At 55.3% G+C, this 56,588-nt stretch carries 57 protein-coding genes, 4 tRNA genes and 2 pseudogenes (2 of these 63 only partly in view); 21 read left to right on the top strand and 42 right to left on the bottom strand.

The features are described from left to right. The 16 genes from fusA to H2515_RS02490 form a co-directional block, all read right to left on the bottom strand. On the bottom strand, positions 1-680 hold the 5' end (the start) of the coding sequence (fusA, locus tag H2515_RS02565; RefSeq protein ID WP_198660864.1) for an elongation factor G. It extends 1,420 nt beyond the left edge of the window; only the first 680 of its 2,100 coding nucleotides appear in the window; it begins with the start codon at positions 678-680; its stop codon lies off the left edge, out of view. Between the two features lie 31 nt (positions 681-711). Then, on the bottom strand, positions 712-1,182 hold the full coding sequence (gene rpsG, locus H2515_RS02560; RefSeq protein WP_014030036.1) for a 30S ribosomal protein S7: 471 nt from the start codon (positions 1,180-1,182) through the stop codon (positions 712-714). A gap of 26 nt (positions 1,183-1,208) precedes the next feature. Next, entirely contained in the window at positions 1,209-1,580 is a 372-nt protein-coding gene (gene rpsL / locus H2515_RS02555; protein WP_065412664.1) for a 30S ribosomal protein S12, read from the bottom strand. 108 nt (positions 1,581-1,688) lie between these two features. Further along, a complete protein-coding gene (gene rpoC / locus H2515_RS02550) occupies positions 1,689-5,852 on the bottom strand; it encodes a DNA-directed RNA polymerase subunit beta' (protein WP_231551174.1) in 4,164 nt (1,387 codons plus the stop codon). A 23-nt stretch (positions 5,853-5,875) separates the two neighbouring features. Next, on the bottom strand, positions 5,876-9,964 hold the full coding sequence (gene rpoB, locus H2515_RS02545; RefSeq protein WP_035193438.1) for a DNA-directed RNA polymerase subunit beta: 4,089 nt from the start codon (positions 9,962-9,964) through the stop codon (positions 5,876-5,878). Positions 9,965-10,087: 123 nt separating this feature from the next. Then, positions 10,088-10,474, bottom strand: coding sequence for a 50S ribosomal protein L7/L12 (gene rplL / locus H2515_RS02540; protein WP_014030039.1), 387 nt, complete (start codon positions 10,472-10,474; stop codon positions 10,088-10,090). Positions 10,475-10,503: 29 nt separating this feature from the next. Next, a complete protein-coding gene (gene rplJ / locus H2515_RS02535; RefSeq protein ID WP_035193440.1) occupies positions 10,504-11,025 on the bottom strand; it encodes a 50S ribosomal protein L10 in 522 nt (173 codons plus the stop codon). Between the two features lie 144 nt (positions 11,026-11,169). Continuing rightward, complete coding sequence (gene rplA, locus H2515_RS02530; protein WP_035193442.1) at positions 11,170-11,862, bottom strand: 50S ribosomal protein L1; 693 nt, start codon at positions 11,860-11,862, stop codon at positions 11,170-11,172. A 3-nt stretch (positions 11,863-11,865) separates the two neighbouring features. After that, positions 11,866-12,294, bottom strand: coding sequence for a 50S ribosomal protein L11 (rplK, locus tag H2515_RS02525; RefSeq protein WP_035193444.1), 429 nt, complete (start codon positions 12,292-12,294; stop codon positions 11,866-11,868). Between the two features lie 54 nt (positions 12,295-12,348). Further along, on the bottom strand, positions 12,349-12,882 hold the full coding sequence (gene nusG / locus H2515_RS02520; RefSeq protein ID WP_014030043.1) for a transcription termination/antitermination protein NusG: 534 nt from the start codon (positions 12,880-12,882) through the stop codon (positions 12,349-12,351). Beyond that, a complete protein-coding gene (secE, locus tag H2515_RS02515) occupies positions 12,883-13,233 on the bottom strand; it encodes a preprotein translocase subunit SecE (RefSeq protein ID WP_035193446.1) in 351 nt (116 codons plus the stop codon). A 22-nt stretch (positions 13,234-13,255) separates the two neighbouring features. Then, positions 13,256-13,331, bottom strand: a tRNA-Trp gene (locus H2515_RS02510). A gap of 52 nt (positions 13,332-13,383) precedes the next feature. Continuing rightward, entirely contained in the window at positions 13,384-14,574 is a 1,191-nt protein-coding gene (gene tuf, locus H2515_RS02505) for an elongation factor Tu (protein WP_014030034.1), read from the bottom strand. A 47-nt stretch (positions 14,575-14,621) separates the two neighbouring features. Beyond that, positions 14,622-14,697: transfer RNA gene (locus H2515_RS02500), tRNA-Thr, on the bottom strand. Positions 14,698-14,705: 8 nt separating this feature from the next. Beyond that, a tRNA-Gly gene (locus H2515_RS02495) sits at positions 14,706-14,779 on the bottom strand. 60 nt (positions 14,780-14,839) lie between these two features. Next, positions 14,840-14,924 (bottom strand) — tRNA-Tyr (locus H2515_RS02490). Positions 14,925-15,149: 225 nt separating this feature from the next. Here H2515_RS02490 and H2515_RS02485 point away from each other — a divergent pair. From H2515_RS02485 to H2515_RS02475, 3 genes are all read left to right on the top strand, one after another. Further along, on the top strand, positions 15,150-15,791 hold the full coding sequence (locus H2515_RS02485) for an OmpA family protein (protein WP_014030045.1): 642 nt from the start codon (positions 15,150-15,152) through the stop codon (positions 15,789-15,791). A gap of 99 nt (positions 15,792-15,890) precedes the next feature. Then, complete coding sequence (gene ubiB / locus H2515_RS02480; protein ID WP_035193448.1) at positions 15,891-17,573, top strand: ubiquinone biosynthesis regulatory protein kinase UbiB; 1,683 nt, start codon at positions 15,891-15,893, stop codon at positions 17,571-17,573. 58 nt (positions 17,574-17,631) lie between these two features. Then, on the top strand, positions 17,632-17,988 hold the full coding sequence (locus H2515_RS02475) for a LapA family protein (RefSeq protein ID WP_035193450.1): 357 nt from the start codon (positions 17,632-17,634) through the stop codon (positions 17,986-17,988). A gap of 11 nt (positions 17,989-17,999) precedes the next feature. Here H2515_RS02475 and H2515_RS02470 read toward each other — a convergent pair whose 3' ends face one another. The 10 genes from H2515_RS02470 to H2515_RS02425 all read right to left on the bottom strand — a co-directional run bounded on the left by H2515_RS02470 (position 18,000) and on the right by H2515_RS02425 (position 25,636). Further along, positions 18,000-18,572: a tetratricopeptide repeat protein gene (locus tag H2515_RS02470; RefSeq protein ID WP_035193452.1), complete on the bottom strand. Its 573-nt coding sequence runs from the start codon at positions 18,570-18,572 to the stop codon at positions 18,000-18,002. Between the two features lie 163 nt (positions 18,573-18,735). Further along, the gene (locus H2515_RS15965) at positions 18,736-18,849 is read right to left on the bottom strand and encodes a DUF2934 domain-containing protein (protein ID WP_231951231.1); all 114 of its coding nucleotides are present in this window, start codon (positions 18,847-18,849) and stop codon (positions 18,736-18,738) included. Between the two features lie 337 nt (positions 18,850-19,186). After that, a complete protein-coding gene (gene nusB, locus H2515_RS02460; RefSeq protein ID WP_198660863.1) occupies positions 19,187-19,630 on the bottom strand; it encodes a transcription antitermination factor NusB in 444 nt (147 codons plus the stop codon). 9 nt (positions 19,631-19,639) lie between these two features. After that, a complete protein-coding gene (ribH, locus tag H2515_RS02455) occupies positions 19,640-20,104 on the bottom strand; it encodes a 6,7-dimethyl-8-ribityllumazine synthase (RefSeq protein WP_035193458.1) in 465 nt (154 codons plus the stop codon). Continuing rightward, positions 20,101-21,234, bottom strand: coding sequence for a 3,4-dihydroxy-2-butanone-4-phosphate synthase (gene ribB / locus H2515_RS02450; RefSeq protein WP_065413394.1), 1,134 nt, complete (start codon positions 21,232-21,234; stop codon positions 20,101-20,103). The genes ribH and ribB overlap by 4 nt, the downstream gene beginning before the upstream one ends. Further along, entirely contained in the window at positions 21,231-21,887 is a 657-nt protein-coding gene (locus H2515_RS02445; protein ID WP_035193462.1) for a riboflavin synthase, read from the bottom strand. The genes ribB and H2515_RS02445 overlap by 4 nt, the downstream gene beginning before the upstream one ends. A gap of 3 nt (positions 21,888-21,890) precedes the next feature. Then, the gene (ribD, locus tag H2515_RS02440; RefSeq protein WP_232821510.1) at positions 21,891-23,003 is read right to left on the bottom strand and encodes a bifunctional diaminohydroxyphosphoribosylaminopyrimidine deaminase/5-amino-6-(5-phosphoribosylamino)uracil reductase RibD; all 1,113 of its coding nucleotides are present in this window, start codon (positions 23,001-23,003) and stop codon (positions 21,891-21,893) included. Further along, a complete protein-coding gene (gene nrdR / locus H2515_RS02435) occupies positions 22,981-23,472 on the bottom strand; it encodes a transcriptional regulator NrdR (RefSeq protein ID WP_035193464.1) in 492 nt (163 codons plus the stop codon). The genes ribD and nrdR overlap by 23 nt, the downstream gene beginning before the upstream one ends. A gap of 6 nt (positions 23,473-23,478) precedes the next feature. After that, the gene (glyA, locus tag H2515_RS02430; protein ID WP_198660862.1) at positions 23,479-24,723 is read right to left on the bottom strand and encodes a serine hydroxymethyltransferase; all 1,245 of its coding nucleotides are present in this window, start codon (positions 24,721-24,723) and stop codon (positions 23,479-23,481) included. Positions 24,724-24,856: 133 nt separating this feature from the next. After that, positions 24,857-25,636 (bottom strand): hypothetical protein, encoded by a 780-nt coding sequence (locus H2515_RS02425; RefSeq protein WP_231551175.1) that lies wholly within the window; start codon positions 25,634-25,636, stop codon positions 24,857-24,859. A gap of 196 nt (positions 25,637-25,832) precedes the next feature. On the opposite strand from H2515_RS02425, the gene metX reads away from it, so the two are divergent. From metX to proB, 11 genes are all read left to right on the top strand, one after another. Further along, positions 25,833-26,984, top strand: coding sequence for a homoserine O-succinyltransferase MetX (metX, locus tag H2515_RS02420; protein ID WP_035193470.1), 1,152 nt, complete (start codon positions 25,833-25,835; stop codon positions 26,982-26,984). After that, positions 26,981-27,586, top strand: coding sequence for a methionine biosynthesis protein MetW (gene metW / locus H2515_RS02415; protein WP_035193472.1), 606 nt, complete (start codon positions 26,981-26,983; stop codon positions 27,584-27,586). Before metX ends, metW begins: the two co-directional genes overlap by 4 nt. Before the next feature lie 19 nt (positions 27,587-27,605). After that, positions 27,606-28,262, top strand: coding sequence for a glutathione S-transferase family protein (locus H2515_RS02410; RefSeq protein ID WP_035193474.1), 657 nt, complete (start codon positions 27,606-27,608; stop codon positions 28,260-28,262). 46 nt (positions 28,263-28,308) lie between these two features. Next, the gene (gene ubiE, locus H2515_RS02405; protein ID WP_198660861.1) at positions 28,309-29,094 is read left to right on the top strand and encodes a bifunctional demethylmenaquinone methyltransferase/2-methoxy-6-polyprenyl-1,4-benzoquinol methylase UbiE; all 786 of its coding nucleotides are present in this window, start codon (positions 28,309-28,311) and stop codon (positions 29,092-29,094) included. Positions 29,095-29,189: 95 nt separating this feature from the next. Next, positions 29,190-31,544, top strand: coding sequence for a 5-methyltetrahydropteroyltriglutamate--homocysteine S-methyltransferase (metE, locus tag H2515_RS02400; RefSeq protein ID WP_065413398.1), 2,355 nt, complete (start codon positions 29,190-29,192; stop codon positions 31,542-31,544). A gap of 160 nt (positions 31,545-31,704) precedes the next feature. Continuing rightward, the gene (locus tag H2515_RS02395; RefSeq protein ID WP_035193480.1) at positions 31,705-32,334 is read left to right on the top strand and encodes a carbonic anhydrase; all 630 of its coding nucleotides are present in this window, start codon (positions 31,705-31,707) and stop codon (positions 32,332-32,334) included. A gap of 9 nt (positions 32,335-32,343) precedes the next feature. Continuing rightward, positions 32,344-33,894, top strand: a complete 1,551-nt coding sequence (locus H2515_RS02390) for a SulP family inorganic anion transporter (RefSeq protein ID WP_198660860.1) — start codon at positions 32,344-32,346, stop codon at positions 33,892-33,894. Positions 33,895-34,080: 186 nt separating this feature from the next. Then, a complete protein-coding gene (gene rplU, locus H2515_RS02385; RefSeq protein WP_014030065.1) occupies positions 34,081-34,392 on the top strand; it encodes a 50S ribosomal protein L21 in 312 nt (103 codons plus the stop codon). Positions 34,393-34,403: 11 nt separating this feature from the next. Then, positions 34,404-34,664 (top strand): 50S ribosomal protein L27, encoded by a 261-nt coding sequence (gene rpmA, locus H2515_RS02380; protein WP_014030066.1) that lies wholly within the window; start codon positions 34,404-34,406, stop codon positions 34,662-34,664. A 55-nt stretch (positions 34,665-34,719) separates the two neighbouring features. Beyond that, positions 34,720-35,844 carry an Obg family GTPase CgtA gene (gene cgtA, locus H2515_RS02375; protein WP_198660859.1) on the top strand — a complete coding sequence of 375 codons (1,125 nt, stop codon included), beginning with the start codon at positions 34,720-34,722 and terminating at the stop codon, positions 35,842-35,844. Continuing rightward, positions 35,841-36,971 (top strand): glutamate 5-kinase, encoded by a 1,131-nt coding sequence (proB, locus tag H2515_RS02370; RefSeq protein ID WP_071182274.1) that lies wholly within the window; start codon positions 35,841-35,843, stop codon positions 36,969-36,971. The genes cgtA and proB overlap by 4 nt, the downstream gene beginning before the upstream one ends. Here proB and fur read toward each other — a convergent pair. Then, positions 36,968-37,441 (bottom strand): ferric iron uptake transcriptional regulator, encoded by a 474-nt coding sequence (gene fur, locus H2515_RS02365; protein ID WP_035193502.1) that lies wholly within the window; start codon positions 37,439-37,441, stop codon positions 36,968-36,970. The genes proB and fur overlap by 4 nt on opposite strands. A 66-nt stretch (positions 37,442-37,507) precedes the next feature. Here fur and H2515_RS02360 point away from each other — a divergent pair, with 66 nt between their 5' ends. Further along, the gene (locus tag H2515_RS02360; RefSeq protein ID WP_035193504.1) at positions 37,508-37,855 is read left to right on the top strand and encodes an outer membrane protein assembly factor BamE; all 348 of its coding nucleotides are present in this window, start codon (positions 37,508-37,510) and stop codon (positions 37,853-37,855) included. On the opposite strand, the gene H2515_RS02355 is transcribed toward H2515_RS02360, so the two are convergent. Next, positions 37,845-38,336, bottom strand: a complete 492-nt coding sequence (locus H2515_RS02355) for a type II toxin-antitoxin system RatA family toxin (RefSeq protein WP_035193506.1) — start codon at positions 38,334-38,336, stop codon at positions 37,845-37,847. The two genes, H2515_RS02360 and H2515_RS02355, sit on opposite strands and share 11 nt — an antisense overlap. A 9-nt stretch (positions 38,337-38,345) precedes the next feature. Next, the gene (locus H2515_RS02350) at positions 38,346-39,515 is read right to left on the bottom strand and encodes a phospholipase D-like domain-containing protein (protein WP_198660858.1); all 1,170 of its coding nucleotides are present in this window, start codon (positions 39,513-39,515) and stop codon (positions 38,346-38,348) included. Positions 39,516-39,642: 127 nt separating this feature from the next. Between H2515_RS02350 and smpB the strand changes: the two genes are divergently transcribed. Genes smpB through H2515_RS02330 form a run of 4 tightly spaced genes read left to right on the top strand, consistent with a single transcriptional unit; the run spans position 39,643 to position 42,488 of the window. After that, positions 39,643-40,107 carry an SsrA-binding protein SmpB gene (gene smpB, locus H2515_RS02345; protein WP_014030073.1) on the top strand — a complete coding sequence of 155 codons (465 nt, stop codon included), beginning with the start codon at positions 39,643-39,645 and terminating at the stop codon, positions 40,105-40,107. Further along, positions 40,100-41,797 carry an ArnT family glycosyltransferase gene (locus tag H2515_RS02340; protein ID WP_198660857.1) on the top strand — a complete coding sequence of 566 codons (1,698 nt, stop codon included), beginning with the start codon at positions 40,100-40,102 and terminating at the stop codon, positions 41,795-41,797. Before smpB ends, H2515_RS02340 begins: the two co-directional genes overlap by 8 nt. A gap of 8 nt (positions 41,798-41,805) precedes the next feature. Beyond that, positions 41,806-41,979, top strand: coding sequence for a hypothetical protein (locus tag H2515_RS02335; RefSeq protein ID WP_156103903.1), 174 nt, complete (start codon positions 41,806-41,808; stop codon positions 41,977-41,979). Then, positions 41,976-42,488: a disulfide bond formation protein B gene (locus H2515_RS02330; RefSeq protein WP_232821509.1), complete on the top strand. Its 513-nt coding sequence runs from the start codon at positions 41,976-41,978 to the stop codon at positions 42,486-42,488. The genes H2515_RS02335 and H2515_RS02330 overlap by 4 nt, the downstream gene beginning before the upstream one ends. 34 nt (positions 42,489-42,522) lie before the next feature. Here the strand turns inward: H2515_RS02330 and H2515_RS02325 are convergent, their stop codons facing one another. Both H2515_RS02325 and purE read right to left on the bottom strand, forming a co-directional pair. Further along, complete coding sequence (locus tag H2515_RS02325; RefSeq protein WP_035193514.1) at positions 42,523-43,656, bottom strand: 5-(carboxyamino)imidazole ribonucleotide synthase; 1,134 nt, start codon at positions 43,654-43,656, stop codon at positions 42,523-42,525. Then, complete coding sequence (gene purE / locus H2515_RS02320) at positions 43,653-44,150, bottom strand: 5-(carboxyamino)imidazole ribonucleotide mutase (RefSeq protein ID WP_014030077.1); 498 nt, start codon at positions 44,148-44,150, stop codon at positions 43,653-43,655. The genes H2515_RS02325 and purE overlap by 4 nt, the downstream gene beginning before the upstream one ends. Before the next feature lie 50 nt (positions 44,151-44,200). Between purE and trmB the strand changes: the two genes are divergently transcribed. After that, positions 44,201-44,884: a tRNA (guanosine(46)-N7)-methyltransferase TrmB gene (trmB, locus tag H2515_RS02315; RefSeq protein WP_081919485.1), complete on the top strand. Its 684-nt coding sequence runs from the start codon at positions 44,201-44,203 to the stop codon at positions 44,882-44,884. Between the two features lie 149 nt (positions 44,885-45,033). On the opposite strand, the gene H2515_RS02310 is transcribed toward trmB, so the two are convergent. From H2515_RS02310 to H2515_RS02265, 10 genes and pseudogenes are all read right to left on the bottom strand, one after another. Continuing rightward, positions 45,034-45,333 carry a helix-turn-helix domain-containing protein gene (locus H2515_RS02310; RefSeq protein ID WP_198660855.1) on the bottom strand — a complete coding sequence of 100 codons (300 nt, stop codon included), beginning with the start codon at positions 45,331-45,333 and terminating at the stop codon, positions 45,034-45,036. Beyond that, entirely contained in the window at positions 45,330-45,683 is a 354-nt protein-coding gene (locus tag H2515_RS02305) for a type II toxin-antitoxin system RelE/ParE family toxin (RefSeq protein ID WP_269802058.1), read from the bottom strand. The genes H2515_RS02310 and H2515_RS02305 overlap by 4 nt, the downstream gene beginning before the upstream one ends. 408 nt (positions 45,684-46,091) lie before the next feature. Next, a pseudogene (gene istB / locus H2515_RS02300) lies at positions 46,092-46,798 on the bottom strand (IS21-like element helper ATPase IstB). Positions 46,799-46,866: 68 nt separating this feature from the next. After that, entirely contained in the window at positions 46,867-48,387 is a 1,521-nt protein-coding gene (istA, locus tag H2515_RS02295) for an IS21 family transposase (RefSeq protein WP_198661388.1), read from the bottom strand. A gap of 272 nt (positions 48,388-48,659) precedes the next feature. Next, positions 48,660-49,385: a HugZ family pyridoxamine 5'-phosphate oxidase gene (locus H2515_RS02290; protein ID WP_198660854.1), complete on the bottom strand. Its 726-nt coding sequence runs from the start codon at positions 49,383-49,385 to the stop codon at positions 48,660-48,662. A gap of 408 nt (positions 49,386-49,793) precedes the next feature. Continuing rightward, positions 49,794-50,531, bottom strand: a complete 738-nt coding sequence (locus H2515_RS02285) for an abortive infection system antitoxin AbiGi family protein (protein WP_198660853.1) — start codon at positions 50,529-50,531, stop codon at positions 49,794-49,796. Positions 50,532-51,064: 533 nt separating this feature from the next. Continuing rightward, positions 51,065-52,921 carry a biosynthetic-type acetolactate synthase large subunit gene (gene ilvB / locus H2515_RS02280; protein ID WP_198660852.1) on the bottom strand — a complete coding sequence of 619 codons (1,857 nt, stop codon included), beginning with the start codon at positions 52,919-52,921 and terminating at the stop codon, positions 51,065-51,067. A gap of 260 nt (positions 52,922-53,181) precedes the next feature. Continuing rightward, the gene (locus tag H2515_RS02275) at positions 53,182-53,631 is read right to left on the bottom strand and encodes a DUF2442 domain-containing protein (RefSeq protein WP_198660851.1); all 450 of its coding nucleotides are present in this window, start codon (positions 53,629-53,631) and stop codon (positions 53,182-53,184) included. Continuing rightward, positions 53,628-53,864 carry a DUF4160 domain-containing protein gene (locus tag H2515_RS02270; protein ID WP_198660850.1) on the bottom strand — a complete coding sequence of 79 codons (237 nt, stop codon included), beginning with the start codon at positions 53,862-53,864 and terminating at the stop codon, positions 53,628-53,630. Before H2515_RS02270 ends, H2515_RS02275 begins: the two co-directional genes overlap by 4 nt. Positions 53,865-53,916: 52 nt before the next feature. After that, complete coding sequence (locus tag H2515_RS02265; protein ID WP_198660849.1) at positions 53,917-54,546, bottom strand: tyrosine-type recombinase/integrase; 630 nt, start codon at positions 54,544-54,546, stop codon at positions 53,917-53,919. Positions 54,547-55,034: 488 nt separating this feature from the next. Here H2515_RS02265 and H2515_RS02260 point away from each other — a divergent pair, with 488 nt between their 5' ends. Next, complete coding sequence (locus H2515_RS02260; protein WP_198660848.1) at positions 55,035-55,604, top strand: methyltransferase family protein; 570 nt, start codon at positions 55,035-55,037, stop codon at positions 55,602-55,604. A 131-nt stretch (positions 55,605-55,735) separates the two neighbouring features. Here H2515_RS02260 and H2515_RS02255 read toward each other — a convergent pair. Next, positions 55,736-56,588, bottom strand: a pseudogene (locus tag H2515_RS02255) (IS256 family transposase) (it continues 443 nt past the right edge of the window).

Here is a 56,588-nt window from a genome sequence, read left to right as displayed (position 1 = left end):
GCTATCGCCTCTACCATGAAGTGACGCGCCGCTTCGGCATCAGCTTGCAAAGCGGCAGGAATCTCTTCTTCCGTAAACCGGGTGCCCTGCAACGCATCATCCCAGTTGATGGACTTCATTTTCATCAGATCGATGACACCGCTGAAGTGATCCTCTTCACCAATGGGCAACTGGATCGGGATCGGATTACCACGCAGCTTGGCTGCAATCTGCTCAACAACCCGCTTGAAGTTCGCGCCCTGGCGATCCATCTTATTCACGAACGCAATACGGGGAACCTTATATTTGTTTGCCTGCCGCCACACGGTCTCAGACTGAGGTTGCACACCACCTACCGCGCAAAACACCGCCATGGCACCGTCCAGCACACGCAGTGAGCGCTCCACTTCAATGGTGAAATCGACATGGCCTGGCGTATCAATAATATTGATACGATGCTCTGCTCGCTTTCCGTCCATCCCCTTCCAGAAACAGGTGGTCGCCGCGGAAGTAATGGTGATACCGCGCTCCTGCTCTTGGGCCATCCAGTCCATGACCGCAGTACCTTCATGCACTTCGCCAATCTTATGCGAGACGCCGGTGTAGAATAAAATGCGCTCAGTGGTAGTCGTTTTGCCGGCATCGATGTGTGCCATGATGCCGATATTGCGATAACGTTCGATGGGGGTTGTGCGAGCCACGTTTCAGTCCTTGTGCGTAAGGTGCAACCAGTTACCAGCGGAAATGAGCAAAGGCCTTATTGGCTTCAGCCATACGGTGGGTTTCCTCGCGCTTGCGAACCGCATTACCGCGATTTTCGGCCGCTTCGAGAATTTCCGCCGCGAGGCGATTACCCATGGACTTCTCGTTACGCTTGCGCGCCGAGTCACGTAGCCAGCGCATGGCCAGGGCCATACGCCGATCCGAGCGGATTTCTACGGGCACCTGATAGGTGGCACCACCAACGCGGCGGCTTTTCACTTCCACCACAGGCCGCACGTTATCAATCGCCTTACGAAAAATTTCGAGGGCATCGCTTTTGCTGCGCTCTGCCACCATTTCCAGGGCACCGTAAACGATTTTTTCAGCCGTGCTCTTCTTGCCGTCACGCATAATCACGTTGGCAAACTTGGCAATTACTTCTTCTTTGTACTTGGGGTCCGGCAGGACGATCCGCTTGGGGACTTCACGACGTCTTGGCATGGCGCAACAACTCCTTCAATCAATGCTTACTTGGGACGCTTGGCGCCATACTTGGAACGTGACTGCTTACGGTTTTTAACGCCCGCAGTATCCAAGGTGCCCCGCACAATGTGATAGCGCACACCAGGAAGATCTTTCACACGACCACCGCGAATCAGCACCACTGAGTGCTCTTGCAGGTTGTGACCCTCACCCGGAATGTAACTACTGACCTCAAAACCATTCGTGAGACGCACACGGGCGACCTTACGCAACGCTGAGTTAGGCTTTTTAGGGGTTGTCGTGTAGACACGGGTACACACCCCCCGCTTCTGCGGGTTAGCTTCCAAGGCGGGTACCTTGCTTTTGGCGACAGGTCGCTTACGTGGCTTACGCACGAGCTGATTTAATGTGGGCATTTACAATCTCCAGAGTACGATGATGGCCGCCAGCCTCTCATCGATGAGAGGGCGCATTCTAGTTAGACTTGCCTTGACTGTCAAGGCAAGTCTTAGTCACACAACCAATTACTGGGTTTCGGTTACCGCTACGGAGAGATCACTCCGCACCGCCTTCTCCACGGAATGGACAGGCTCCCCGCGATTCAGTCGCCGACGATGCTCATGATAAGCGAGCCCCGTCCCTGCGGGTATCAGACGTCCGACAATGACGTTTTCCTTCAGACCACGTAAGTCGTCCACCTTACCTGACACCGCGGCCTCGGTGAGTACGCGGGTGGTTTCCTGGAAACTCGCCGCCGAGATGAAGGATTCCGTGGATAGGCTTGCCTTGGTGATGCCCAGCAGCATCGGGGTGAAGCGCGCCAGTTCTTTGCCGGCAGCTTCCAGCTTGATATTTTCATCTTCAACCCGCGCCCGGTCTACCTGATCGCCGGGAATAAAGGTGCTATCCCCACTAAATGTCACCTCGACCCTGCGCAGCATTTGACGCAGAATTACCTCGATATGCTTATCATTGATACGCACGCCCTGCAGACGGTATACATCCTGCACTTCATCGACGATGTAATTGGCCAAAGCCTGCACACCTAATACGCGCAAAATATCATGCGGAACCGGCTGCCCCTCTACGAGCTGCTCACCGGGACTGACCCGCTCGCCTTCGTAGACCGTCACGTGGCGACCTTTAGGTATAAGATACTCGTGCTGGTCTCCATTCTCGTCGGTGATGATCAGTCGCTGCTTACCCTTGGTGTCTTTGCCGAAGCCAATGATGCCCTCGTGCTCCGCGATGACAGCGAAGTCCTTGGGACGTCGTGCCTCAAAGAGTTCAGCCACTCGGGGTAAACCACCGGTAATATCGCGCGTCTTGGTGGTACCCACTGGCAGACGTGCCAGAATGTCACCAGGATGAATTTCCATACCTTCATGCACCGCGATGATCGCCTTTGCAGGCAGGAAATAACGTGCAGGCAAATCAGTGCCTGGCAATTTCAGATCCTGGCCATGCTCATCCAGCAAACTGATCACCGGCCGCAAATCGCGGCCCTGCGGTGGGCGTTGTTTAGCATCGATGACGACAAGCGTCGACAGCCCCGTGATTTCGTCGGTTTGAATGGCCACGCTCGCGCCCTCCACCGCATCTTTCAAAGAAATTTTACCGCCGACTTCGCTGACAATAGGCCGCGTATGCGGATCCCATTCTGCCACCCGCCGGCCTGCGGTAACCGATGCATTGTCGTCCACCAGGATGGTCGCGCCGTAAGGTACTTTGTAACGCTCCTTTTCACGCCCCTGCTCATCGGTGACCGTCACCTCCCCATTCCGTCCGACGACCACATGGCGCCCACTGGAATGGGTGACCAGCCGAAGGTTGGACTGGTAACGGAACACTCCGCCCTGCTTAATATCGATGCTGCTCTGTGCCGCAGAACGACTGGCCGCACCACCAATGTGAAAGGTGCGCATCGTCAGCTGGGTGCCTGGCTCACCAATGGACTGGGCAGCAATAACGCCGACCGCTTCGCCCGCATTGACCAGATGGCCGCGTGCCAGATCACGTCCGTAACACAGCGCACAGACACCGTGCCGTGAACGACAGGTTAGCGGCGAACGCACCTTCAGGGCATCCACACCCAACTCGTCCAATTGACCCAGGTGTTGCTCCATGAGCATGGTATTGCGGGCAATAACGACCTCACCGGTGTTGGGGTGAACCACATCTTCCGCCACGACGCGACCCAGTACGCGGTCGCGCAGTGGTTCGATGACCTCACCGCCTTCCACGAGAGAAGTCATGGGCAGACCTTCCTCCGAGCCGCAATCAGTCTCAACCACGACCAGATCCTGGGTCACATCCACCAGACGCCGCGTTAAATATCCAGAGTTCGCCGTTTTTAGCGCAGTGTCGGCAAGACCCTTACGGGCACCGTGGGTGGAGATAAAGTACTGCAGAACGTTGAGACCTTCACGGAAATTCGCGGTGATGGGGGTTTCAATAATTGAGCCGTCAGGCTTTGCCATCAGGCCGCGCATACCGGCGAGCTGACGGATCTGGGCCGCAGAACCACGCGCCCCGGAATCGGCCATCATAAATATAGAGTTGAACGAATCCTGCTGGACCGAGCTGCCATCGGGCAAGTACACCGTATCTTTGCTGACCCGATCCATCATGGCCTTGGCTACTTCATCAGTAGCGCGCGACCAGATATCGACGACCTTGTTATAGCGTTCGCCCTCGGTCACCAGACCCGAGGTATATTGGTCCTGAATGGCTTTAACCTCATCCTCGGAGCGCGCCAGAATACCCTCCTTTTCCGGGGGGGTCACCATGTCTCCCGCGCCAAAGGAAATGCCCGCACGGGTGGCCATGCGAAAGCCTGTATACATCAACTGGTCGGCAAAAATGACGGTATCTTTAACACCCAAGCGGCGGTAACAGATATTGATTAGCTCACCGATCACTTTTTTCTTCAGCACCCGGTTGATCACACTAAAGGGGAGGCCTTCGGGAAGAATATCCCCAAGCAAGGCGCGTCCTGCCGTGGTATCCATACGTTCCCCGCGAAAGCGGACGATGATTCGAGCGTGCAACCCCAGATTACCAGTCTCGTAAGCACGCCGTACTTCCGCCGTATCCGCGAAAATACCACCAGTGCCCTTTGCGTCCGCACGCTCCTGACTGACGTAGTAAAGTCCGAGTACAATGTCCTGAGACGGCACAATCACCGGTTCCCCGTTGGCCGGGCTCAAAATATTGTTGGTGGACATCATCAATGTCCGCGCTTCCAGCTGTGCTTCCAGCGAAAGCGGGACATGCACTGCCATCTGATCGCCATCGAAATCGGCGTTATACGCAGCACATACCAGCGGATGCAATTGAATAGCCTTACCTTCGATCAGTATCGGCTCAAAAGCCTGTATACCAAGACGGTGCAAGGTAGGTGCACGGTTGAGCATCACCGGATGTTCGCGGATCACCTCTTCAAGGATATCCCAGACCTCCGGCTTTTCCTGCTCAACCAAGCGTTTGGCGGCCTTGATGGTGGTCGCCAGACCACGTTCCTCCAACTTGTTAAAGATGAAGGGCTTGAACAGTTCCAGGGCCATTTTCTTCGGCAACCCGCACTGATGCAAACGCAGCTCAGGTCCGACGACGATAACGGAGCGGCCGGAATAATCCACCCGCTTGCCGAGCAGATTCTGGCGGAAACGACCCTGCTTACCTTTGATCATGTCCGCCAGTGATTTGAGCGGACGCTTGTTGGGACCAGAAATGGCGCGCCCACGACGGCCGTTATCCAGAAGCGCATCCACCGCTTCCTGCAACATACGCTTTTCGTTACGGACAATGATGTCCGGTGCCTTCAGTTCCAGCAAACGCTTCAATCGATTGTTGCGGTTAATAACGCGCCGATAGAGATCGTTGAGATCGGAGGTCGCGAAGCGCCCGCCATCCAGAGGTACCAGCGGGCGCAGATCCGGTGGCAACACGGGGAGCACTTCCAGGATCATCCACTCAGGACGATTGCCGGACTGCTCAAAGCCTTCCAGAATCTTGAGGCGCTTGCTGAGCTTTTTCGTCTTTGTATCGGAGTTGCTCTCCCGCAGCTCATTGCGGATCCGTTCAATTTCTTGCGTCAGGGGAATACCGCGCAACAAGTCGCGGATACCTTCGGCACCCATTTTGGCCGTAAATTCGTCACCGTGCTCTTCTAAAGCGTCCAAGTACTGGTCTTCGGTGAGGATGTTCCCGCGCTCAAGGGCGGTTACACCCGGATCAACCACCACATACGCCTCAAAATAAAGGACCCGTTCGATATCGCGCAGGGGCATATCGAGAATCATGCCCATGCGGCTCGGCAGAGATTTGAGAAACCAGATATGCGCGACGGGGCTGGCAAGTTCAATGTGTCCCATCCGCTCACGCCGGACTCGCGCCTGAGTCACCTCAACGCCACACTTTTCACAGACTACGCCGCGGTGCTTAAGACGCTTGTACTTACCACAGAGGCACTCGTAGTCTTTGATCGGCCCAAAAATTTTGGCACAGAACAGCCCCTCGCGCTCCGGCTTGAAGGTCCGGTAATTGATCGTTTCCGGCTTTTTTACTTCGCCAAAGGACCATGACCGTACCTTATCAGGAGACGCGATACCGATCCGAATCGCATCGAATTCTTCTTGCTGATCGTTTTGTTTGAAGAGCTTTAACAAGTCTTTCAAGGCATTCATCCTTGCCCGCCGCGGGCGGAAATTTATTTGGATTGTTCCAATTCAATATCGATACCCAAAGAGCGCAGTTCTTTCAACAGCACATTGAAAGACTCCGGCATTCCGGCATCCATGCGGAAATCACCCTTGACGATGGACTCATACATTTTGCTGCGCCCGCTTACGTCGTCCGACTTCACGGTGAGCATTTCCTGCAGGGTGTAAGCCGCACCATAGGCCTCCAACGCCCACACCTCCATTTCACCAAAGCGCTGGCCACCAAACTGGGCCTTGCCACCTAAGGGTTGCTGGGTGACCAGACTGTAAGGTCCGGTGGAACGGGCATGCATCTTGTCATCCACCAGGTGATGGAGCTTGAGCATGTAGAGATAGCCCACCGTTACCGGGCGGTCAAAGGCATCACCGGTTCGCCCATCATACAGTGTGACCTGACCGCTGCGCGGCAAATCGGCCAACTCCAGCATATCGCGGATCTCTTCTTCGGAGGCGCCGTCAAAGACAGGAGTCGCCATGGGCACACCACCGCGAAGGTTCGTGGCGAGCTCGCGTATTTCCTGATCAGTCAGACTGTCGAGATCCTCTTTTTTGCCAGAACGATTATAAATCTCCGCGAGAAAGGCGCGCATTTCTGCCATAGCAACCTCGCTATCCAGCATCCCGCCGATTTTTTTACCCAGACCCTTAGCCGCCCACCCCAGATGGGTTTCGAGAATCTGTCCCACGTTCATTCGTGACGGCACGCCCAGCGGATTGAGCACAATATCTACCGGCGTACCGTCGGCAAGATAAGGCATATCTTCTACGGGAACGATCTTCGAGACCACACCTTTGTTACCATGGCGTCCGGCCATCTTATCGCCGGGCTGCAGGTGTCTTTTGATGGCCACATGCACTTTAACCATCTTCAGGACACCTGGACTCAGATCATCCCCTTGCGTCAGTTTGCGCCGCTTTTCTTCGAGTACGGCGTCGAGACGTTGGCGCTGATCCTCGAGCTGGGCACGGATTTGCTCCAGAGACTCGTTGCTCTCTTCCGTACGCAAACGGATCTCAAACCATTTACTGCGCGGCAAATCCTTCAGATAAGCCTTTGTCACCTTGTTTCCGGCCGCAAGACCGTTGGGTCCACCCTCGGCAACCTTACCAGTAAGCTGCCGCTCAATACGCTGATAACTGTCTTCCTCAACGATACGATACTGATCGTTCAGATCCTTACGAATCCGGGCGAGTTCGTGCTCCTCAATGGACTTGGCGCGGGTATCCTTTTCAATACCGTCGCGGGTAAAGACCTGCACGTCGATCACCGTGCCATACATACCGGCAGGCATTCGCATGGAGTTATCTTTCACGTCGGAGGCCTTTTCACCGAAGATCGCCCGCAGGAGTTTCTCTTCCGGCGTCAACTGGGTCTCACCCTTGGGCGTGACCTTGCCGACGAGAATGTCACCAGGCGCCAATTCCGCACCGATAACCACGATGCCGGACTCATCGAGGTGGCGCAAGGCGCCCTCCGCGACGTTGGGAATATCCCTGGTAATATCCTCTGGTCCCAGTTTGGTGTCACGCGCAAAGACCGAGAACTCCTCAATATGAATGGTGGTGTAGCGGTCTTCAGCCACCACCCGTTCCGAGATCAAAATGGAGTCCTCAAAGTTGTAGCCGTTCCAGGGCATAAAGGCCACTAGAATATTTTGGCCAAGAGCCAGTTCACCCATCTCCGTACTCGGCCCATCGGCTAGCACATCACCGCAACTGACCATATCACCCACCTTGACCACGGGGCGCTGATTCAGTGTCGTGTTTTGGTTCGAACGTGCGTACTTCACGAGGTTGTAGATATCCACACCGGGCTCTTCCGGCAGGGTTTCTTCATCACTGACGCGAATGACGATACGGGCGCCATCGACGATATCCACCACACCACCACGCCGCGCGACAACCGCCGCACCAGAATCAATGGCGACTACCCGCTCCATGCCCGTGCCCACCATCGGCGCGTCAGAGCGCACCGTCGGCACCGCCTGGCGTTGCATATTAGAACCCATCAAGGCGCGGTTAGCGTCATCATGCTCCAGGAAGGGAATCATACTGGCCGCTACCGAGACAATTTGCCTCGGCGAAACATCCATGAACTGAACTTGATCGGGGTTCGCCAGGGTGAATTCATTCTTGTGTCGGCAAGAGACGAGCTCGTCGGTCAGCACACCATTTTCGTCCACCGCGGAGTTCGCTTGGGCAATCGTATAATTACCCTCTTCAATAGCCGACAGATATTCGATCTCATCGGTCGCACGGCAATCGACAACGCGCCGATAAGGCGTTTCGAGAAAACCATAGGAGTTAGTGCGTGCATAGCAGGATAAACTATTGATCAAACCAATATTCGGGCCTTCTGGCGTTTCAATCGGGCAGATACGGCCATAATGTGTCGGATGTACGTCACGCACCTCGAAACCCGCCCGCTCACGGGTCAAGCCGCCCGGCCCCAGTGCGGAAACCCGGCGTTTATGGGTGACCTCCGAAAGCGGATTAGTCTGATCCATAAACTGGGAGAGCTGGCTGGAGCCGAAGAACTCATTGACCACTGCCGCAATGGGCTTGGCGTTGATGAGATCCTGAGGGGTGAGGCCCTCGCTCTCGGCGAGCGCGAGACGATCCTTCACGGCTCTCTCGACACGAACCAGACCGAGGCGGAACTGGTTCTCCATCAACTCACCGACTGAGCGCACTCGCCGGTTACCAAGATGGTCGATATCATCAATCTCGCCGACGCCATTACGCAGGGCAAGCAGCACTTTGAGCACCGCGACAATATCCTCATTATTGAGTACGCCAGGACCGGTAATCTCGTCGCGACTCACCCTGCGATTGAATTTCATGCGGCCTACAGCAGACAGATCATAGCGATCCGGGCTGAAGAAGAGCCCCTGAAAGAGGTTCTGGGCCGCGTCCTTCGTCGGTGGTTCACCCGGACGCATCAGACGATAGATTTCCATCTGCGCCTCGTGGGCGTCACGCGACGTATCGACGCGCAACGTTTCAGAAATGTAAGGCCCGCGATCCAACTCATTGATATATAGGATGTGTAGCGTGAGCGATGGCGCCTGACGCAGAACATCCAAGAGCTCACCACTTATTGGCTCATTAGCCTGCACGAGCACTTCGCCGGTTTCTGGGTGCACGACATCCTTGGCGACAACTTTACCCAGAAGGAAGGTATCAGGCACGGGGATCTCGTGCAGGCCTGGAACCTCGGCGAGCGCCTTTGTTTGACGTGCAGTAATCCGTTTGCCCGTCTGCACCAATACTTCACCGGTGTGTGGATTGGCGATATCAAAGGTCGCCATTTCACCCTGCAAACGCTGGGGGATTAAGACATATCGCAGATCACCGTCTATGATGCGGAAAGTCTCTGTATCAAAAAACATCTCAAGAATGTCTTGCGTGCTGTAGCTTAGCGCGCGCAGCAAGGTTGTTGCCGGCAATTTACGACGGCGATCAATACGCGCATAGACGTGATCCTTGGGATCAAACTCGAAGTCTAACCACGAGCCCCGGTAAGGGATGATGCGCGCGTTAAAAAGAAGCTTTCCCGAAGAATGAGTCTTACCACGATCATGATCGAAGAAAACGCCAGGCGAACGATGCAACTGCGAAACGATAATACGCTCGGTACCGTTGATCACGAAAGAACCGTGCTCAGTCATCAACGGCAGTTCTCCCATGTAGACATCCTGCTCCTTCACGTCCTTAACGCGCTTGGCTCCCGTGACGTCATCTTTTTCCATCACGGCCAGGCGCAGGCGCACACGCAGCCCGGCACAGTACGTCAGTCCACGCTGACGGCACTCAACCACATCAAACACCGGTTTTTCGAGACGGTAGGAAACATAATCCAGCGTGGCGTTGCCAGAATAGCTCTCCATCGGAAAAATCGAGCGGAAAACAGCTTCTAAACCCGTTGCTTTTCGCGCTGCCGGGGGCACAGACTCCTGGAGAAACTCCCGGTAGGAATCCATCTGCGTAGCCAGCAGATATGGCACAGCAAGAATGCTCTGGCTTTTGCCAAAGTCTTTACGAATCCGTTTCTTTTCAGTAAAAGAGTAGGCCATGGATGCTCCGCGCGACGACTGCATGGTTCAGGGGCAAGCGGTTAAAGCTGCTTTCCGCAAACAATGGGGGGCTGGCAGCGCTTTACGCCGCCAGCCGATAAGTTTACCCTAATTTACTACAGGTTATTTGATCTCCGCCTCGGCACCAGCCTCGACGAGTTGCGCTTTGACGCTTTCGGCTTCAGCCTTGGATACGGCTTCCTTCACCGGCTTCGGCGCACCGTCGACCAGGTCTTTTGCTTCCTTCAGACCAAGACCAGTAATGGCCCGCACCACCTTAATGGTGTTGACCTTGTTGGCACCAGCAGCGGTAAGGATAACATCAAATTCGGTCTGCTCTTCTACAGCCGCCGCACCCTCGCCGCCCGCTGCGCCACCGGCAGGGGCCGCAACAGCGACAGCCGCCGCCGATACGCCAAACTTTTCTTCCATTTCTTTGATGAGTTCAGACAACTCCAGTACGGTCATACCAGCAATAGCGTCTAAAATTTCTACTTTGGACAATGCCATTTTACCAACTCCTTCAGTTCAATAGTGAATTAGGCAGCGCGTTGATCGCGGACTGCCGCCAAGGTCCGAACAAAACGGCTCGGGACCTCGTTAAGGGTGCGAACAAAGCTGGAAACCGGTGCCAGCATGGTGCCGAGCAACCTGGCCAGCAACTCTTCGCGCGAGGGCATTTTGCTCAACTGCGCTATTGCCGCCGCATCGATTTGCTTACCACTAAGCACGCCACCGGTAATAACCAGTTTGTCGAAACGCTTTGCGTGGTCGGTGAAGAGCTTGGCGAGGGCAACGGGGTCTTCCGCCGCCGCAAACACCAAAGGACCCTTTAATAAGTGGTCCATCACCGCGAAGGATGTTCCCGCGAGGGCACGCTTCAACAGCGTGTTTTTCACAACCTGCACGTGCACCGACTGCTTTTGTGCTTCTGCCCGGAAAACCGTCATTTGTGCCACCGTCAAACCGCGATACTCTGCCACCACTGCGGCTTGCGCCCCAATGAGTTTGGCTTGCAAAGCGGTGACGACTTGTTCCTTTTCTGCGAGTTTAAGACTCACGTGAATGTCACCTCCTATCTAACCGAGGCGGCCAAAAGGTTTGGCTCGCCGTCGCCTACGCAGGGAAAATCATTAAGGCTTGCGCCCCCTGCGGTCTTCGTACGCCGGCTTACGCCGACCTTCCCGCCCCAGAGACGGAAATCTTTAACCGAGGCCGCCGAGATCCACGACAACACCAGGACCCATGGTCGGGGAGATACTCACTTTACGGATATATATACCTTTACTGGTGGCCGGCTTGGCTTTACGCAGACTGTCGATCAGCACCAACAGATTTTCATGCAACGCCTTCACCTCGAAGGAAGACTTGCCGATAGTGCTATGCACGATACCACCCTTGTCGGCCCGATAACGCACCTGCCCACCCTTGGCATTGATGACGGCCGTACGTATATCCGCAGTCACCGTCCCCACTTTAGGGTTCGGCATCAAACCACGGGGGCCCAGTACTGGGCCCAGTGTGCCCACCACACGCATAGCATCCGGTGTAGCAATCACCACATCAAAGTCCATATGACCGGCCTTCACCTGCTCCGCAAGATCTTCCATGCCGACGATGTCGGCACCGGCTTCGCGCGCTTCGGTCGCTTTATCGGCTGTCGCGAAGACTGCCACCCGCATGTGCTTCCCGGTACCATTGGGAAGCACTACCGCGCCACGTACCACCTGATCCGATTTACGCGGATCAATACCCAAGCCCACCGCCACATCTACCGACTCATCGAATTTTGTCGTGGCCATTTTCTTAACGAGTTCGAGGGCTTCCTCAATCGCGTAACGGTTGTTCCGATCCACCATTGCCTTGATAGCAAGTATACGCTTAGATTTCGTCGCCATGTTTCAGCCCTCCACCGTCAGGCCCATACTACGGGCGGTACCACGCACGCTACGCTTTGCTGATTCAATATCCTGCGTGTTGAGATCAGGCATTTTTGTTTTAGCGATTTCTTCGACCTGAGCTTCGGTCACATGACCTACTTTTACCGTATTGGGGCGACCACTGCCCTTCTTCAGCCCGGCCGCCTTCATCAGCAATACGGCTGCCGGTGGCGTCTTCACTTCAAAAGTGAAACTTTTATCCGCGAAAACGGTGATAACCACCGGCAATGGCAAACCCGGTTCAACACCCTGTGTCTGGGCATTAAACGCCTTACAGAACTCCATGATGTTTAATCCGCGCTGCCCCAAGGCCGGGCCAATAGGCGGGCTTGGATTAGCTTGCGTGGCCTTCACCTGCAGCTTAATATATCCGGTTATTTTCTTTGCCATTTACTTAACTCCTGCGAGGTGCAAACGCCGTCAGGCTCCCTCTGTTGAAAACAATCAGGCCTTTTCGACCTGACCAAAATCCAATTCCACCGGTGTAGAGCGACCAAAGATAGTCACCGAAACCCGCAGCTTGCTTTTTTCGAAATTCACTTCTTCGACGACGCCATTGAAATCCTTGAACGGGCCATCGACAACGCGCACCTGCTCACCGGCATCAAAGCTGAATTTCGGACGCGGTTTCTCAACGCCTTCCTTGATGCGGTCCATGATGGCGTCGGTCTCCGCATCGCTCAGCGGATGTGGGCGCCCCACAGAGCCACCAACAAACCCGGTGACCCGCGGCGTACTTTTGACAAGGTGCCAGCTGACATCGTCCATTTCCATCTGTACCAGGACATAGCCAGGGTAGAACATTCGCTGCGAGTTGGTTTTTTGGCCATTTCGCATTTCTACCACTTCCTCAATAGGAACGAGGATCTCGCCAAATTTATCGGCAAGCCCTTCCCGATTGGCGCGCTCGCGGATCTCTGCCTGCACCTTTCTCTCGAAGCCCGAGAACGCATGAACCACATACCAACGCATAGACATTTACGCGACTCCTCCGAGTAGCAGCCGCACCACCCCAAGGAGTGCCAAATCCACCAGCCACAGGAAGATCGCGATAATAGCAATCAAACCAATAATGATGGCTGTACTACGTAAGACCTCGGGACGCGTCGGCCAGACCACCTTCAGCAACTCGACGTAAGCCTCCCGAAAAAAGATCAGAAGCGCTTTGCCATGGCTACTGGAAACGAAAAGACCTGCGGCAATCAACAAAGCCAGAATGAGCGCAGTACCAGGGTAGTACGTACCGAGGTGGATGGGAATGAGGAAATAGGCGAACACCCCGAGGGCAGCCAATCCTGCCGCAAAATAGAGCTTCACTTTTTCCGACATGAACACCACACCTTTTTAATAATGGCAGGGCAGGAGGGGCTCGAACCCCCAACCTGCGGTTTTGGAGACCGCTGCTCTACCAATTGAGCTACTGCCCTGCAGACGGCAAACGGCGGACAATGCCGCCGTTCAACACTGACAACATGAAACTTACTCGACCACCTTTGAGACCACGCCAGCGCCAACGGTACGTCCACCTTCGCGGACCGCGAAACGCAAACCTTCTTCCATCGCAATCGGTGCAATCAGTGCTACCTTGAACAAAATGTTGTCTCCCGGCATCACCATCTCCACACCTTCCGGTAATTCCACCGCACCCGTTACGTCGGTGGTACGGAAGTAAAACTGCGGACGATAACCATTGAAAAATGGCGTGTGACGACCACCTTCTTCCTTGGACAATACATATACTTCTGCTTCAAAACGCGTGTGCGGCTTGATGCTGCCGGGCTTGGCCAACACCTGACCACGCTCTACGTCATCTTTCTTCGTGCCGCGCAGCAGAACGCCAACGTTGTCTCCAGCCTGACCCTGATCCAGAATCTTGCGGAACATCTCAACGCCAGTGACAATGCTCTTGACCGTGTCACGGATACCAATAATCTCAATTTCATCACCAATCTTGACTATCCCACGCTCAATACGTCCGGTCACCACCGTGCCCCGGCCAGAGATGGAAAACACGTCTTCAATCGGCATCAGGAAGGGCTTGTCAATGGGACGCTCGGGCATCGGAATGTAACTGTCCATAGCCTCGGCCAGCCTGAAAATAGCCGGCTCACCAATGTCACTCTGGTCCCCTTCCAGGGCCTTGAGTGCAGAGCCAATAATCACCGGAATGTCATCACCAGGAAACTCATACTTGACGAGCAGTTCGCGCACTTCCATTTCGACCAGTTCCAGCAACTCGGCGTCGTCCACCATGTCAGCCTTGTTCAGAAACACCACAATAAAGGGGACGCCAACCTGCCGGGCGAGCAGAATGTGTTCGCGGGTCTGGGGCATCGGGCCGTCGGCTGCCGAACACACCAAAATGGCACCATCCATCTGCGCAGCGCCAGTGATCATGTTCTTCACATAGTCGGCGTGACCTGGGCAGTCCACGTGGGCGTAGTGACGATTTGCCGTTTCGTATTCCACGTGCGAGGTCGCAATCGTGATCCCGCGTGCCCGCTCTTCCGGCGCATTGTCAATCTGATCATAAGCGCGAACCTCACCACCAAACTTCGCCGACAACACCTTCGTCAGCGCCGCCGTCAATGTGGTCTTACCATGGTCCACGTGACCAATCGTTCCCACGTTCACATGCGGCTTCGTCCGCTCAAATTTCCCTTTGGACATCAGACACTCCCCCAAGAATACCAGACCCAAGCAAAGACCAAAAAATATGGAGCCCACAACCGGATTCGAACCGGTGACCTCTTCCTTACCAAGGAAGTGCTCTACCGACTGAGCTATGTGGGCCTGAACACTGGAGCGGGTGATGGGAATCGAACCCACACCATCAGCTTGGAAGGCTGAGGTTCTACCGTTGAACTACACCCGCACAAATTAAAACTTAAACCATCTAGCCCTGCGCTCAGCGCGCGACACCACAAAATTCAAATGGTGGAGGGGGGAGGATTCGAACCTCCGAAGGCAGAGCCGTCAGATTTACAGTCTGATCCCTTTAACCGCTCGGGAACCCCTCCCACGATTAGCGGCGCATTGTGCAGCTCAGGCTTTTCTTTGTCAAGTGACTTCGCACCTGTGGGTGTCCGCCATCGCTGACACAGTAGCCAGCATTTTAATGACTTATGCGACGCAGCGCCTTCGACACCTTGACAAAGTTGTCCATTTACAACATCCTTCATAAGAGTGGTCAAGATTTATTGCCGGGCAGCTTCGCCTAGGCTTGAGAGAGGAGGGTTTTAATAATGCTACATATTAAACGTATCACACTGCTGGTTGCCATCAGCGGAGGCCTTTTCGCCAGCGCCGCTTATGCGGATGATGGCTACGTGGGTTATGCCATAGATCACGGCGCCAAGCCCCTTGTCACCAGCACGGGTGTCTGCGTGCGTGGCGGGCGCCCAGTCACTGATGGTCCGGTGCCTGCCCATTGCGCCCCCGCGCCAGTCCCCGTGGCGGTCGCGCCGACGCCTCCCGCACCAATGCCTGCCCCCATCGCACCGGTGGAGCAGACAATTCTGGTGAGCAAACCGATCACCATTACCGGCATCAACTTTAAATTTGATTCATACAAGCTTCTAAATCATGACATCAAGGTACTGGACCAAGTGGCCGATTTTGCAAAAAACCACCCAGATGCCGTACTCGACGTCAATGGCTATTGCAGCAAGGTGGGCAGTTACGCATACAACCTTAAATTGTCTAAGCTGCGCGCCCACAGTGTAGCGCAGTACCTGACGCAACATGGGGTGACGAGCGATCGTATGGTATTGAAAGGCCACTCCTATGATAATCCGGTTGCCACCAACGCTACGCAGCAGGGTCGCTTTCTGAATCAGCGTGTGGAAATCAATTCCAGCATCAAGGTTCAGAAGACCGTTCAGTAATTTCTTCTCCGTGCTACCAGGGCGAGCCCACTAAGGCTCGCTTTTTTTTGCCCCAACCATGGCAGTGCGCGGCGTCCTTTCCATGATAGACTAGGCACCATGCGACAGTTCTTCCTCCGTTTTGTGCGTACGCTACACATCACCCGCGTTCTAGTGCGTTACCGCCTGGACGATGTGCTTTATTTCCTCCCTTTGTTAAAACCCTATCAGGCCATTCTCCGCCTGAGCCCCATGGCCTGGTTGGGGCCGCGTCCACAGGGCACCTTCGCTGAACGCTTGCGTGAAGCACTCGAAACACTGGGACCCACCTTTATCAAACTCGGGCAAATGCTTTCAACCCGCCGAGATTTGCTTCCCGACCATATTACTCAGGAACTTGCGAAACTTCAGGATGCAGTACCCCCTTTCCCGTCAAATGTCGCCCGGCAGATTATCGAGGCGGCGCTGGGCAAACCGATTGAAATGGTCTTCTCTCAATTTGAAGATCAGCCTGCGGCGGCGGCATCTATTGCCCAAGTACACTTTGGACAATTACTGGACGGACGTGAGGTGGCGATCAAAGTCCGACGCCCCGGTCTGCAACGGATTATTGATCAGGACTTAGCCATACTCGCCCTGCTCGCCGATCTCGCGGAGCGCTATTCTCAGGAGGGTCGTCGACTGAGGATACGTGCGGTTGTTGCGGAATATGCCAAAACCATTCGCGGTGAACTGGATCTGCTACGTGAGGCGGCCAATGCCAGCCAGTTGCGGCGTAATTTTTCTGCAGAACCTGATCTTCTCTATGTACCAGAAATATATTGGGATTACTGCGCATCTCCAGTATTGGTGATGGAGCGCATTTATGGCATCCCCATCGGTCAACGCGACGCGCTGCATGACGCTGGCATTGATTTTGATCAGCTCTCGCGACGCGCCGCAGAAATCTTTTTTCGCCAAGTCTTTCGCGATGCATATTTTCATGCGGACATGCATCCCGGCAACCTCTTTATTGATCCGAAAAATGGGCGCTTTATCGCCGTTGATTTCGGCATCATGGGAAGCCTGGATGATGCAAGCCAGCATTACCTCGCCGAAAATATGATTGCATTTTTTCGGCGCGACTACCGGCGCGTAGCAGAAGCGCATGTGGAAGCCGGATGGGTACCACCAGACACCAACGTACAAGATTTCGAAACGGCCATTCGTGCTATTGCGGAGCCGGTGTTTGAAAAGCCCTTGAATGAAATATCCGTCGCCAGTCTCTTGCTTCGTCTCTTTCAGACGACGCGCGCTTTTCAAATGCAAACGCAGCCACAACTCCTGCTGCTCCAAAAAACGCTGGTCAATGTCGAGGGCATTGCCCGCGATTTCAACCCGGCACTCAACATATGGGAAGTCGCCACACCGCTGCTGACGGAATGGCTTAGTCGCCAGCGCGGTCCGCAGGGCTGGTGGTCCGAGATTAAACAATACTTCCCACAGTGGGGATTAGTGCTGCCCGAAATGCCGGTACTCCTGCATAATATCCTGCGCCAGGCCCAACAGGGAGAACTGCCTCTGGTGATTCGTAATAACGACATCGAAGGCATTCGGCAGGAACTGCACCATGGTTTGCAAAAGCTTACCTATGGCGTAGGCGGCACGTTTATTGTGGTAGGCTTAGGCATTATCGCGGCGCTGGAACATCGGCTGGATAGCCCGATACTCAATTTACCGGTATGGGCTTGGCTGATCATCCTGCCCACGGCACTCTGGGCCGGGGCCAGTTGGGTGCGCAGCGTATTTTTCAGGCGTGGTTAAAGTATGTAAGTGACCGTTTACAACAAATACGCAACCAAGCAAGAGAAAGGAGGATATCATGTGGATGGTGGTTTCTTTTTTGATAGCGGCACTGGCTGTCATCTTTGCAGTTCAGAACGGGGCACCCGCCACTATTCATTTCTTCTCGTGGACGTTTGCACAATCCCAGGGGGTAGTCCTGCTCAGTGGTTTCGTCGCCGGTTTTATTGCGAGCATGCTGATTTATCTACCCACACATATCCGTAATAAGCTGAAAATTCGTCGCCATGAACGACATGTCGCCGACCTTGAAGGGCGACTCAATGCCGAACGCGGTAAGCGGGAGTACATTGAAAAAGAACATGCCGCCGCTATGCGTGTCCAGAAAAGCAACGGCATAGCGGCCGACGACACAGAAAAAACGCTGACTAAATGATTAGCTGCACGTCAAGGCGCGCCTACGGTCTTTTTCTCGACAACAGCCACCGTTTGGTACTCCGGATGCAGGCGCGCCAAAGTGGCCAGGTTACTGGTCGCCTGGATATTTCCGAGTGCTGCTGCCTTGCGCCACCAGAGGTTTGCCTTACCATAGTCCTGCGGTACCCCTTGCCCTAAGAAATAGAGATTACCCAAATTATACTGAGCGGCGGCAATACCCTGCGCTGCCGCCTTCGCCCACCAGTAAGCTGCTTTGGTCTCATCCTTACTGACGCCCTGCCCGAAATAATACTGCATGCCGAGATTGTATTCTGCCTTGGCATAGCCATGGAGGGCAGCCTTATCAAACCACTGTGCCGCCAAAACATAATTCTGTGGGACTCCATCGCCCAGGGCACAACGAGTACCAATCGTATTTTCAAGCTTGGCGGTGGTGAGATCAGCGGGCTGAGTGGTAGCTACATCTTCCAAGTCTGCCTTGGGTGCAGACTGCGCTTCGGCCAAGGAAGTGGAAAGTACCCAAAGTGCTGCACCACACGCAGCAAGGAGGAACTGTTTAGTGAAATCATGATGAGCGCGCATAGAAACTCCAGGCTGTTTGACAACATCTTCCAGCTGGCGAGGCTACACCAAAAACCCCGCGTATCGCCAGCAATTTTTTAGCCCTCCCTTGAACCAAAACCTAAGCCACAACGGGGTCAGACAGCGCTCAGACATCTCCCTACCGCATCCCATACCGGGCGTTTTAAGCGGATAGCTGGGTATCGATCCAAGTCTCCGCTGCGTACCAGTCTGCCGCGCAATCACCCCCAGCAAAACTGCGGCTCTCGGCAAGGTAGTAAGCACATTCTGCAATCATGCGCTGACGATCCGCTGCAGACACTGCGGAAGACGTTGTACGTGTACCACTAGATGGCATTTTGACCGGCTTACGGACGCGGGCAGCGTGCGTCTTAGACGCAGAAGTTACCTCTGGTGCCGTCGTCGCGCGGCGGGCCGGCGCTGTCTTGGGTCCTGCTGAGACTTCCTTCGGCTTTCTGACTCGTTTTTTAGGTTGTTCTTCCGCCATGACGGTACTCCTGGACAACGCGCAAAAGATCATTGTGTATGTGATAACACAAGATAGCGGAGTTTTCAAAGCACAGGATCAGCCCTTACCCACATCAGACAAAGCGAAAGCAAACATGTTTGATCTGTTAGCGAGCGGCCTGCAATATCTCTGTAGCCCGCCACTTCTGCGCCAGCTTATCCAGGACAGCGTTCACAAAGCGATGGCCCTGTTCGGCGCCAAAGTCCTTACCTAGTTCTATCGCCTCGTTAATGATCACCCGATAGGGGGTTTGCGGATGATCCCGCAACTCGTAGGCGGCCAGACGCAGAATCGCCCGTTCGACTTCGCTGACCTCGTCGGCCCAGCGGCGATCCTGAATTTCCTGAGCAATAACAGGGTCCAGCCCGGGGATTGCGGCACAAACCCCTTGCCAGAGACTTTTGAAGAAAGCGACATCAGCGCCCTGCAAGCGCTCAGGGTCAGAGGTAAATTGCAACTCAATCTCTGTGCAGTGGCCAGGATTCATTTGCCACTGATAGAGGGCCTGAACGGCGGCTTGACGCGCCAGACGACGGCGACTGATTTTCATGGGTGCTGTTCAGATCTGACGCAACAACTGCACCATTTCCAGCGCAGTCATCGCCGCATCAAAGCCCTTATTACCTGCTTTGGTACCAGCGCGCTCAATGGCCTGCTCAATGCTATCCGTGGTCAGCACCCCAAAAATTACCGGAACCCCCGTATCCATGGACACCTGGGCCACCCCCTTGGACACTTCGGCCGCGACATAATCAAAATGCGGAGTACTGCCACGAATCACCGCACCCAAACAAATCACTGCATCATAATTACCACTGCGCGCCAGTTTCTGCGCAACCAGCGGCATTTCATAAGCACCCGGAGCATAGACGACGTGAATCTGTTCTTCTTCGGCACCGTGACGGCGCAACGCGTCGACGGCACCCTGCTCTAACTGCTGGGTGATGAAGTTGTTGAAGCGGCTGACCAACAGGGCAAAACGATGTTCACCAGCTTGCAAACTGCCGTCGATATGACGAATCATGACTCATCCTCGGAAACTTCTTGAAAGGGACGCTGGCCGACGATCTCCAGACCGAAACCGCCGATACCACGGTACTGAAACTGGCTGTCGCTCAGGATCACCGCCTGATGTACCCCCAGATCGGAGAGAATCTGGGCGCCGATACCAAAAGTGCGCAGAACCCGCCCAGCATCTCCAGCCTGACCGGGCCCCTTGGGCTTTTCAGGCAGCGCGGCAACCTCCCGCAGGAGTTCGTCGACACTCTCCTGGTGGTGGAGGTAGACCAGCACACCGCGACCTTCCTCGGCGATGCGCCGCAAAGCCACGGTGTTTGGACTGGCTTCACCAGCGAACAGATCATTCAGTATTTTGCCAACCTGTACCCGCACCAGTACGGGTTCATCACGCGCTTCCAGGTCGCCAAGGACCAAGGCAAAATGCGTTTCGCGGGCGACCCAGTCACGATAGATATGGAGCTGGAAGGCGCCGTATGGCGTGTGCCACGGGCCGCTCGCTTCGCGCTGTACGATGCGCTCCCGCTCCAGGCGATAACGGATGAGGTCGGCAATAGTACCAATTTTGAGGCCGTGCTCCGCTGCGTAGGGAAGCAGGTCGGGCAAACGCGCCATTTCGCCATCGGCGTTGAGAATTTCGCAGATGACGCCAGCGGGTTTGCAGCCTGCCAGTCGGGCAAGGTCAACGGCCGCTTCCGTATGACCAGCACGGACCAGGACGCCCCCAGCTTCCGCCGTTAACGGAAAGATGTGTCCGGGCATCACAATATCCTCAGGACCCGCATCACCAGCGATGGCCGCCTGAATCGTCGCGGCGCGGTCAGCAGCGGAAATACCCGTAGTGACGCCTCGGGCGGCCTCAATCGAGACCGTGAACGCGGTGCCTAAGCTGGCCGTGTTATGGCCTACCATCTGCGGGAGGCGCAATTGCTCACAACGCTCGCGGGTAAGGGGCAAGCACACCAGACCACGCGCCTGCGAGACCATGAAATTGATAGCAGCGGGCGTCACAAACTCTGCCGCCATAATAAGATCGCCTTCGTTTTCACGCCCCTCATCATCCATCAGGATCACCATGCGTCCGGCGGCAATGTCGGCAATGATGTCCTCGGCAGGACTGATTTTGGCACTGCTCATACGAGGAACCCTTTTGCGGCCAGCGAATCACCTGTAATTTCCGATTTTAACCCGGACCCGGGGTCTGTGGCCACCCAACGCTCCACATAACGGGCGACAAGATCCACCTCCAGATTGACCGCCTGTCCGGAGCGCCATTGCGCGGCCGTCGTCTGCGCTAGCGTATGGGGAATGATATTGAGCATAAACAGGTCACCATGGAGCGCATTAATGGTCAGGCTGATACCGTCCACGCAGATGCTACCCTTGGCGGCCATATAACGCAGCAGATCCGGCGGCGCGGCAATGGCAAACACCTGCGAACGTCCCGATGCGCTCACGTCGCGAATATGTCCGACACCATCTACATGACCCGCGACCAGATGGCCCCCCAGACGATCAGCCAGACGCAAGGCCTTTTCCAGATTGACCGGACTGCCCGGCCGCAGCTGACCAAGAAGGGTTTTGTCGAGGGTTTCGCGGGAGACATCGACGGCAAAAGCATCGCGCTGGAGTTTCACCACCGTCAGGCAAGCGCCGGAAACCGCAATACTGTCGCCCAATTGGACATCACCGAGGTCAAGTTTCCCGGCCGCGACAATCATCCGCAAGTCACCGCCCTGCGGCAGCATCCCGCGAATCTGGCCCAATGCCTGAATAATACCGGTAAACATCGCTTATCGCTCCTGCGGACGCAACGTCCACTTGATATCGTCGCCCAGTTGCATGGTATTGATCACCGACCAGCGCGGCACCTCCGCGAGATTCACATAGGGGCCGGTCACGAGCACCGGGCGCGCATCCTGCCCGAGCAGCAGCGGCGCCACATAGAGCAGCCATTCGTCGACCAAACCGGCGGTGAATAAGGAGGCAGCGATGCCTGGCCCGGCTTCCACCAAAATATCATTCATTTCCCGCTGGGCGAGCATCGTCATTACTTCCTGCCAATCCAGCCCCTCTCTCGTTCCACGACAAGACAGCAACTCCGCACCGGCGGCGCGCAACGCCCCCTGAGCGGCGCTTGGGGCATCCTCGCAGTGACAAATCCATACCGCGCCCAGGGTACTAAAAAGTGCCGCACCGGGGGGAGTACGCAAATGGGTGTCCAAAACGATTTTCACCGGATAGCGCTGTGGGGCTACCGCCAAACGTGGCGCCAAGCGGGGATTATCGGCCAGCACCGTGCCGACACCAACAAGGATAGCACTGGCACGCGCCCGCTCCTGCTGGACATCCGCGCGCGCCGCCGCCCCCGTCAGCCATTGGCTTTGCCCGTTGGCGAGCGCCACCCGGCCATCCAGACTCATGGCCTGCTTGAGCCGCATCCAGGGGCGGCCATGACGCATCCGCTGCAAAAATCCGGGGTTCAGGGCTTCCGCAGCCGCCGCCAGACAGCCCTCTTCAACCACAACCCCGGCAGCGCGCAAACGCTCCACACCGCGCCCCGCCACCAAAGGATTGGGGTCGCGCAGGGCGATCACAACCCGCGCCACCCCCGCTGCAATGAGCGCATCCGCACAGGGCGGGGTGCGACCCTGATGACTACAGGGTTCCAGGGTAATATAAGCGGTGGCACCACGCGCCGCATGACCGGCTTCCGCGAGTGCGAACATTTCGGCATGCGGTTTGCCGGCCTGTAAGTGGGCACCCCGTCCGACGACGGATCCGTCTTTGACCAGCACGGCACCCACGCACGGATTAGGATGTGTGCTGTACAGCCCTGACTCAGCAAGCGCCAGGGCCTCCGCCATAAAGGCGGCGTCCTGCTCAGCCACCACGAGCCGAGTCATCTCCCTCGCTGGGGATCTCTCCTTCTTTCATCCGCGCGATTTCGGCGCTGAAGGCATCGACATCTTCAAAGCGCCGATAGACCGAGGCAAAACGCACGTAGGCAACAGGGTCCATATCCCGCAAAGCCTCCATCACCAGCTCGCCGATGAGACGCGCCGGAATCTCCCGCTCACCGCGTTCGCGGATACGCCGCTGGATCATCCGCACGGCGGCATCCACCCGCGCCGTCGCTACCGGACGTTTGCTCAACGCTCGGGTCAGCCCGCGCAGGAGTTTGTCTTCATTGAAAGACTCGCGCCGCCCATCGGTCTTGACGACCATGGGCAGGGCTAGCTCAGCACGCTCAAAGGTGGTGAAGCGCTGCCCACATGCCGGACACTCGCGCCGCCGCCGGACACTCCCACCGTCATCCGCGAGACGGGAATCCACCACGCGAGTGTCGGCATAGGCGCAAAACGGGCAGTGCACGGCTGCCTAGCCGTATACCGGGAACTGCTGACAAAGGGCTTTCATGCTCGCCCGGACACGTTCAATAACCGCTGTATCACTGGTTGCATCCAGAACATCGGCAATGCCATTGCCTAAGAGATGCATTTCGCTTTCGCCAAAGCCACGCGTGGTGGCTGCGGGCGTACCGATACGGATGCCACTGGTGACTGCAGGTGGCCGCGTGTCAAAGGGCACGGCATTCTTGTTGACGGTGATGTTGGCCTGCCCGAGCGCTTCTTCCGCCTCTTTACCCGTGACCTTCTCGCCCAGATTCAGCAGGAAGAGATGGTTGTCTGTGCCGCCCGAAACGGCACCATAACCCCGCCCGGTCAGCACGTTACTCAGGGTTTGCGCATTGTGGATAACCTGCTGTTGATACAGTTTGAACTCCGGCTGCAATGCTTCGCGGAAGGCAACGGCCTTGGCGGCGATGACGTGCATCAGCGGCCCCCCCTGCAAACCGGGGAAAATCAGGGAGTTCACTTTCTTGGCATACTGTTCCCGACAGAGGATCAAACCGCCGCGGGGTCCACGCAAGGTTTTGTGCGTGGTGGTGGTGACAAAATCCGCATGGGGCACCGGACTGGGATGCAGGCCCGTAGCAACGAGGCCGGCGATGTGCGCCATGTCCACCAGCAGATAGGCGTCGATGCTGCGGGCAATCTCACCGATGCGGGCGAAGTCGATAACACGTGAGTAAGCACTGGCACCCGCAACAATCATCTTCGGACGTTCCCGCTCCGCCTGCTCCGCCATGGCGTCATAATCGATACGGCCATCTTCTGCGCGCACCCCATAAGCCGCAACCTGAAAGAGTTTACCGGACACATTCACCTTGGCGCCATGGGTCAGATGGCCACCATGAGCCAAGCTCATACCCATGATCTTGTCGCCAGGCTGGAGCACGGAAAGATAGACTGCCTGATTGGCCTGCGAACCGGAGTGGGCCTGGACGTTGGCATGTTCGGCGCCAAAAAGCTCCAAGGCACGGTCGATGGCCAACTGCTCGGCAATGTCCACATATTCGCAACCGCCGTAGTAGCGCTTACCCGGATAGCCTTCCGCATATTTATTGGTCAGCACCGAACCCTGCGCGACCATGACCATGGGGCTGGCATAGTTTTCCGAAGCGATAAGTTCGACATGATCTTCCTGGCGCTGGGTTTCTTTGCGTATAGCATTCCATAGCGACGGATCGAAATCAGCAATGGTCAGGGTTTTAGAAAACATGGCCGAACTCCTTAGAACTTGAGAAAAATAGGGGTAAACACTAATGGATGCGCGCGATCACAGCAAGGGTGAAAAATTGGTGTGCACCATGAATCTCTTTCATCCGACGTCGGTGATCCGGATATTCGTTGGATCAGATCTTGATGCGTACTGGCTGTGGATGGCCCTGTAAAACGAACTTCGGTGCCGCCTTTTCTTTCTTGTCACGACGTGGCCGCTGTTTGTCCGCAAAAATATCCTGATAAGCCACATAAATGACCGGCGGACCCAGCACCCAGACCACCAAACCCAGCCATACCTGCGAGAAAGACGGTATCAATACATTACTGATCAAAATAATCGCCCAGAGGGCAATGAGAGGATCGCGCAGTTCCGGTCGGAAAATCAGGGTTAGGGTAGTTTCTACCTCAGACTCCAGCCAGCCGTGTCCTTTGTGCAGGGCTAGGGCTATTCCGAAAAAGGCGGGCGAAAACCAGAAGTAGGGCATGAGCGCGAGGTCAGAAAAACGCTCGCCGAAAGCAAACCACCAACCCCAAAATCCATGCCCCAATCCTGATCCATTATTCCAGGGCATCTGAATCCCTGCGAGGATCCCTCCCATGACCACCACATCCCGGCCAAATTCGAAAATCATGCCAAACACCGCGAACACCATGCCCCATAACACGGCCACATGCAGTGCGTGCCGGGTTTGCTGCGCGGTGTATTCTTCCCCTTCACTGCGTCCGACGATGCGCAAACCGACCAATAGTCCAAGTGGTGCCAGCGCATCCATAAGCCAGCCCGGGAAAGGGATGGCAGTGAAGAGCATGGCTCCTGCGGCGAAAGCGAGCCACGGCTTGGGGCGCGCCGCCACCAACCCGGCACCACCTTCCACCCAACTCACCATTCGATCCAACCATTTCCAAGCCAAGGCACTGCTCCCGGACTGAGGGCAAACGAACTGCGCACTGCTTCGTGTCAGTTCGGGACAATCCTTCGCCATTTTAGCCAAGAACATGCGCCATTACAAAAACCACGGTTAGCCCGGCACTCGTGCCGCTATCTTGTAGCCAGCGGCTAGCGCGATTAGACTCTTTACGGCTTTCCCGACAAAATTAAAGTGCGCAATGCCCGCAGAAATACCCGTTGATTCCGTTGGATTGGTAATCCCGCAGACCGTGACCTTTTCGGCACCTCTGGAGTTGGAGTGTGGCCGCGAACTGCCCGGCTACTCCCTCACCTATGAGACCTACGGCACTCTCAATGCACAGCGGAGCAACGCCATCCTGCTCTGCCACGCCCTTTCCGGTGACCACCATGCGGCCGGTTACCACGGTATGGACGATCGCAAGCCGGGCTGGTGGGAGCACCTGCTGGGCCCTGGTAAGGCAATGAATACAGATAAATTTTTCTTCGCCTGCGCCAACTTCATCGGCTCCTGCAAAGGCTCGACGGGTCCGGCCAGCATCAATCCGGAGACCGGCACACCCTGGGGACTGGATTTCCCGATGGTCACGGTGCGCGACTGGGTGAAGACGCAGACAGATCTTGCCGACCATCTGGGTATTGCACAGTGGGCGGCTGTCGTCGGCGGCAGCCTAGGAGGCATGCAGGTCATGCAGTGGACGATGGATTACCCGGAACGCTTGCGTCATGCAGTCGTTATCGCCGCGGCATCCAAGCTCACAGCGCAGAACATTGCCTTCAATGAAGTCTGCCGACAGGCCATCATGACCGACCCGGATTTTCATGGCGGACGCTACTATGCCCACGACACCAAACCCCGGCGCGGATTGTCACTGGCGCGTATGATCGGACATATCACCTACCTTTCTGACAACGCCATGCGCACCAAGTTCGGCCGCGACACCCGCGGCGGCAAGGCTTTTTCCTTCGGTTTCGACGTGGATTTCGAGGTAGAGAGTTATCTTCGCTATCAAGGTTCCAGCTTTGTTGAGCGCTTCGATGCCAACAGTTATCTCTACATCACCAAAGCCTTGGACTATTTTGATCCGGCCAACGCTTTTGGCGGAAATCTAGCCGAAGCTTTTGCCTCCACACAGGCAGCATTTCTGGTGATTTCCTTCAGTTCAGATTGGCGTTTTTCCCCGGAACGCTCGCGTGAAATCGTGCAGGCCCTATACACCTGCAATCGGGACGTCAGTTACGCTGAGATCGAGGCGGAACACGGCCACGATTCTTTCCTGATGCCCATCCCCCAGTATGTGGCCGTGCTGAGCGCCTATCTCGGGCGAGTCGCTGAAGAGGTGGGCGTATGACCCTGCGTAAGGATCTGGCGATTATCGCCGACTGGATTACGCCACAAAGCCGCATCCTTGATCTGGGTTGTGGCGAGGGCGAGCTGCTGGCTTACCTGCGCACCGAAAAAGGCGTACAGGGCTATGGGGTAGAAATTGAGGAAGCGCGGGTCGTGGCCGCCATACGCCGGGGCATACCGGTGATCCAGCAGGATCTCGATCGGGGCTTACGTAATTTTGCCGATCACAGCGTCGATACGGTAGTCCTTTCCCTGACCCTGCAGGCCTCCACCTATCCGCGCGAACTCCTGTTGGAGATGCTGCGGGTCGGACGCGAGGTTATCGTCACCTTCCCCAACATGGGGCATTGGCATGCGCGTTGGCAGCTGGGAGTGCTCGGCCGCATGCCCATGACAGACGTGTTGCCGCACACATGGTACGATACGCCCAATATTCATCTGTGTACCATTCGTGATTTTGAGTCCCTGTGCCAGGACAGCGGCATCGTGATTCATCAGCGCGTCGTACTGAATGACCGTCGTCGTGAAACTTGGCGTAATCGCCTATTGCCCAATCTCTTCGGCGAGGTGGCTCTTTATCGTTGCGCCCTAAGGGCGCGCTAACCAGCAGCAGGAAAATGCCATGGCCCTAGAACTCATCAGCTTTCCCCTCTGCCCTTACGTGCAACGCTCCATCATCACCCTGCTCCACAAGCAGGTGGGTTTCACCCTTACCCATATTGATCTGGCGCACAAACCGGAGTGGTTTCTGGCGCTGTCGCCCATGGGCAAGGTGCCCTGTCTGAAAATTGATGAACACACGGTGCTCTTTGAATCGCAGGTCATCAATGAATACCTGGACGAAACCATCGCCCCCGCGCTGCATCCCGCCGACCCCCTGGAACGGGCACAACACCGCGCCTGGATAGCCTTCGGCAGCGAAATACTGAACGACCAGCTCCAGATGATGATCGCCCAGGGGGAAGAACGTTTCGCCGCCTCCAGTCGCCAGCTTTTTGACAAGCTGGAGCGGCTGGACAAAATCATGGGGGACGGCCCCTTCTTTGCCAATGATCATTTCAGTCTGGTAGACGCTGCCTTGGCGCCTCTGTTCATGCGCATGGAAATCCTTCATGCCCTGCGCCCATTGCCGCGCTGGGAATCCTTGGGCAAACTGCGACGCTTGACGGCATCACTCATGGAATTGCCAGAAGTCGCCGGATCGGTGACTGCCGATTTTCCAGATTGTTTACGCAACTATATCAGTGAGAAGGGCAGCCTGTTTTTGCGTTCTGCCTAAAGTATTGCAGCACCATGGATTCGCCCAAAGTGAAGGAGTTGACCGTATGAGCGAGCATCAAGAGAACGAGGAACAGAGCCAGGCTCTGGTGCCGACTACCCATTTCGGCTATCAGGAAGTGCCGGAAACGGAGAAGGAACAACTCGTCAAGGGGGTTTTCAGCAGCGTCGCCAGCAAATATGACCTGATGAATGACCTCATGTCCCTCGGCGTCCACCGCCTGTGGAAACGCTTCACCGTTAATCTCGCCCGTCCTCGACCAGGGCAGCGGGTGCTGGATCTGGCGGGCGGCACCGGCGATCTGGCTGCGGCAATTTATCCGCGGATTCGGCCGAATGGCTCAATCGTGGTTTCTGATATAAACGCGGAGATGCTCGCGGTCGGCGAGAGTCGGCTGGCCAATAAGGGCATCATCGCCGGTGTCGAGTTCGTAAAGGCCAATGCCGAGGCGCTCCCCTTCCCGGATCGGGAATTTGATATCGTGACCCTCGCTTTTGGCATCCGTAACATGACCCATCCAGAACGCGCCTTGAGCGAAATTTATCGGGTGCTGAAAACCGGCGGTCGGGCCCTGATCCTCGAATTCTCCCACCCGCGCTGGCCAGGATTACAGAGTATTTACGATCTGTATTCTTTCAATCTCCTGCCACGCATTGGCGAACTGATCGCCAAAGATCGGGAGAGCTATCAGTATCTGGTGGAATCCATTCGCCGCTTTCCCGATCAGGAAACCTTCAAGATGATGATGGAAGATGCCGGACTGGCGCGGGTAGAAGTCTTTAACCTCTCTGGTGGAATTGTCGCACTGCATCGCGGGTTCCGGATGGATTGATGAATGCTTTTCATCACCAAGCCTAAAAATTCCCTCTTGAGCCCACTGGCGCGGCAGGGCATGATGGCGGCAATTTTCGCAGAGGAGTAATGCCCATGACATCGGTCCACAGTCTCGGTTTTCCCCGTATCGGCCACAAGCGTGAGCTGAAAAAAGCGCTGGAAAGCTTCTGGTCCAAAGAAATTGACGAGAAGGAATTACAGTCACGCGCCGCTCAGCTACGTGATCGCCACTGGCGGATTCAGCAAACCTGTGGCATGGATCTGGTGCCTGTAGGCGACTTCAGCCTCTACGACCATATGCTTGACATGAGTTGTACGCTCGGCGCTGTTCCGCCGCGTTATGGCTTTTCCGGTGACCAGGTAGACCTCGGCACCTTCTTCGCCATGGCGCGCGGCTCCAGCACCCAGCCCGCCATGGAAATGACCAAGTGGTTTGATACCAACTATCACTTTATCGTCCCGGAATTTCACGAGGGTATGGATTTCCACCTCGCCAGCGACCGCATTTTTACCCAGGTGAAAGAGGCACAGGCACTGGGTCTGAAGACCAAGCCTGTACTGGTCGGCCCCATCACTTATTTGTGGCTGGGCAAGGAAAAGGACATCAACGCCGAAGCCCACCACGAGGCACAGCATCATCATGATGACAGCGCCTGTCACGGCCACGGCGCGCCGGTTGGCAGCACCTGCTTTGATCGCCTGACCCTGCTGCCCAAAGTATTGCCGGTCTATGCCGAGATTCTCGCCCGCCTGGCGGATCTGGATGTCGAGTGGGTACAGATGGATGAACCTGCTCTTGCCCTCGCCTTGCCCCAGGAGTGGGTCAAGGCATTGGAGTCGGCTTACCAGACCCTAAGCCAGGGCAAAGCACCCAAGGTGCTGCTAGCAGCCTATTTTGATTCCGTTGCCGATCATGCCAAAACCCTCAAGGCCCTGCCGGTAGCGGGTCTGCATCTCGATCTGCGCCGTGCTCCGCAGCAGTTGAATAACTTCCTCACTGACTACCCTGCCAACAAAGTACTCTCCCTCGGTGTCGTCGATGGTCGTAACGTCTGGCGTGCTGACCTCGATGCCACCCTGGCGCTTTTGCAGCCGGCCCATCAGCAGCTTGGCGATCGCCTCTGGGTGGCGCCTTCTTGCAGTCTGCTGCATACGCCAGTGGATCTGGAACAGGAAACAGAGTTGGATGCCGAACTGAAGTCTTGGCTGGCTTTCTCCGTGCAGAAGCTGGACGAAGTGGCCATTATCGGTCGTGCCCTGGACAAGGGTGTGGAGTCCGTGGCGCAGGAACTGGCTACTGCCCGTGCCGCCGTCGCTTCCCGCCGTAGTTCGCCGCGCATCCACAATCCCGCGGTCGCCCAGCGTCTGGAGGATTTGGGTCAGGATGACGGTCAGCGTAGCAGCCCTTTCCCCGCCCGTGAAACCGCACAGCGCGCACGTTTCAAGCTGCCCGCCTTCCCCACCACCAGTATTGGCAGTTTCCCGCAGACTCCGGAGATCCGTAAGGCCCGCTTGCAGAATCGCAAGGGTGAACTGAGCAACACCGATTACCAGAAGGCGATGGAAGCAGAAATTGCGCTGGTGGTGAAGGAGCAGGAGCGCTTGGGCATTGACGTACCCGTGCATGGTGAGCCGGAACGCAATGACATGGTCGAGTACTTCGGCGAGCAATTATCCGGCTTTGCCTTTACCCGGCACGGCTGGGTGCAAAGCTATGGCTCGCGCTACGTGAAGCCGCCATTAATTTTCGGCGACGTGTCCCGCCCCACGCCGATGACGGTAGCTTGGAGTACATACGCTCAGTCCCTGACCCCACGCCCGATGAAGGGTATGTTGACCGGCCCGGTGACTATCCTGCAGTGGTCCTTTGTCCGCGACGATCAACCCCGTGAGCGTACCGCGCTGCAGATCGCCCTCGCCATCCGCGACGAGGTCAAAGACCTGATCGATGCCGGCATCGGTATCATCCAGATCGACGAACCCGCCTACCGTGAAGGTTTGCCCCTCAAGCGTAAAGACTGGGAACAGTACCTGAACTGGGCGTCACGCGCTTTCCGCATCTCGGCGCAAGTCGCCCCGGATGACGTGCAAATCCATACGCACATGTGTTATTCGGAGTTTAACGATATTCTGCCCGCCATCGCGGCCATGGATGCCGACGTCATCACCATCGAGACATCGCGTTCGCAGATGGAGTTGCTGGATGCTTTCGCCACCTTCAACTACCCCAACGAAATCGGACCTGGCGTGTATGACATCCACTCCCCACGCGTACCCAGTGTGGAAGAAATGGTCAACCTGATGGAAAAGGCAATCAAAGTGGTACCCGCCGAGCGCCTGTGGATCAACCCTGACTGTGGCCTGAAAACCCGCAAATGGGCGGAAGTGACGCCCGCTTTGGAGAACATGGTGGAAGCGGCCAAACAGGTACGTGCCCGTCACGCCTGAAGCCTGTCACAAGCAGCACCAGGGAGCCCCCTTTGGGGGCTTTTTTGCGACCATTTTCCAATATTATCAAATTGCTTGATAGTTATTGAGACTTATTGATAAAGTCCAGGGCGAGGTCGCGCTTTCATCTGAATTTCAGCCGATAACGAGGGAGTGAGCCATGAACAACGACGTGATCGACGCCATGATCGACGGCTTCAAGGAATTCCGCCACAGCTATTATGAGAAACGGCCGGACTTCTTCGACACCCTGGTGGAGAAGGGGCAGAGCCCGAAAGTCATGCTGATAGGCTGTTCCGATTCCCGGGTAACACCTACGTCCCTGTATGGCAGCGAGCCGGGGGACATCTTTGTGGTGCGCAACGTCGCCAATCTCATTCCTCCTGCCGAACAGGACGACCACCTCCATGGAACCAGCGCAGCGGTGGACTTTGCGGTCGGGTCCCTGCAGGTAGAGCACATTATCATCAACGGGCATTCCCATTGCGGTGGCATGAAAGCGCTCTTGAACGGCACTGAAGGCAAATATATCGGCCCCTGGGTCGCCATCGCCAAAGATGCACGCGCCGACGTGATGCGCGAATATGCCGACGCCAGTCCGGAGGAGCAGTTAAGGGCAATTGAAAAAGCAAGCATTCTCGTTTCTCTGGAAAACCTTCTGACCTTCGATAGCGTGCGTCGGCGGGTCGTGCGGGGTGAGCTGCAGTTGCACGGCTGGTATTTTGATATGGAAGAAGGTGCCCTGCTGGCCTATAACGCCAGCGCACAGCAGTTCGAACGGCTTGCCTGAGGACAAACGATGGAAAACAGCGTTAATCTTTCGCCCCTCAAAAACCTGCGCGCCGACGTGCCTGCGGCGGTGGTGGTGGCACTGGTGGCGATGCCGTTGTGTTTGGGCGTTGCCTTGGCCTCCGGTGCGCCCCTCATTTCCGGACTCATAGCAGGCGTAATGGGTGGTCTGCTGGTCCCGCTGTTCAGTCGCTCGCATCTGGCCGTCAGCGGCCCGACCCCCGCTATCGTCGCCACGGTACTGGTGGCCATGCAGGTCCTCCCAAGTTTCTCCGCTTTTCTGCTGGCGGTGGTCATCGCCGGGGGCATTCAGATCGTTTTGGGCATTGTCCGTGCGGGCGTCGTGGCCTATTTTTTCCCTTCCGCCATCATTCAGGGCATTCTTTCGGCTATCGGCATCATCATCATCCTCAAGCAGTTTCCCTATGCCATCGGTTTTGATCTGGGCGAATTCGGCAGCCAGGACTTTATCAGTGCCCATGGCGAGAACACCTTCAGTGGTGTCATCGCTGCCCTGGCGCACCTGGAGTGGGGCGCCCTGCTGATCAGCGTACTTACCCTGTCCATCCTGATCACCTGGGACAAAGTAGCGGTATTGCGCAAACAAACCTGGCTATCCGGGCCACTCATGGCGGTAGTTTTTGGTACCTTACTCAACGCACTGCTGCTCTACGCCGTTCCAGATCTGGCCGTCAGCGGCCACAACCTGGTCAACCTGCCGATCATTCACTCCTTCGCAGATTTGCGGGGTATGCTGCAAATGCCGGACTGGGGGATGATCGGATCGAAAACCGTCTGGGTGACGGCCGTCGCCCTCACTTTCATTGCGAGTCTCGAAAGCCTGCTTTCTATTGAAGCAGCCGACAAACTCGATATCTTCAAACGACGCACGCCGCTGGACCGCGAACTGCTGGGTCAGGGCATCGCCAATGTCGCCAGTGGCCTTATCGGCGGCCTTCCCGTGGCAGCGGTTATCGTGCGCAGTACCGCCAATGTGGCGGCGGGGGCCCGCACTAAGGCGAGTGCCTTTCTGCATGGCCTATTCCTGCTGTTCGCCGTGCTGTTTCTGGCGACGCTGATGAACCGGATTCCGCTGGCTGCGTTAGCTTCCATCCTGATTTTCGTCGGCTTCAAGCTGGCCCATCCAAGTATATTCAAGCGAATGTTTCGGCTGGATAAATCTCAGTACCTTCCATTTGTAATCACCATTGTCGCGATTCTGTTTAGCAGTCTCATTACAGGGGTGGTCGTTGGCCTACTGGCAGGGGTGTTCTTTGTACTCAAAGCCAATTACCACAGCGCCATAGAAATTGGACGAGAGGGTTTCGCTTACAAAATTGCGTTGCACCGGGAGGTGACCTTTGTGAACAAGGCGCGACTCTCCCATATCCTGGAGCGACTGCCCAAGGGTGCAGAGGTCATACTGGATGGTGAACATGTGGGTTTCATCGATCACGATGTCCTCGAAGTGATCAGGGATTTTGAACGCTCTGCGCCTCTGCGCGGAATCCGACTGCGCGAACAGGGCTTCGATACCCCAGTATTAATGGCTCCTGTCTGACACCAATAGACGCCGGAACAAGCAGTCAGGAGGCTCTTGATGCATCATCGTTTCTTATTGGACCGACAACCGGTCAAGACCCCAAATGCCAGACAGCCAAATATGCTTGACGTTAATGCACTAATAACGGTATCTTAGCGTGCTTTTCCGGGCAGTCTCGGTGAAAACTCTCGTTGGAGGTTTGTGATGTACGCGGTCATTGAAAATGGTGGCAAGCAGTATCGGGTGACAGTGGGCGACAAGCTCCGGCTCGAAAAGATGGAAGTAGAACCCGGTGCCGAACTCGCACTGGACCGTGTCCTGATGGTTGGTGTCGGCAGTGAAGTTCGGGTAGGTCAGCCTCTGGTAGAGGGTGCTGCGGTGAAAGCCACCGTACTGAGCCAGGGCCGTGCTGCCAAAGTGCACATTTTCAAGATGCGCCGGCGCAAGCATTACCGCAAGCAGCAGGGCCATCGTCAATACTTTACCGAAGTCCGTATTACCGGCATCGAAGGCTAAGGAGTACAGTCATGGCACATAAAAAGGCGGGCGGTTCCTCTCGTAACGGCCGCGATTCCCAATCCAAGCGTCTGGGCGTCAAGCGCTACGCCGGACAGGAAGTGATCAGCGGCAATATCATTATTCGCCAGCGTGGCACCCAGTTTTATCCGGGCGCCAACGTCGGTATCGGCAAGGATCATACGCTCTTTGCCACCGCCGAGGGTGTCGTAAAATTTGAGCGCAAGGGTCCGCGCCAGGTACGCACCGTCAGCGTCGTTTCAGCGGCCTAAGCAGGCCTCTGCTCAGAGGGACCCCGCCCCGTTTCTGCGGGAGCGGGGTTTTTCTATGAAATTTATTGACGAAGTGCGCATTCATGTGACCTCCGGTAACGGCGGTCATGGATCGGTGAGTTTCCGCCGCGAGAAGTTCATCCCCTTTGGTGGCCCCGATGGCGGCGATGGCGGGCGCGGCGGCAGCGTCTATCTGGTTGCTCAGGCCAGTCTCAATACCCTCATCGACTTCCGCTATCAACGCCGCTATCGTGCTGAAAACGGTCATGGTGGCGCCGGCCGCCAGATGACTGGTCGCGCCGGCCATGATCAGGAAATCAAAGTCCCCGTCGGCACCCTGATTTATGACGACGACACCCGTGAATTACTCGGTGACCTGCGTACCGAAGGCGAGCGGCTATTGGTCGCCCAGAGTGGTCGCGGCGGCCACGGTAATCTGTCGTATAAATCGAGCACCAACCGCGCACCCCGTCAGTTTGAGAAAGGCGCTGCAGGCGAGGAACGAAACTTGCGCCTGGAATTGCGCCTGCTCGCCGATGTCGGGCTGCTGGGTCTGCCTAATGCAGGTAAAAGTACCCTTATCCGCGCTGTCAGTGCCGCCCGCCCCAAAGTGGCAGATTATCCCTTCACTACCCTCTATCCCAATCTCGGCGTCGTCCGCGTCGCCACCCACGAGTCTTTTGTACTCGCCGATATCCCCGGCCTAATTCCGGGCGCTTCCGAAGGCGCCGGGCTGGGCACCCGCTTTCTCAAGCATCTCAGCCGTACCCGCCTGCTCCTGCATTTGGTGGACATGGCCCCCGTCGATGAGAGCGATCCGGCAGCCAATATCCGTGCGCTGGAAGCGGAGTTGGCCGCCTATAGTCCGGCCTTGGCCGAGCGGCCGCGCTGGTTGGTGGTCAACAAGTCTGATCTCTTTCCGGAGGAGGCGGCGGCGGCACGCTTTCAGCAAATTCGCGAAGCGCTACAATGGCAAGGCCCCGCCTTTCTGATCTCGGCCGCCAGTGGTGCCGGATGTGAGGCCTTGGTATATGCCATCTGGCAAACCCTCCCCGACCTGCCCCCTGCCCCCGATCCCAAGCAGACCGAGGACTGGGGCGACGAAAGCGACGAAGATGAGGTCTTGGAGGACTGGCAAGGGGACGACCTTGACGCCGACTGGGAAGAGAACGAGGCGTGAGCCGCGACCTGAAAACCGCGCAGCGCTGGGTCATCAAAATTGGCAGCAGCCTGCTCACCAATAACGGTCAGGGCTTGGATCTGGCTGCTATTGAAGCCTGGGTCACACAAATATTGGTACTCCGCCGCAACGACACCGAGATTGTTCTCGTCTCCTCCGGCGCGGTGGCTGCCGGCATGGAGCGCCTCGGCTGGCAAACCCGCCCTACCGCCCTGCACCAACTGCAGGCGGCTGCCAGCGTTGGTCAGGCGGCACTTATCCAGGCCTATGAAGAGTTCTTGCGCCGCGGCGGTGTGCATGGCAGCCAGGTCCTGCTTACCCATGAAGATTTACGAGATCGCCAGCGCTATCTCAACGCCCGCGCCACTCTGCGCATTTTGCTGGAGATGGGCGTAGTTCCCATCATCAATGAAAATGACGCGATTGCCAGTGCCGAAATCCGTTTTGGCGATAATGATACGCTGGCAGCCATGGTCGCCAATTTACTGGAAGCCGACCTACTGGTCATTCTGACAGATCAGGCGGGGCTTTATAATAGAGACCCGCGCCACGATCCGGATGCCCGCCTGCTCACGGAAGTACAAGCCGGAGATCCCGAACTGCTGCGGATGGCGGGCGGTGCCGGGACAGCGCTGGGGAGCGGCGGCATGATCACCAAGGTACGGGCGGCGAGCCGCGCTGCCCAGTCTGGTGCCGCCACCCTTATCGCCCCAGGCAGCACTGAAAACGTACTGTTACGCCTTTGGGCCGGGGAAGAGATAGGAACGTACTTTCGTCCGGGCGTCGCCAAACTGGCGGCCCGCAAGCGCTGGCTGGCGGGACAACTACGCCCGACCGGAACACTCCATCTGGACGCTGGCGCCGCGCGGGTACTCCGGGAAAGGGGTAGCAGCTTGCTCCCGGTCGGCATCACCGCCGCCGAGGGCGATTTTCAACGCGGCGATCTGTTGTGCTGTGTTGATCCGGAAGGCCAGGAAGTAGCCCGTGGCTTAGTGAACTTCGCAAGGCAGGAGGTTTTGCTGCGTCTGGGCAAGAGCAGTAAAGCGCTGAATACCTTGTTCGGCGATGTAGATGAGATTGAGATCATCCACCGCGACAACCTGGTGCTCAGCAGCGACAGCAGCTAATTCGTACGGCCCCCAGGCAAGTCGTCCCGCAGCGAACAAATCCCTACATCCTGCATACCGCGACAGGTGCCATAGAGATAGAGGCTGTGATCGCTGATAAAAAAGCCCTGATTCGCGGCAATTTCCTGCTGCCGCGCTTCCAGCGCTTCATCGAAAAACTCCAGCACTTTGCCGCAGGCCGTGCAAACCATATGATCGTGGTGCCCTGTTTCGTTGAGCTCAAAGATCGCCTTGTCGCCCTCGAAGTGATGCCTTCGCACCAATCCAGCCATTTCAAACTGGGTAAGCACACGATATACCGTGGCCAGGCCCACCTCTTCACCGGCATCCAGCAACTGCCGATAAATTTCTTCCGCGGTCAGATGGCGGGTGTCGCTGTCCTCGAAGATGCGGAGTATCTTCAGTCTGGGCAAGGTTGCCTTGAGGCCGGCTCGCTTCAATTCATCGCTGTTTGTTCGTTCGTAGTTCATTCGCTCGTAGCAATGGCCATGCGTAATGGTTTAGGATAGTTGCACCTGACGCCTAAGACAAGGACTATGAGAAGCTTCCGCCTAATTACTCTGCTTACTTTCTGTGCTCTGTTGCTCGGCGCCTGTAGTATTTATCGCGTCAATGTACAGCAAGGCAACATCATCACCGCCAAAGAACTCGCCGAACTGCACCCCGGTATGGATGCGTTGCAGGTACGTAGCATTCTCGGCTCACCGCTCCTGCAGGATCCCTGGCATCCGCATCAGTGGGTTTACGCCTACAGCTTCAAGCCTGCCTACGGTGCCACGAAAGTCCGCAAGGTGCGGGTGTTTTTTGGTAAGGATGAGAAGCTGGTCAGCATACAGGGAGACGTACAGAGCACAGCCTCACCGACAGCGACCACTACCTCTTAGTCTGGCCGGACGGCGCCCCGGCGTCCGGCTTTTGCACTTCCAAGGCGTCCGGCTGACCATAAACAACCCGCGCGCGCTGGGCAAAGCGTTGCACCATCGTTTCCGCCGCATGCTTGAATATGGGCTCCAGAAAGGCGCCCATCAATCGAGAAGCGAACTCGAAGCGCATATCCAGCGTTACTTTGGTGCCTCTGGCGTCCGGCTCCAACTGCCAGAGCCCTTCCAGAAAACGGAAGGGACCATTCACCAGTCGCATCTCTGCCAGCTTAGGCCGCTGATAACGGTTTCTCGTGGTGAAAGATTTGCCGAAGGCGCCGTGGGAGATGGTAATCTCGGCGACCACCTCTTCATCTTTTGCCTGAATAATCCGGGTCCGTCCACACCAGGGTAAAAATTGCGGATAGGTGCGAATATCCTCTATCAGGGCAAAAATTTGCGCAGCACTGTAGGGCAGTACGGTGGTCTTGCAAATATGATGCATGAAATCCTCTCAATAACGACGCTGACCTAGTGCATGCGCCTGCACCCAACGATCCAGTTGCGCCAAAAACCATTCGATGATTCGTCGCCAACGGGGACGCCTGCGCCACGGCCCTGGGTCGATTTCCCGGGCTTGGGTAAACTCGCGTAAAAACAAGATGCGCAGCAAAAGCGCGGCAAGCGGAGCCCGTAACTCCAAGTTGAGCTCATGATTAAACCACAAACTCAGAAAATCAAGATTCGCGGAGCCGACCGACGCCCAGGAACCATCTACCAGCAGATATTTCGCATGCAGAAAGGCGCCTTCATATTCGTAAATATGCACCCCCCTGCGCATCAGTTTTTGATAATACGCCTGAATCCCGAATCGCAACAGCGGATGATCGGTGATCCGTCCAGCCAGTAAAAGCCTGACATCCACACCGCGCTGCACGGCCCGGTAGACGGCGTGCAGGATGATGGGATCCGGATTAAAGTAAGGAGTGGCTATCCAGACACTGCTGCGCGCTGCACGGATGGCGACCAGCAGACGGCGGCGCACAGCGAGACTGCCCGGCGGCGTGCCCTCTAAAAACCGGCCCTGCCCCCACCACCGGGTATCAGCTTGGAGAAACGCGGCCGCACCCAATGACGGAAGGGCCTCTGGGCGGTGACGAAAAAAAATCTGGCGACCTTGTTCTGCTAAATTGCCACGACAAGCAAAAAGCATCTCGCGATATGGCACCATACCTGGCGCGCCGGTGATCCAGGCATCTGAGATCGCAAAACCGCCGACTGCGGCCCACTGGCCATCCACCACCACGACACGGCGATGGCTGCGTCGCAGCCTTTTTTCCAGCCCCTTGAGTTGCAGGCGGTGGTACCAGTGTAAATGGGCGCCAGCGGCGCGCAACTCAGTCACCCAACGGCTCGGGAAGCTGCCGCTGCCCAAAGCATCCAGGGTGATATAGACCTGTACTCCCGCCACCGCCTTATCACAGAGTATACGCAAGACACGCTCGGGCCAAACGCCTTCGGCAAAAATATAGTTCTCAAAGAGAATCTCGACCTGCGCAGCCAACAGGCGCAGCTCCAGCCATTCGGTAATGGCCGACATTTCGCTCAGCAGCACGGCTTCGGTAAGAGACTCCCAATGCCTTTGGCGATAGGGCGCAAAACGTTTGGGCAATGACTTCGACACTTCTTCAGACTCCACGCCAGGGCAAACCGCCCACATTCTACAGGAAGCGCAGCAAAGTCAATCCTGCCTTTCTGCTGCGCGGTCTTTTCCCGTACAATACACAGTTGACCGGCAGGGGAGTAGCAGGATGAGCAGCAGCACCATCGCCCTCAATCGCGAGGCGAAACACGAGTACTTTATCGAAGAGCGCTTTGAGGCCGGCATGGTCCTGCAGGGCTGGGAAGTAAAGTCGTTGCGCGCCAACCGTCTCAATCTCAAGGACAGCTACATCATTGTCAAAAATGGGGAATTATGGCTGTTGGGCGCGCACATCAGCCCACTGCTCACCGCCAGCACCCATATAAATCCCGATCCGACCCGCACACGCAAGCTGCTGATGCATAGAGAACAGATTAATCGCATGATCGGCAGCGTCGAGCGCAAAGGTTTTACGATCGTGCCCCTCGCCATGTACTGGAAACAGGGTCGGGCCAAAGTAGAAATCGCGCTGGTGAAGGGCAAACAGGAGCATGACAAACGCGCCACGGTCAAAGATCGGGAGTGGCAACGGGACAAGGCGCGCATCATGAAGGGCGGGGCGCGGGATGTCTGAACAGCGACGGGGGACTTTTGTCTTCCAGGCGCTGCTTCTTTTCCTTTTTGCCTTCTGGCTTTTTGCCTTTCATACCGGAGATGCCAGCCTCTGGGACGTTGATGAACCCAACAATGCCCAAGCCCTGAAAGAAATGATGCTGCACCACAATCTGGTAGTACCCACTTTCAGCGCAGCGCTACGCCCGGACAAGCCTATCCTCAACTACTGGCTGATGTGGGCCGGGGTACGCCTGCTGGGGATGAACAGTTGGGGCTTGCGCATCGGCTCGGTGGCCATGGGGGCGTTGCTGGTGTTTTATCTGGCCCTTGCTTTACGCCGCCTGTACGGGGACCAGACTGCATTATTGGCAGGCTTGCTGACCGCCACCGCCCTGCATAGTCAGATCATCTTCCGGGCCGCTGTACCTGACCCGCTGCTGATTCTTTTCGTTGCGATCGCTCTGATTTCCTATCTGCGGGGGTATCTCTATCCGGAGGAGGAACGTCGCGGTGTCCTGATCGCCTGTAGTGCGATGGGGTTAGCGACCCTGGCTAAAGGCCCTATCGGCTTCCTCCTGCCCGGCCTTATCATCGTGATTTTTCTGTTACTGCGCCGAGATTTGCCGAATCTCTGGCGCAACGGACATCTGACCTGGGGGATTCCGCTCTTTCTGATCATCACCCTGCCCTGGTACCTGGCGGTGGGCGTTGAAACCCACTGGGTCTGGGACTGGCTGTTCGTTGATCAGCAGAATGTTGATCGCTACGCCGTCGCCATGCAGGGGCATCATGGACCCGTTTATTACTATCTGTTTACCATTGCGCTGGCGCTACTGCCCTGGACGATTTTTTTACCACAGACCTTCGCCGAACTCTGGCGGCGACGGAGTACCCTGCTGCGACAAACGCCCGCCGATGCCTTTATGCTGGTCTGGGCCATTACCTGGGTCGCCTTCTTCAGCCTTGGTGCCACCAAACTCCCCAATTATGTCTGGGAGGCTTATCCCGCCCTCTTTGTTCTCATCGCAGCGCGCCTTTATGCAGCCCTCAACCAGACGCAGCCGCTCAGCCGCCAGGGCGTATTCCTGTCACTCGGAGCATTATTTCTGGTGGGTGTGGCATTGGTGGTGCTGGGAGTCTGGCTGGTACCGGAGCAAATCCCGCCCCTGGGTGATATGATGGCTACTCTGGGCTTGCCTTATATTATTGCGGCGTTGCTAGCCCTACTCTTCGCTTGGCGCGGCCTGCTGCTACCGGTTATCAGCAGTCTGGGCGCCGGGACGATAGCACTTACTGCTTGTTTGATGCTCCTGACGGTGCCCGCCATGGACACCCTAAAGCCCTCCGCGACCATGGGCCGCATGATCCGTGCCAGCGAGGGCACACAACCCTACGCCATTGCCACCTGGCGATGGTTCGAGCCCAGTTTTCTGTTCTACGGCGGGCGCGGCACCATGCCGGTACATCAGCTGAAAAACCTGCAAGAACTCTATCGCGTGCTGGCCGATGGTCAGGGTACGGCCTATCTCGCCCTTCCCGCCCAGGATATACCCGCGGTACGGGCTCAATTATCTAAGACGCTACGCGTTCGTGAACTCTACTCGGGTTATGAGCTCTATAGCCGGAAGTATATCGCTCTACTACGTATTCGGAACTCTTCACCCTTAGAGCACAACAAGGCCGTATCGATCCTGCCAAAGCCATGGTGATCGCCAAAATGCAGGATCGTCTATACTTCAACGAATCCCGGACCCAGGGTAAAGAATTTGAGATTCAGGGCGGCCCTGTCGCCAACGTACCCTTTCTGGTCTACCGTAATGGCAAAAGCATCCATTACATTTTTGACCTACTCGATAACACGCAATGGGGAGATTTACTGAGCGCATCATGAATCCCAGGTATTTACCTTCACTGATCGCCGTACTGGTGGTGCTGGCTGCAACAGGCGCATTGGCGCTGGCACTCTGGTTACAATTTGCCATGGGCTACACGCCCTGTAGCCTCTGTATATATCAGCGCCTGGCCAATCTCGCCGTGCTGGTCATTGTCGTGATGGGGCTCTTCTGGACGGGCGCGGCGCAGCGCGGATTATGGCTGCTGGCCAGTGCCTATGCCCTAGCGGGGGCCGGCCTTGCCGGATGGCAGTGGCATCTCACCGCAGTAGCAACCCACAGGGTGGAGAGATGCGCAGCCGTGAACCTCCTTCCGGGTGAGCACAGCTTCGGGTCTTGGGGTAAAGACTTCGCCTCAGCGCTCTCCGGACACGGCTCCTGTGCTGCCGCCGGTGCCCGCACCTTAGCCGGATGGCCCATCACTCACTGGAGTCTGGTCTTCTTCCTCATCTGCGCCGTATTACTCTGGATCGCACAATGGCTTGCCGGACGCCTTGGTAAGCGCTAGGCCCCTGACCACCACAACGATTATACAGTTTTCTTCAGCGTGGCCAGTGCCAATCGCAGCGCAAGCTTTCGAGAACGGCGATGGCGCGTCCGGTATCCGTAGCGAGCGCATTCACATGCCCCATTTTACGCCGTGGCCGGGCTTGCTTCTTGCCATACAGATACAGTTTGAGCTGTGGATGGCGCAGCAGTGCATCCCAGTCCGGTGTACCGCTTTCCCAAAGATCACCCAACAGATTCATCATCACCACCGGGCTGATCAGACGGGTATTCCCGAGGGGTAAGGCACAGAGGGTCCGGACCTGCTGGTCAAACTGGCTATGCACACAGGCATCCATGGTGAAATGACCGCTGTTGTGGGGACGTGGCGCCATCTCATTGACCAGCAATTGCCCCGCCTTATCCACAAAAAATTCGACCGCGAGCACGCCCACATAATCCAGCGCCTCGGCAATACGCGCGGCGCTGCGCCGGGCGAGATCCTGTAACTCCTCCGTCGTGCGGGCCGGGACACTACTCAGGTCGAGAACACCCCGGTGATGAACATTTTCGGCTATAGGATAAAAGACCATCATGCCATCGGCAGCACGGGCCAGAACGACAGAAATTTCCTGCGCCAGGGCGACACGCGCCTCCAGCACCGCGTCTGTCCCCCCCATGGCCGCCCAAGCACCGGGCAGGTCCTCCGGGGAAGCAAGCTCCACCTGTCCCTTCCCGTCATAACCAAAACGCGTGGTTTTGAGAATGGCCGGGAAGACTACGGTAGCCGCTGCGCCTGCCAAATCGGCGCTACTGCGCAGCAGCGCAAAAGGCGCAATGGCCAAACCCAGGTCGCGGAAGAAAGCCTTTTCCTGGGCACGATCCTGAGCAATAGCCACCGCCCTGGCACCGGGGCGCAACGGCACCTTCTGGGCAATACGTTCCATAGCGCTCAGCGGCACATTCTCGAATTCTGTGGTGACCGCCGCACAAGCATCGGTCAATGCCTGTAAAGCGATTTCATCTTCGTAAGCCGCACAGATGTGCCGATCCGCCACCGCAGCGGCCGGACAATCGCGGTCGGGGTCCAGCACCCAGACGTCATAACCCATACGCCGGGCGGCAAGGCAAAACATTTGCCCGAGCTGTCCACCACCCAGTATTCCCAGCGTCGCGCCGGGTAAAATCAAAGGGTAATCTCCGGCAGGGTCGTCGCCATGACTGCCGCCGCCTGCCGCGTCCGGAAATCCTGCAAGCGCTGGGCCAGCTCCGCATCGGCACCCGCCAGTATCGCTGCGGCAAACAGACCGGCGTTCGCTGCCCCCGCCGTGCCAATAGCAAAGGTCGCCACCGGCACCCCCTTGGGCATTTGCACGATGGAAAGCAGGGAATCCATGCCTTGCAGGTGTTTGGACGGTACGGGCACGCCCAGCACCGGCACCATGGTCTTGGATGCCAACATGCCGGGCAGGTGCGCTGCGCCCCCAGCACCGGCAATAATGCAGCGCAGTCCCCTCGACATGGCGCTGGCGGCATATTCAAAGAGCAGATCCGGCGTGCGGTGTGCGGACACGACACGCTGTTCGCAGGGAATCGCCAGCGCCCGCAACTGCTCTACTGCAGCGCACATGACTTCCCAATCGCTGTCGCTACCCATCACCACACCAACCAAGGGGTGTTCCATGCCCGCCCTCCTCTCTAGGACCTAACGCTAAACAGGTTATAATGCCTGTCATGGAAGAAGCTCTCAAGGCCAGTCATCCCCCCATTCGCAGTTTTGTGCTGCGTCAGGGCCGCATCACCGCTGCCCAGACGCGCGCCGTGGCCGAGCACTTGTCCGCCTGGCAAATGGATGCCCATGCCGTCTGGCAGGACCCCTGGAAGAGCCAGAGACCGCTGTTACTGGAAATAGGCTTCGGTAACGGTGAACATCTGGCCGCTATCGCCCGGCAAAGACCGGGCTGGGGCTGCATCGGTGCCGAGGTACACACCCCCGGCGTCGGGTCCCTGCTGCTGCAACTGCTGGAAACCGGGACGGACAACGTCCGCATTATTCATGATGATGTCGTTACCTGGCTGCAGACCCTGCCCGAAGCTCTGCTGCAATGCATCATCGTCCAGTTCCCCGATCCCTGGCCGAAAAAACGACAGCAAAAACGCCGTCTCATTCAGCCGGAATTTGCTGCACTACTGTGCCGCCTGCTGGTGCCCGGCGGCGAACTGCAGATGGCCACAGACTGGGCAGATTATGCCGAACAGATGCTGGCTGTTCTCAATGCTACCCCAGGCCTGCAGAATACCCAGCCCGGCACCGGTTACGCCCCCCGCCCCGATAACCGCATCCTTACCCGCTTTGAACGCCGCGGACAGCGACTGGGGCATGCGGTCTATGATCTCTGTTACCAACGCCTCCCGTGAGCAACCAATATTCCGGTAATTAGCATTGCCTCATGCGCGAGCGCAGCATTCTTGCCGACTACAGAAAAATTAATGTTTCATCCTGGATCGTTATAGCACAAATTGCCAAACGGCTTTCCCAGGTCGATACTTTCGTCACTGTGACTATTTTAAGGATGCCTACAGACTCCGTCAGCATCCAGCACCCGCAGCTCTATGTGCAACCCTGCTGCTGTCGCCATGTTCACCAACATGTCCAGGCTAAACAGGTCAATCTTGCCGCGCACCAGATCGGAAACACGCGGCTGTGTTACTCCAAAAAGTTGGGCCGCCCGGGCCTGGCTCATCCCGGTACGGGCGATATGGCTCTTGAGGGACATCATCAGCTGAGAACGTAGCTTCATGTTCTCTGCTTCCTCACGCGTATCCTCAATCGCATCCCATACACTCGCAAATCGTTCTTTACTCATGATTTCATTTCCTTCAATAAATCCCAGTACCGCTGTCCAGCAAGATCCAGATCCGCCTTGCGGGTTTTCTGGGCCTTCTTCTGAAAACAATGCAGCACATAAACGGCTTCGGCGAACTTCGCCACATACATGACCCGGTAGGCGCCTGTTGCATCCCGTATCCGAATCTCCTGAACGCCTTGACCCACGCTATTCATCGGCTTCCAGTCGTCCGGCTCTCGACCTTTCTGCACCTGATCCAACTGGTGTCCTGCTTCGCGCCTCGTCGACAGGGGAAAGGTGCGGAGCTCGTCCAGAGATGAGCCCCGGAAGGCGATAGGTTTGGGGTGTGTCGTCGGACAAATATACAAAAATTTATATCGCTAGACAACCCTGTACACCTCTCAAAACCGACCGTTTTCGAGAGGCTTCAACTAGTGGTCATTGCCGCACAGTAAATCAATGGGTTGCAATCCTCGAAACCATTCTCAGTAGACAGCCACGGTTTCCAGCCAGAGTGACGAGTTTTGAGAAAACGATGGCCAAGCCGCTGGACGACTGCTTACGCTGCGTAGTGTTCCTTCGCGATCAAGTCAGCTAGAGCCCACGCATTCCGCAGGGATGGGATGTGAAAATTTAATGGCAAAAAGGTATGAACTTCGTAGTCGGTTGGTTAGATGCCAACTGCGCATTCCGGCGATCGTGGGCAGCGATTCCGCTGATCGTGGGCACCCCCGAAAAGCATACATTCTGGTCACCGCCATTTTATGCTCAGGTGGTCACGATGGGTCAACTTTTGGTATTTCGTGAGCGTCACGATGACGACGCAGGGAGTCTCCCTTCAAGTCCAATCGGTGGGCACTTTGCAGCAGCCGGTCCAGTACCGCATCGGCCACGGTGGGCTCGCCCAGATATTCGTGCCAATGATTCACCGGGAGTTGGCTGGTAATCAGCGTGGCTCGTTGGTTCACCCGGTCATCAATGATCTCCAATAAATCTCGAACGTCTTCCCCGTTCATGGGGGCAAGCCCCCAGTCGTCTAAGATAATCAAATCCACCTTGGCGAGCGTATTCAGATAACGCCCGAAGCTGCCGTCACCATGACGAATGCGGAGTTCTTCAAACAGGCGGGCAAGCGCAGATACCGCACGCTCAATCCCTGACGGCAGGCCTGATGACCCAGGGCACAGCCCAGCCAGGTTTTGCCGGTGCCGGTGGCGCCAGTAATCAGCAGATTATGGCCTTGCCGAATCCAGGTGTTCTGGATCAGTGCCATCACCTTGGATCGGTCCAGTCCACGGGAGCCGCGATAGTCGATATCCTCCACACAGGCATTCTGCTTGAGATGGGCGAGCTTCAGCAGGCGCGTCAGACGGCGTTGATCCCGGGCACAGAGTTCTCGGTCCAGGAGCAGTCCCAGACGCTCCTCGAAGGAGAGATCCTGGATCTGGGGGAGGCGGGATTGTTCGTCGAGCGCGTCGGCCATGGCGTGAAGATTGAGTTGCCGCAGCGCGTTCAGAGTGGGTTGTTGTAACATGCTATTTTTCTTCCTGTTCAATGGTAGTAGCGGGGTCCGCGGATGTTGTCGTGAGCGGGCAATGGAGCCGCCTTTTGAGGTGTCTCCGGTATCTGGTCCAGTCGCTGTTGCAGGATAGATTTGACGCTGTTGGTGGTGGGGGACCCCACCTTCATCGCCCGGAGACAAGCCGCATTCAGGCGGGTTTTGTCATAGCTGCGGGAAAGACTGAGCAAGCCCAGGCAGGAACGATATCCCTGCTCGGGATGGGGTTTGCTCTCCAGCTGCCAGCGCACTACATCCCGGGTCGCAGGGCCGATGGAGAGTGCCCAGTTCAACAGCCGTCCAGGGGTCCATTCGCTATGCCGCTGATGGGCCTTGGGCATGTGCTCCGTGAGCGTGCTGTAGCGGCCCTGACTGTCCTCGCGCAGGTGGCTGGCCACCCGTTGTTGCTGATGGAATATTTCTACGGTTCGGGCACTGACCAGCAGATCGACCCGCTCATGGGCCAGACGGTAAGGGACCGAGTAACGATGCCGGTTATACTCTACGTGGTAGTCGATGCTGACCTTGGCGGTTTTCCAGACGGCAAAGACATAATCCTGCGCCGGCAGGGGTTTTAGGGCGGGCCGATCCAAAGCCTCGAAGGTGCTTTTACGGCTGCCGGGTAGCTGCTTGAAGGGGCGCTGATTCAGATCCTCCAGCAGGCGGCGGATATCCCTGTTGAGATCCATCAGCGAGAAGAACTGGAAGTGGCGTAGACGCGCCAGAATCCAGCGCTCCACCACTTGCACGCCGACCTCGACCTTCGCCTTGTCTTTGGGTTTATAGGGGCGTGTCGGAAGCACTACGGCCCCGTAATGGGTGGCCAGATCCTGATAACTGCGATTGATCTCGGGTTCGTATCGGGAGGCATTGGTGACCGCCGCCTTGAGGTTGTCGGGGACCAGCAGGACGGGTACTCCGCCAAAGTACCGCAGGGCACGCACATGGGACCCCAGGAAGTCGCTGAGGCTCTGGCTCCAGGTGGCCTCGCAATAGGTATAGCTGGAAGCCCCCAACACGGCTACAAAGATCTGCGCCCGGCGAATCTCGCCGGTGCCGGGGTCAATGATCGGCACCGTGGGGCCGGCGTAATCAATAAAGAGTTTGTCACCGGCCAAATGGTTCTGGCGCATGCTGCGTTTGAGGCAGCCTTTCCAGGCCCGATAGTGGGTGCAGAACTGGGAATACTGATAGACGCGCTGTTCGTCATGCGCGGCCATATACTCTTCCCATAAAAGTTGCAGAGTCATGCCCTTGCGCCGCATTTCCGTGTGGATGGTCGCAAAATCCGGCATCACCGGCGCCGTCACGGTGGCGGACCGATGGCTGGGAAAAAGCAGTGCTTCCAGTTTTGCCGGGTCCATTTCGGGGGGCAAAGGCCAAGAGACACTGGCCTGTTCGGCCTTCTGCAAATATTTGCCAACCGCTCCCTTAGAAAGACGGCAGGCCTGCGCAATTTGCCGCTGGCTGAGGCCTGCAGCATGTAAACGGATTACTTCTTGAATCGCCTTCATGGTCATCCTCGGTGTGGGCATCCTGGATCTCCTGTAAAAAGAGCCAAGGATGCTGTTTAAGCCAATGAATGACCAAAATGTTTTCTTTTCGCCAAGGGGAAACCGGGACACCGTTCCGGCATCGTGGGCACCGATTCCGGAAAGTCCACAAAAGTGCCCACGATCAATCGTAACGGGTGCCCACCATCAATCAGAATCACTGCCCACGATCAAACGGAATGGGTGCCCACGATGCCCCGGAATACGCAGCCAACATCCCACTACATAAAAGCTCATGGGCTTTCACGGCACTTTTGAGCCAAATTCACCAGCGCCGACCGAGCCCCTTGCGCATCGATGATGGGATCGGAAACATCGAAACGCATCAGTTTGCCATCGGCTCGAACATCGAAGCCATCGTAATCAATCCCTACCATCTCTACATCAGTGACATCACAACCCTGTAGATGACGGCAATAGCCTCGCAAGTTGTCGCGATGGTCAGCATTCATATGGGTGAGAATATCGGTCTCCGCCGCAACGAGGGCCTCTGTGGGAGGCGGTGAATACTGTTGGGTTAGAACCCAGTGAATTTTGCCGAAGCCGCCGATATAGCGGATGTGTTCTACGCTGATACGATAAAAGAAAAAATCATGGGCGGAGAAGTAATCGGCAGCTTTGGGAAAATAGCGTAGGTAGCGCTCACTAAAAGCGCCCTTGTCAACGAGGCGCGCAGCGCGACCCACTAAGGTCACCCGACCTGCGGTGAGCATGTCCTCAGCGCAAGGGTGGACGATCAGACTCACACGGGGGTCAGCATCGATGTTTTTGGTGTGTTCCGCCAAGGTGGAAATGAGGATGACAGGGTTTCCTGCGTCGTCGAGCACAAAGGGACTCACAGAGGCAAAAGGGTGGCCTGCTAGGCGTTTGGATAGCGAACAGAGCACGCCGTTATGATAAGCACGAACGAAACGGCGCACTTCCGCGCCCAGGGTAGCTTTTTGCTTAACCGTGCTCATAGCGGCACCTCTAACAGTAGGAGGAAGAAATCCAATTCCTGAAGTCTATCCAGATCTGTTGAGTGCGTCGATAAATCCAATAATCCAAGGTCCCGCGATTGGAGTAGACGAATGCAGCACGATTGAGCGTGCGACGATTTCTGACCAGATTTGAGTGTGTGCAGAGGCAGCAGGTTTCTGGTTGGAGCGAGATGCGGAATATTTTGTGTGACTTTTACCTAAACACTATCCGGCTAGAGACTTTCTGTAGATGTTTTTCCGCCGAAGGGCCGATCCAGACTGATTGCGGTCATTCATTGGCTTTGATCAAATGACATCATCCAACCCACTGCTGCCGTCCAACGAAGTGTCGGATAAGCGGCAGGTATCTGAGAGATGTTGCCATTCCGAAACGGATAGGCTCGGCTGTTAAAAATCATGCCGAATGCTTTCGAGCGAGATAATTCTGGAAATTAGTATTTTTTCTTCGTTAGAAGTCTTAGTTGTTCCGTTTTGTATGTGGTCAACTATCTTAGGTATCTCAGAATCTTTTTCGAGAATAATGTATCGGATGTCTTCTGGCTTAAAGGTTAACATGCAGTGGTTATTTGTTAATTCATGACACTGATCGAGCCTATCTTTATTCCGAAAGTCTGATTCAGGCATAAATGGTATTATGTCTTCTGACTTAGGAAGATATTGCCACTCCGACTCTTGGTAAAACTCTTTCTCTTGCGGTTTTCCTGAAACATACATGAGACCACGGGTTGGTTTTACGTAAGCGACGAAGTCGCCTATGATGTCGCTGGCATTTTTTGATTCATCGGGATCATCGATCTTTTTCGATATTCGGACGATTGAGTGCGCTGCATTATAAGCAGGTCCATTCCCCGAGATATAAAATACTGGATTTAAGCCATTTTTTTCGCCCCATTCTCGAGACATGCCGATCCCATACTTCCCGTAGAAATTTACGTGCTCGTCAATCCTGGTTATGGGAATATCACAAAAGCACACCATGGGGAAAGCAAAGAAATCATACCCGTTGAACTTCTGCCAAGATATATCTTCCAGGCAGTATTTTGGCCAGAAACCGTCGCTTATAATTTTAGTTAGAGTATTTAAGTCTTTTGTGAAATGAAAAAAAGTATTTGAGCGCGCTGACATGATTAATCCAGATCCTTGTTAATCAATACTACGGATTCGTATTGTATCGTAATTTTTGGCTTTCTGCCCGCTTCCACCATCGCCTCGTGCCAATCAGTTGAATAGGCGGGCACTGGGCATCATGAGCGTTGATTCTATAATCATAAATAAGTGCTGACACAACCGGCTTGGTGCGGGCGCTCGGCAATATTGGCCGAGTTGCACGCATAGCCCTTACGGCAGCTATCTGTGCCCTGCCGTCGTTGAAACCTGATGGTCGGCAGCAGACTGAAAGCCGTCATTCACTCTGAGGATGCCTCGAAGAGTGGGGCTGGGTATCTGGAGGGCAGCTCGAAAAATACAGAAATTTTTTATGGCTACTCCAACACCTTAGAAAAGGAGATTTTAATGATTGGGTTTATTTTAAATGTCATCATCTCAGCGATTATGTTGGTAGTGATATTTTATGGCTTTAAAAAACTCATGAAATAACTTATAAACCGTCTGTTTATAGCGTTGCGGTACTTGACGATAGCTTGTTATATTCAATAATTTCAAAACATGTCTGACTTATCGATACTATATGGCAATTCATCTGTAGGCGCAACTTCCTGCTCTCTTTGCATGATAAATGGTCCAGTAACCATCTTGCTGTAAGGCTGACCTGGCCCAACCATTGGATAAACACCAGCATCCGGATCAATAATCACCTCCAGAAATGCCGGACCTTGAAAAGAAATAAATTCAGCAAGCGCCTTGGTAACTTCCCCATTCTTAGTAATACGCTTCGCAAACTCAAAACCATCGGCTTCAGCAGATTTCACAAAATCTTTGCGATGTAATGACTTATCGCTTCCGGAGAAGCGATCACTAAAATACAGTTTTTGCCATTGGCGTACCATGCCATCACCAAAGTTGTTAAATAACAGAACCTTAACCGGAAGATTATATGTCGTCACCGTTTCCATCTCTCCGAAATTCATGCGTAAACTACCATCGCCATCAATATCTATAACTAAACGTTCTGGATTGGCGACTTGTGCACCAATGGCAGCAGGAAGACCAAATCCCATAGTACCCATTCCACCTGAAGTCAAAAACATCCTCGAGCCCCTGAACTCGCAATATTGGGCTGCCCACATTTGGTGCTGGCCAACCCCGGTGGTAATAATTGCATCGCCATTCGTTATTCTATTTAGCTCCTCAATTACGTAATACGGTTGAATCAACTCGCTTTCCCTATCAAAGTCCATACGATGTGTGCTTCGAATAGATTGTAGGTGTACGTGCCACGCAGAGTAGTCTTTTCCAATGGCTGCCTTGTGTTCGCACAAGCTCCTTAAAGTCGATTTTATATCACCAACGTGATGCCAATCCGCATTTTTCACCTTACATATCTCAGATGGATCGATATCAATCTGTGCAATTGCACGAGCATTTGGCGCGAACTTATGTGGATTGCCAACTACTCGGTCATCAAATCTTGCTCCGATAGCAATTAGCAAATCGCAATCTTCTACGGCATAGTTGGCGTAAGCCGTTCCATGCATTCCAAGCATGTGATAGTTCAGCGCATGAGTTGTACTTAAGCTTCCGATACCCATAAGTGTTGTAACCACAGGAATACGATACCGCTCGATAAATTCTTTAAACTCTGATCCAGAATTGCTATTAATTACCCCACCTCCAGCGTAAACAAGTGGCCGATGGCTGTTTTCTAGGAGATCAAAAAAGGCATCAGCTTTTTGGGGTAACATTCTGGAAAACACCTGCTGCGACTTCATTCTGTCACGATATCCTTTAAGCTCCAATACACCGCCACCCTGATATTCACCAATCCAGTTTTGAATGTCTTTTGGAATATCAACAACCACAGGTCCGGGACGCCCGGTCCTTGCGATTTCGAAGGCTGTGCGCAAAGTGGCTTCAAGCTTAAGAGGGTCGGTTACGAGAAATACATGTTTTGCACAAGCGCTCATAATGTTAAACACAGACGCTTCCTGGAACGCGTCAGTACCTATCGCCGCACGAGCCACTTGCCCACTAATTAGAACCATAGGAATCGAATCAGCCATGCAATCCCGAACCGGTGTTACCGTATTTGTAGCACCGGGGCCAGATGTTACTAAGCACACCCCTACGTTACCGCTAGCTCTTGCGTAACCTGCGGCCATGAATCCGGCGCCCTGTTCGTTAGCTGGTACGATCAAGCGAATTTGTTTTTCTGGTTCTCTGTCATGAGATTCGTTATAACGAAAGATTGCATCGTAAGTGGGAAGAATGGCTCCGCCACTGTAACCAAAAATCGTATTTACGTGTTCTTGACTTAATACATGCAACACCATGTCAGCTCCGGACATGATAATTTTATTGCTTTCTTTTAAAATATTAGTGCCAATATTATGTTTCATAATTCATCACTCATACACGATTAGCATCTCAATAATACGGTAAGAGCCAACCTGGTTGCACATAAACATTATTTATCATCACCATGATAGCGAATAAATGGATGACATAGTATTATTTACAGCCAATCATTTGGCTGTGTTTTCAGCTAAATGATCACCATAGTTTCGGTGCAATGATCGCTCCGTAGAAGGTAAGGACGGTGCTCAGTATTTGGATGAATGACTGCTTCCGCTGCAAAATCGACCATTAGTCACCTTAATCAAGCTGCGTGGCGTTCAAGCACCTCATAACCGATGCAGGCCAGCCACACGGTCTTTGGTATCGGGCGAGAGCCGTTTTTGTAGTAGGCTATCATGCGCCGAGTCATACCGATGGCTTCTGCCGCACGACTCAGGCTGAGATTGTTCCGCTCCATCCACTCGATGAAATCCTCACGCGTCGGTAATCCTGCCTGCTTCCTACCCAAGGCATAGAGACGGTCTGCGCCCAGATCCAATCCGCCTGGCCAGTTCAGGCCATCGCCCCAGTCATCTGCATGCCCCTGAGCGAAGAAGGCCGGATCATGAAGCGCGCAAAAGGGGTCTTCCTTCCGTGGCGGACCAATAAGATCCTTGAGATCCGTGGTAAACACTTCGCCGGTGGACCAATGGATTTCTATCTGGAACGGGCCAGTAATCGTCGCCGTTTCAATTCTGGGTGCTTGATTCATGGATTCAACCTCCGATATTCCGTCAATAGGACATCCCGATGCGCCTCAATCCAGGTCCGCACCGGTTCCAATCGCTTCCGGGGCGAGACATAGCCGACCAGAAGCGCGCCTGTCTCGATGGCAAGCGACACACGGGATCCGTCACGAAACTGCACATGGACGTGCGGAAGCGGATGCTGCTCCCGGCCGTTGACGCGTACACGCCAGTCATCCCCTACTGAGTAGTTGGTCATGGCTTCATGATAGGGAAATCATTGCACTATCTCAAGGCCAAAATCAATTATGCTACACTTCCGTCTGTTCGGCCATTTCCAAAGCATCATCGACCTCAATGCCCAGATAACGGACGGTGCTCTCCAGCTTGGTGTGCCCCAGCAGAAGTTGCACGGCGCGGAGATTCTTGGTGCGCTTGTAAATCAATGTGGCCTTGGTTCGGCGCATGGTATGCGTGCCATAGGCGGACGGATCCAACCCTATGGAAATAACCCAACGCTCTACAACACGCGCATACTGCCGGGTGGAAAGATGAGGTGAGGCGTGTTTCCTGCTGGGGAAGAGAAATTGGTCATCCTTGAGTTTGGCATGGGCGATCCATGTGGTCAGGGCCTCTCGGGTTTGCTCGGTGATCTCAAATTGGACGGGCCTCTGAGTTTTTTGTTGGAGCACGATGGCGCGGTGCATGACGGTGTGACCATGTGCGATATCGGAAACATGCAGTCCCACGAGGTCGCAGCCCCGCAATTTGCTATCGATGGCGAGGTTGAAGAGGGCTAATTCACGGATCTGTTGGGCCAGTTGCAGGCGAATTCTAATGGCCCATACCTCCTGTAGTTTCAAGGGCCGTTTCTGACCTCTAATTTTGTCTTTGTTCCAAGGGGTTTGAAGGTGCTGGTTGCCGTTGAGTTCTGTTGGCATGACACGGTCTCCATGGTTGTGAGAAGAAGACCATTGTTTGCGAACTCAAAGGGCGGTGCCAGACTGATTGCAGACATTGGGATGCCTGATCGCGTAATGAATAGCCTAGCTCGCTGAATTGCACTATGATTTTCTCATCACGGAATGCCAACAGGAAATATCACTATGGCAACGATACGACGGGGCGAGTAATCGACCAATCCCGAAATGATCAGCCTCAACTTTTAGTCTGATCATGGCACGCCAGACCGCTTGGCCTCGATAGGGAGAATGAGTACATTATCGATAGACGGGCCGAGACCTACCAGACAATTTGATGAAATTTAACAAATAGCGCCACAGCATGTTGATGTGCTTATGGCTAAGCGGCGACAACCGGGTTTCGCCTTTGGGTCTAACTGGGTAGCCATCGCACCAATATTGACTTTTCGTTAGGAGTTTTCTGGGGTTCCGGCTTGCACCACAATAACTAATTCGTGAGGTAAGACATGGCTATAATTCCTGAGATATTATTTGTTTTCGTTATGATTATTGAAGGTTACATAGCTAGAAAATATTTCGGCCCAGATAAACACTCAAAAATATCAATAAACTTTTTTGATAAATATTTTTTCTATATTATAGGTCTGTCAATATTCTTGAGCTTCACGGCTGGACACTTTTTTACGAGTTATTATAAAATAAATTATTTTCACATAATTTTATTTTCTGTTATAGGTGTGATCATGTTTTTTGTTGGTTATATTTATAGGATTTATTCAATAAGTTATTTAGGTAGATATTTTTCTGTTCGGTTGATGATACAAAAGAATCACTGTCTAGTAAGCTCTGGCCCGTATGCCAAAGTCAGGCACCCATCATATCTTGGTGGATGGGTGTCTTTAATCGGCATGGCTATTTCATCTGGAAACCTTGCAACTATATTATTGGTATCGACATCAACAATGATATTATACCTTGTTCGCATTAGCCATGAAGAGCGTATCCTGCTAGAAAGATTTCCAGAATACGAATCTTATAAGTCAAGAACATGCGCCATTATTCCTGGTATTGTTTAGTGTAAATAACATTCTTTGCGGCATAAAAATTTTGATAAAATCGGGGATAATAGCTCCAACAAAAAACAGAAAAATAACATTTGTGACGAGCTATAGTCAATTCTGGTGTATAAGCATTTACTGACATAGCTTCAGGCGGCGCTCTGTTGGTCATCCGGCAGGATTTGATTGGCCGGCAATCCATCCATGAATTTCACCCCTGCAAAAAGATCGTGGACTTTCTCAGGGGCATAAATCCCGATCCAGCGTTTCTCTGCCTGTTGTAACATCTTGAAGCCCAATCCAATGAAGCTGTTGCGCGACACGCAGTTTTTTGTGCGCGATGTCCGGTGACGCACGGTGGCAAAGGTCGATTCAATGGCATTGGTGGTGCGGATGTGTCGCCAATGTTCGGCCGGATAATCATAGAAGGCCAGCAATTCCGCCCGATCCTTTTCCAGCTTGGCCACGGCCTTGGGATACTTCGCCTGGTAGTTGCGCACACGGCCTTGGGATACTTCGCCTGGTAGTTGCGCACAAAGACTTCCAGGGCTTTCTCCGCGGCCTTCCGACTCTCGGCCATCCAGATTTCCTGCAGTGCCGCCTTCGCCTTACCCTACTTGGATTTGGGCAGTTCGTTGAGGATGTTGGCGGTCTTGTGCACCCAGCAGCGCTGCTGGCGGGTTTCGGGATACGCTTCATCCAATGCTGCCCAGAAGCCCATGGCGCCATCACCAATAGCCAGTAATGGTGCAGCTTCCAGACCACGAGCCTGCAGGTCGCGCAGAATCTCCAGCCAGGAGGCCTTGGATTCGCGCAGACCGTCGCTGACACTGACCAGTTCCTTCTTCCCGTCCGCAGTCACGCCAATAATCACCAGCAGGCAGATGCGTGGATCCTCCTCCGCACGCAGGTTGGTATAGACGCCGTCCACCCACCAGTAGGCATACCGTTTACCTTCCAGGGAACGGCGTTGCCAGGCGGCATGATCTTCCGCCCACTGCG

Origin of the sequence: Acidithiobacillus ferrivorans (genome assembly GCF_016250455.1) — a bacterium.
GTDB classification, from domain to species: Bacteria; Pseudomonadota; Gammaproteobacteria; order Acidithiobacillales; family Acidithiobacillaceae; genus Acidithiobacillus; species Acidithiobacillus ferrivorans.
Note: the sequence above shows the minus strand (reverse complement) of the source record. Positions and strands in the feature narration are given on the sequence as shown.

Excerpts from the sequence above, each read along its gene's own strand:
- H2515_RS02485 (WP_014030045.1), top strand. The coding sequence starts at position 15,150 with ATGCTACATATTAAACGTATCACACTGCTGGTTGCCATCAGCGGAGGC.
- nusB (WP_198660863.1), bottom strand. The coding sequence starts at position 19,630 with ATGAAAATCAGTCGCCGTCGTCTGGCGCGTCAAGCCGCCGTTCAGGCC.
- nusG (WP_014030043.1), bottom strand. The coding sequence starts at position 12,882 with ATGTCTATGCGTTGGTATGTGGTTCATGCGTTCTCGGGCTTCGAGAGA.
- purE (WP_014030077.1), bottom strand. The coding sequence starts at position 44,150 with ATGGAACACCCCTTGGTTGGTGTGGTGATGGGTAGCGACAGCGATTGG.
- metE (WP_065413398.1), top strand. The coding sequence starts at position 29,190 with ATGACATCGGTCCACAGTCTCGGTTTTCCCCGTATCGGCCACAAGCGT.
- secE (WP_035193446.1), bottom strand. The coding sequence starts at position 13,233 with ATGTCGGAAAAAGTGAAGCTCTATTTTGCGGCAGGATTGGCTGCCCTC.
- rplA (WP_035193442.1), bottom strand. The coding sequence starts at position 11,862 with ATGGCGACGAAATCTAAGCGTATACTTGCTATCAAGGCAATGGTGGAT.
- trmB (WP_081919485.1), top strand. The coding sequence starts at position 44,201 with ATGGAAGAAGCTCTCAAGGCCAGTCATCCCCCCATTCGCAGTTTTGTG.
- smpB (WP_014030073.1), top strand. The coding sequence starts at position 39,643 with ATGAGCAGCAGCACCATCGCCCTCAATCGCGAGGCGAAACACGAGTAC.
- istA (WP_198661388.1), bottom strand. The coding sequence starts at position 48,387 with ATGAAGGCGATTCAAGAAGTAATCCGTTTACATGCTGCAGGCCTCAGC.
- H2515_RS02330 (WP_232821509.1), top strand. The coding sequence starts at position 41,976 with ATGAATCCCAGGTATTTACCTTCACTGATCGCCGTACTGGTGGTGCTG.
- ribD (WP_232821510.1), bottom strand. The coding sequence starts at position 23,003 with ATGACTCGGCTCGTGGTGGCTGAGCAGGACGCCGCCTTTATGGCGGAG.
- H2515_RS15965 (WP_231951231.1), bottom strand. The coding sequence starts at position 18,849 with ATGATTGCAGAATGTGCTTACTACCTTGCCGAGAGCCGCAGTTTTGCT.
- ubiB (WP_035193448.1), top strand. The coding sequence starts at position 15,891 with ATGCGACAGTTCTTCCTCCGTTTTGTGCGTACGCTACACATCACCCGC.
- H2515_RS02270 (WP_198660850.1), bottom strand. The coding sequence starts at position 53,864 with ATGACCAACTACTCAGTAGGGGATGACTGGCGTGTACGCGTCAACGGC.
- rpoB (WP_035193438.1), bottom strand. The coding sequence starts at position 9,964 with ATGGCCTACTCTTTTACTGAAAAGAAACGGATTCGTAAAGACTTTGGC.
- H2515_RS02470 (WP_035193452.1), bottom strand. The coding sequence starts at position 18,572 with ATGCGCGCTCATCATGATTTCACTAAACAGTTCCTCCTTGCTGCGTGT.
- H2515_RS02290 (WP_198660854.1), bottom strand. The coding sequence starts at position 49,385 with ATGAGCACGGTTAAGCAAAAAGCTACCCTGGGCGCGGAAGTGCGCCGT.
- H2515_RS02310 (WP_198660855.1), bottom strand. The coding sequence starts at position 45,333 with ATGAGTAAAGAACGATTTGCGAGTGTATGGGATGCGATTGAGGATACG.
- H2515_RS02445 (WP_035193462.1), bottom strand. The coding sequence starts at position 21,887 with ATGTTTACCGGTATTATTCAGGCATTGGGCCAGATTCGCGGGATGCTG.
- cgtA (WP_198660859.1), top strand. The coding sequence starts at position 34,720 with ATGAAATTTATTGACGAAGTGCGCATTCATGTGACCTCCGGTAACGGC.
- rplK (WP_035193444.1), bottom strand. The coding sequence starts at position 12,294 with ATGGCAAAGAAAATAACCGGATATATTAAGCTGCAGGTGAAGGCCACG.
- H2515_RS02275 (WP_198660851.1), bottom strand. The coding sequence starts at position 53,631 with ATGAATCAAGCACCCAGAATTGAAACGGCGACGATTACTGGCCCGTTC.
- H2515_RS02390 (WP_198660860.1), top strand. The coding sequence starts at position 32,344 with ATGGAAAACAGCGTTAATCTTTCGCCCCTCAAAAACCTGCGCGCCGAC.
- rplL (WP_014030039.1), bottom strand. The coding sequence starts at position 10,474 with ATGGCATTGTCCAAAGTAGAAATTTTAGACGCTATTGCTGGTATGACC.
- H2515_RS02285 (WP_198660853.1), bottom strand. The coding sequence starts at position 50,531 with ATGTCAGCGCGCTCAAATACTTTTTTTCATTTCACAAAAGACTTAAAT.
- rplU (WP_014030065.1), top strand. The coding sequence starts at position 34,081 with ATGTACGCGGTCATTGAAAATGGTGGCAAGCAGTATCGGGTGACAGTG.
- metW (WP_035193472.1), top strand. The coding sequence starts at position 26,981 with ATGACCCTGCGTAAGGATCTGGCGATTATCGCCGACTGGATTACGCCA.
- H2515_RS02395 (WP_035193480.1), top strand. The coding sequence starts at position 31,705 with ATGAACAACGACGTGATCGACGCCATGATCGACGGCTTCAAGGAATTC.
- H2515_RS02355 (WP_035193506.1), bottom strand. The coding sequence starts at position 38,336 with ATGCATCATATTTGCAAGACCACCGTACTGCCCTACAGTGCTGCGCAA.
- glyA (WP_198660862.1), bottom strand. The coding sequence starts at position 24,723 with ATGTTTTCTAAAACCCTGACCATTGCTGATTTCGATCCGTCGCTATGG.
- H2515_RS02340 (WP_198660857.1), top strand. The coding sequence starts at position 40,100 with ATGTCTGAACAGCGACGGGGGACTTTTGTCTTCCAGGCGCTGCTTCTT.
- metX (WP_035193470.1), top strand. The coding sequence starts at position 25,833 with ATGCCCGCAGAAATACCCGTTGATTCCGTTGGATTGGTAATCCCGCAG.
- ribB (WP_065413394.1), bottom strand. The coding sequence starts at position 21,234 with ATGAGCAGTGCCAAAATCAGTCCTGCCGAGGACATCATTGCCGACATT.
- H2515_RS02260 (WP_198660848.1), top strand. The coding sequence starts at position 55,035 with ATGGCTATAATTCCTGAGATATTATTTGTTTTCGTTATGATTATTGAA.
- H2515_RS02335 (WP_156103903.1), top strand. The coding sequence starts at position 41,806 with ATGCAGGATCGTCTATACTTCAACGAATCCCGGACCCAGGGTAAAGAA.
- ribH (WP_035193458.1), bottom strand. The coding sequence starts at position 20,104 with ATGATTCGTCATATCGACGGCAGTTTGCAAGCTGGTGAACATCGTTTT.
- rpsG (WP_014030036.1), bottom strand. The coding sequence starts at position 1,182 with ATGCCAAGACGTCGTGAAGTCCCCAAGCGGATCGTCCTGCCGGACCCC.
- H2515_RS02475 (WP_035193450.1), top strand. The coding sequence starts at position 17,632 with ATGTGGATGGTGGTTTCTTTTTTGATAGCGGCACTGGCTGTCATCTTT.
- rpsL (WP_065412664.1), bottom strand. The coding sequence starts at position 1,580 with ATGCCCACATTAAATCAGCTCGTGCGTAAGCCACGTAAGCGACCTGTC.
- H2515_RS02360 (WP_035193504.1), top strand. The coding sequence starts at position 37,508 with ATGAGAAGCTTCCGCCTAATTACTCTGCTTACTTTCTGTGCTCTGTTG.
- H2515_RS02265 (WP_198660849.1), bottom strand. The coding sequence starts at position 54,546 with ATGCCAACAGAACTCAACGGCAACCAGCACCTTCAAACCCCTTGGAAC.
- H2515_RS02410 (WP_035193474.1), top strand. The coding sequence starts at position 27,606 with ATGGCCCTAGAACTCATCAGCTTTCCCCTCTGCCCTTACGTGCAACGC.
- tuf (WP_014030034.1), bottom strand. The coding sequence starts at position 14,574 with ATGTCCAAAGGGAAATTTGAGCGGACGAAGCCGCATGTGAACGTGGGA.
- fur (WP_035193502.1), bottom strand. The coding sequence starts at position 37,441 with ATGAACTACGAACGAACAAACAGCGATGAATTGAAGCGAGCCGGCCTC.
- rpmA (WP_014030066.1), top strand. The coding sequence starts at position 34,404 with ATGGCACATAAAAAGGCGGGCGGTTCCTCTCGTAACGGCCGCGATTCC.
- rpoC (WP_231551174.1), bottom strand. The coding sequence starts at position 5,852 with ATGAATGCCTTGAAAGACTTGTTAAAGCTCTTCAAACAAAACGATCAG.
- ubiE (WP_198660861.1), top strand. The coding sequence starts at position 28,309 with ATGAGCGAGCATCAAGAGAACGAGGAACAGAGCCAGGCTCTGGTGCCG.
- ilvB (WP_198660852.1), bottom strand. The coding sequence starts at position 52,921 with ATGAAACATAATATTGGCACTAATATTTTAAAAGAAAGCAATAAAATT.